Consider the following 56,482-nt stretch of genomic DNA (forward strand, 5'->3'; position numbering starts at 1 on the left):
GTGTGGAAGCCTCGCGGCTCCCTCGCTCTTTCGAGCGGTCGCTCACTCTCAGAAAACTGACTGACCAGATCCGAAGACCCAGTCACGTTTTGCTGTGCGAGCACTGTATAACTTGTGAAGCAACACTGTCCGAAGACAGTGGCGTCCGCTACCCAGCGCCCACACTTATCGGTTGTTTGGTTGTTAAAGAACTTCGCCGCCGGCTTTGCCGTTCAGCGCCGCTGCGTTGTCTGCAGCAGAGAAATGAGATTATGCAGAGCTTTCCTCGTTTCGTCAACCGTTTCAGCATCTTTTTTTGCTGCGGCCAGCGCGCCAACTTCGCTGCGCCAACCATCCCGGTCGACCCCGCAACCCTTGCTGCGTCTGCTTTGCAGCGCTGCGTTGTGTTGCGAGGGGGCGAATATTAAGTGACCGCAGCGGGGTTGGCAAGGGGTTTTTGAAAACTTCTTCGTGCCACCATCAGCGCCCCCTTAGAATCGGCAGATGCCTGACATGCCTACCTACCTGCCGTCGCACCTGCCATCGGAAGGGGCGCGCCTGCTCGACGCCCAAGCTCTCGCCGCGGCGCTGTCGCGCCCTATTGTCTTTGTCGACCTGGAGACCACCGGCGCGGACGCCCAGCGCGACCGCATTACCGAGATCGGCGTGGTCGAAGTCGGCCCGGACGGCATCATTGAATGGGACACCCTGCTCGACCCCGGCATGTCGATCCCGCCGTTCATCCAGCGCATGACTGGCATTACCGAAGAGATGGTGCGCGGCCAGCCGAGCTTCGAGTCACTGGCGGAATCGCTTGCAGAACGCCTGCAAGGCCGCTTGTTCGTGGCGCACAACGCGCGCTTCGACTATGGCTTCCTGAAGAACGCCTTCCGGCGTGCCGGCGTGACCTTCCGGGCCGACGTGCTGTGCACGGTAAGACTGTCGCGCTCGCTGTTCCCGTCCGTGGAACGCCACGGCCTGGATGCGCTGATCGCGCGCTTCGGCCTGACGCCCAAGGGCCGCCACCGCGCGCTGGCCGATGCCGAGCTGCTGTGGCAGTTCTGGCAGAAGATCCATGCCACGTATTCCGTCGACCTGGTGGAATCAGCCGTGCGCACGCTGGTGCGGCGGGCCAGCCTGCCGGCCGGCCTGGACGAAACCGCGCTGGAAGACGTGCCGGCGGCGCCCGGTGTCTATATCTTCTACGGCGACCAGGACGTGCCACTCTATGTCGGCAAGAGCGTGCACCTGCGCCAACGGATCGGCGCCCACTTCTCCGGCGACTACCGGTACGGCAAGGACATGCGGCTGGCCCGGCTGGTACGCCGTGTGGAATGGCGCGAGACCGGCGGCGAGACCGGCGCGCTGCTGCTGGAAGCCCGGCTGGTCAAGGCGATGCAGCCGGTGCACAACCAGCTGCTGCGCTGCAATGCCCGGCTCTATGCCTGGGAACTGCCGCAGCAGTTGCCGGTGCCACGCCTGCGCTCGGATCGAGATACGGATTTCTGCCGGCATCGAGACCTGTTCGGCGTGTTCGGCAGCCGCGGCGCGGCCGAGGCTCGCTTGCGCGCACTGGCGCAGGAACACGGCCTGTGCCTGGCAACGCTGTCGCTGGAGAAAACCACCCGCCGTGGCAGCCCCTGCTTTGCGCGCCAGGTCCATCGCTGCGCCGGTGCCTGCGTCGGCGCCGAGCCGTCGGGCGCGCACCGCGCCCGGCTGGCCGCCGCGCTGGCGCCGATCGCGCTGATACCCTGGCCCTTCGATGGCCCGGCCGCCTGGCGCGAGCAGCACGACGGACGCACCTGGTGGCATGTCGCCGACGACTGGTGCTACCTGGGCTGCGCAGCCACACTGGAAGAAGCGCAGGCGCTGGCGGCAGCACCAGCGCATTTCGACCTCGATACATACCAGATCCTCGCGCCGCGGCTGGCGCAATGGATGCCGCAGGCGGTGCCGCTGTCCGTGCACAGGCCGTTCACGCTGACCGCCCCCGAGGCCCCCGCCGAGGCGCCACGCCCGGCACGCATCCCGGGCGGGCAGACCGCCCGCAAGGCGCCGCCGGCTGCCGCACAGCACCCCTTGGGCCTGTTCTCCGACTGAAGCCGGCCACGCTCTGTGCGTCATCGCGCAGAGCACGCTTGCAGCGAGGCACGCGGCTCCGCTAGCCTGCACAGGCCGGCCCTTGCAGCCGGCTGCGCCGATGCGGAGCCTACATGCCAGCCAACCCAATCCTTCCGGCCGAAACGGCCCGCGGCGCCGTCAGCGTGCGTGCAAGCCTGGCCGTCTTGTGGGCGGCTGCCATCACCGGTGCCTGCGCCGGCCTGGAGGCCAGCGCCATGCAGGACGTCTTCGATTCCTGGAAAAACGTCCCCGTCGATGAGGCGAAGCGCCAGTGGGGTCCGCCGCAAGCGGTGCAGGCCCTGCCCTCCGGCACGGCCTATGTCTGGAACGATTCGGTTGCGCCCGCGCGCGCCCCGGGCAGCGGCCCGCGCGATGCCGGCATGGAGCGCACGCCGGTGCCGGGCCAATGCCAGCGCAAGCTGGTGACCGGCCAGGACGGCATCGTCATCGGCGGCGAATGGCGCGGCGATGCCTGCTGCATCACCGCGCTCGTCGGCCACTGCGCCAGCCTGAAATATCGGGGCCGCAGCTGAGCCACGGCACCCGCGGGTACCAGCCCGGCTCAGTCGATACTTGCGCCCGACGCCTTCACTGCCTGCCCCCAGCGCTTCTGCTCGGCCGTGATCGTGGCGGCAAATGCCTCCGGCGACTGCCACGCGGGCTCGGCACCCTGCTGCTCGAGCTTCGCCTTGGTGTCGGGGTCGGCCAGCACCGTGCGCAAGGCACCGGACAGGCGTGAGACCACGTCCCTGGGCGTGCCCGCCGGCGCCAGCATGCCGTAGAAGCCAACCACCTCGAAGCCCTTCAGCCCGGCTTCCTGCATCGTCGGCACATCCGGCAGCGCGGGAGAGCGCTGCGGCGAGGTCACCGCCAGCGCACGCACCTTGCCCGCCTTGATGTACTGCGTGAACAGCGGGATCGAGTCGGCCATCATCTGCGCCTGGCCGCCCATCACGTCGGTCAGCGCCGGCGAGCTGCCCTTGTACGGGATATGGACGATGAACGTGCCCGAAGCCTGCTTGAACATTTCCGGCATCAGGTGCGAGATGCCGCCATTGCCGCCCGAGGCAAAGTTCAGCTTGCCCGGGTTGGCCTTGGCATAGCTGATGAACGCCTTCAGGTCGCGCGCCGGCACGTTGTTGTTGACCACCATCACCAGCGGGATCAGCGCCGTGCGTGCCACCGGCGCGAAGTCCTTCGGCATGCTGTAGGGCAGCTTGCGATAGAGCGAGTTGTTGATGGCCATCTGCCCGGTGTTGGCCAGCAGCAGCGTGTAGCCGTCGGGCGCGGACTTGGCGACGTTGTCCGAGCCGATATTGCCGGCGGCGCCGGCCTTGTAGTCGATCACGATGGTCTGGCCCAGGATCGGCTGCAGCTTTTCGGCCAGCAGGCGCGCGTGCGTGTCGACCGGGCCGCCGGGCGGGAATGCCACCACCAGCCGGATCGGCTTTTCCGGCCAGGCCGCCTGCGCGGCCCCCGCCGCCAGCGCCAGCGGCGCGGCGGCCAGGGCCAGCAGTGCGTGTTTCAGGATGTCCCGGCGGGCTTGCGGCTTGTTCTTCGTCTTGTCCACGGTTGATTTCTCCTTGATACAGGGCTGCCCGCCAGCGCCCTGGTTCCGGGTGCTACGGACAATCGCCAGCCGCCATTGTGACTCTTTTGTGACTTTTTGATGTCATTTTTATGACAATCTCCCGGACTACCGGACTCAACGCACCGGCCACGCGCCCGTGTCCGCCAGCACCGGCGAGTATTCGCGAAAACCGAAACGCAGCGGCAATACCGCCGCACGCCGCACCACGCGCTCGACATGCAGCCGCACCAGCCGTTCGGCGCCGGCGTATGACGCCAGTTCATCGCCCTCCCAGATCACCTCGGCGCGCCCGCCCACATGCAGCAGCGAGCCATCGACGAAATCCGGCACCACGATCCCGGCTCGCGGATTGGCCAGCAGGTTGCCGACCGTATTGAAGAAGTTGTTGCCGTTGAAGTCCGGGAATGTCAGCGTGCCGGCCTCGTCGACGCGGATAAAGCCAGGCTTGCCGCCGCGGTGCGAGACATCGGCGCCGCCGGTGTGCTCGCCCTCGTCCTGCGGCGATGCGGTGTGGCTGGTGGCGATGAACAGGGTATCGGCACCGCGCAGCCAGGCCACCGCCTGCTCGTCCAGCGCGTCGCCGTGCCAGGCGGGCGGCGCGGGCGCCGGCTCGGCCAGGCTCACGTCGCGCAACTGGATATAGCGCGGGCAGTTGCCAAAGCTCTGCTCGACCTCGACCGTCATCCCGCCCTCGTCGCGCGCCACGATGACCCCGTTCATGCGGTTGCGCCGGCGCGTAGGCAGCTCGATCCCGAGCAGGCCGATGCGCGCGCCCTGCGCCAGCGCCGGGGCCGCCGGGTCGCCGGGCAGCGGCACGGCGTCGATACGCAGGTGGGTGGCGTCAGGCGTATGCGCAAACCCCGGCGTCCCGGCCAGCATCGTGGCCCAGGGCTGCCCGTCGGCATCGACGGCGCCAACCAGCAGGAACGGCAGCTGCGCAAAGAACGTGCGGTGCTGCTCCGGCATCTCGCCACGGATCACCCGCGGGCCGGACGCGGCCATGCGTTCGCGCTTGCCGGCGCGCTCCTGGGCGGCCAGTTCGCCGGCGTGGAATGGCAGGCCGGCGTGCGGCCATGTGGGCAGATCCATGACTAGCTCCTTTTCCTTGTCGGATCGATTGGCGATACGCGGGTCCGGCAGGCGCTACGCCGCCAGGCCGACCTTCGACACCAGCATCGGCACGAAGCCGGGCAAGGCTTCGATGCGGCGCAGCCAGGCGTTCAGCGCGGGGTACGGCACCAGCGGCACGTTGCCTTCCTCGGCGCGGGCGATATAGCTGTAGGCGGCAACGTCGGCGATGGTGGCATGGTCGGCCGCCAGGAACGGCTGCCCGGCGAGCAGGGTTTCCATCAGCGTGAACAGCCGCTGCGCGCGGGCGACGGCATCGTCCATCGCCACCGGCCTGCCGAACAGCACGCCCAGGCGCGCCGCCGCCGGCCCGAAGGCAATGTCGCCGGCGGCCACCGACAGCCAGCGCTGCACGCGCGCCGCGCCCACCGGGTCGCGCGGCAGCCAGCGGCCGTGGTCATAGCGCGTGGCCAGGTAGACCAGGATGGCGTTGGAATCGCCGACGATCACGCCGTCGTCATCCAGCACCGGCACCTGGCCGAACGGGTTCAGGCGCAGGAAGGCCTCGCTGCGCTGCTCGCCGCCGCGCAGGTCGACGTCCACCAGCCGGCAGGGCAAGCCCAGCAGCCCCAGGAACAGTTCTGCGCGATGGGCGTGGCCGGACACCGGCGAGCGGTACAGCACCAGCGGCTTGGCGGGGCGATTGGTTTCTTGCATGGCACTCTCCTCAACGGTTGGGATAGCCGGATTCTGGGCGCCGAAGCCGTTGCAATAAATAGGGCAATTGATATTTGACTACTCCAAAGAATGGAGTAATGTGTGGCGCCATGGACAAGCTACGCGCGATGCAGACCTTTGTGCGGATCGTCGACGAGGGCAGCCTGACGGCAGCCGCGACGACGCTGCATACCTCGTTGCCGGCGGTGGTGCGCACGCTGGCGGCACTGGAATCCGAGTTACAGGTCCGGCTGCTCAACCGCACCACGCGGCGGCTGTCGCTGACCGGCGAGGGGCGCAGCTACCTGGACAGCTGCCGGCGCATCCTGGCCACCATCGACGAGGTCGAGGCCGGCCTGACCGCCAGCCATGTCGAACCCAGCGGCCAGCTCACGCTGACCGCCTCGGTGCTGTTCGGCCAGATGTATGTGGCGCCGGCGGTCACGCGTTTCGTGCAGCGCTATCCGCGCGTGCGCTGCCGCATGGAGTTCACCGACCGCGTGGTGAACCTGCTTGAAGAAGACCTGGACGTGGGCGTGCGCATCGGCCCGCTGGCTGATTCCACGCTGGTGGCGCAGACCGTCGGCAGCATCCGCCGCGTGGTGGTGGCCACGCCCGCCTACCTGCGCAAGCACGGCGTGCCACGCCATCCCGAGGAACTTGCCAGCGCCAACTGCGTGCGCTTCACCGGCAACCACGCGCACTGGTGGACCTTCCAGGAAGCCGGCCGGGAGTTCCACGTGCAGGTCAGCGGCAACCTGGAATTCAACCAGACCGCGCCCGCCGTGGCTGCCTGTGCCGAAGGCGCGGGCTTCGGCCACTTCCTGTCCTACCAGGTCGCGCAACTGGTCGAAGCACGCAAACTGCGCATCGTGCTGCAGGATTTCGAGCAGCCGGCATGGCCGCTGTCGCTGATCTATCCCCATGCACGGCTGTTGCCGGCACGCACGCGCGCCTTTATCGAATGGATGCGGGATGACCTGGGCCCGCGCTTCAACTGACAACGTTCCATCGCCAAAAGACCATGCCCCTGTCGAGCGCCCCCACTCCAACCGGCTTCGGCTCCCGCGTGCGGCGCCTGATCCATCGACCGAGCGGCAACGCCTTGCGCGCAGCCGTGCTGGGCGTCAACGACGGGCTGGTGTCCAGCTTCTGCCTGGTGATGGGCCTGGAGGGCGCGGCGGCCTCGCGCGAGGCCGTCATCCTGGCCGGGCTGGCGGGCCTGGCGGCCGGCGCTTGCTCGATGGCGCTGGGCGAATGGCTGTCGGTGACCAACAGCCGCGAGATGAACAACAAGCGCCTGCGCGACATGGCGCACGAGCTCGCGCATGATGCCACCCGGGCCCGGCAGCGGCTGGTCACGGTGATCGAGGGCAAGGGCGTGCTGCCGGCCGATGCCGAGCGCGCCGCCGACGAGATCATGCGCAACCCGCGCGCGGCCCTGGACACCTTTGCGCGCGAAGTGCTGGGCATCAACCCGCAGGAGCGCGGCGGCAACCCGGTGCAGGCAGCGGTGATTTCCTTCGTGCTGTACAGCAGCGGTGCGCTGGTGCCGTTGCTGCCATTCCTCGTGACCGCAGGGCCATCGGCGCAACTCGGCAGCATCGTCGCGTGCCTGGCCGGCCTTGGCCTGGTGGGCTGGGGCACCTCGTCGTTCAATGGCCGCCCGGGATGGTTCTCGGCGCTGCGGCAGGTGCTGATCGGGGGCATGGCGGCAGCCTTCACCTACGGACTGGGCACCGTGTTCGGCTCGCTCTGACCCGCGCCGAGGCAAGCGGCGCATGCGCGCCGCAACGCCACCTCCGGCGCAGCCCACCCACCCGTCACGCCGGGCTGCCACCCGACAAAATCCTTGACGCGTCGTGGCACGCACCGGTATTTTCAAAATCGAATCCGAATTCGAATACGGAGTGCCCATGTCAGCGACCCAATCCGGCTTCACCGCCAACGCCTCCTTTCCCCGTATCGATACGCCCTCGATCCTGCAGCCGCCGCGCCAGCGCCGTGCGCGCGAGACCGAACAAGCCTTGCTGGGCGCGGGCCGGGAACTGCTTGCCTCGCGTGACTTTGCCGCGGTTTCCGTGGCGCAGATCGCCGCGGCGTGCCAGGTGTCGGTGGGTGCCTTCTATGGGCGCTTCCGCGACAAGATGGCCTATTTCGAGGCCTTGCGCGCGCTGGTGATGGAAGAAACCGCAGCGTCGACCGAGCGCTACCTGGCGCAGGAGCGCTGGGAGGACGTGCCGACACCGGTGCTGCTGGAAAAGGCCGCGCGCTTCATGGTGCTCGGCACCCTGGCCAACCGCGGCGTGATCCGCGCGTCGCTGCGGCATGCGTCCACGCGGCCCGAGGAATGGGTGCCCCACCGCCAGAGCGGCGAAGCCATCGTGGAGCGCATGGTGCAGTTGCTGGTGCCGCGGCTGGCGATGCCTGCCGAGACCGCCGAGCTGCGCGTGCGCTTTGCCATGCAGGCGGTGTTCAGTGTGCTGGTCAATGCCGTGCTCAACGATTCCGGCCCGCTGCACCTCGACGACGAACAGATGATCCCGGAACTCAACCGCCTGATGGCCGGCTATCTCGGCATCACCTGCGCAGAGCCGGCCTGAGCACACGACCGGCCCGCGCCAGCCGCGGTAATGCAGCCAGGCCATGGCTGCCATGAATTGCGCAGCGCTTGCTTGGCTGGCGCGCCGGACCTCCCTAGAATGTGCCCACGCCGGGTTCCGTGCCCGGCGCCCCCGGCCTGCCGCGAAACGGCGCGCCGGGCGCAGCCCTATCCGCCTCAACGTTCACCGGGACCGCTCATGGCCACGCTTTTCCTCGTCCGGCACGGACAAGCCTCGTTTGGCGCCGCCAACTACGACTGCCTGTCGCCGACCGGCCGCCAGCAGGCGCGCTGGCTGGGCGAGTATTTCCAGGAGCGCGGCGTCAGCTTCAGCCGCGTGGTAGCCGGCACGCTGGTGCGCCAGCAGGACACCGCCAGCGAGATCCTGGCCGGCATGGGTCAGCCGCAGGCGGCGATCGTCTCGCACCCGGGCCTGAACGAATACGACGGCGAGGCGCTGTACCGTTGCCACACCGGCGGCGCCGACCACCGCGCACACCAGAACGGCGACTACAACGATTACTGGCGCACCTTCCGCGCCGCCTACGCGGCATGGACCCAGGACGGGCTGGCCGAGATGCCCGAGAGCTGGGCCGATTTCGGCGCCCGCATTAACGGCGCCCTCGCGCACGCAAGCGAAGGCACGACGCGCGAGGATGCCATCCTGGTGGTGAGCTCCGGTGGCGCCATCGGCCGCGCCACGGCCGACCTGCTTGGCGCACCGGCCCAGGCCGCCATCGAGATGAACCTGCAGTTCCGCAACACGGCGTTCTGCGAGATCATCGTCGGCCGCGGCGTGCAGCGGCTGCTGAGCTTCAACAACGTGCCGCACCTGGAACGCGCCGACCGGCGCAGCGCAGTGACGTTCGCCTGACGCGCGACACACCGTAAACAAAAAAAGCCGCGAATATCGCGGCCTTTTTTCCGGCTGCCCGCGCCGCCGGTCCTTCTCCCTTTACCACTCCTTGCTGCTGCAATTCATGCGCTGCGTGCCTGTGCGGCGCGCAGCGAGTCTCACAGCTTTACAGGCGCTCGACAATGGTCACGTTGGCCAGCCCGCCGCCTTCGCACATCGTCTGCAGGCCGTAGCGCTTGCCGTGCGTATGCAGCGCATGCACCAGCGTGGTCATCAGCTTGGCGCCCGAGCCGCCCAGCGGATGGCCCAGCGCGATCGCGCCGCCATGCACGTTCAGGCGCGCCGGATCGGCGCCGGTGGCCTTCAGCCAGGCCAGCGGCACCGGGGCGAAGGCTTCGTTGACTTCGAACAGGTCGATATCGCCGATGCGCAGGCCCGCCTTCTTCAGCGCGACCTCCGTGGCCGGCAGCGGCGCTTCCAGCATCACCACCGGATCATGCCCGATCACCGTCATGGTGTGCACGCGCGCCAGCGGCTTGACGCCGAGCTTCTTCAGTCCGGCCTCGTTGACCACCATCAGGCCGGCGGCGCCATCGCAGATCTGGCTGGCTGAGGCAGCCGTCACGCGGCCGCCTTCGGCGATCAGCTTGACGCTGCCGATGCTTTCCAGCGTGGCGTCATAGCGGATGCCTTCGTCAGTGGTGTGCATTTCACCATTGGCACCGTCGGCCGTGCGCACTTCCACCGGCAGGATTTCGGCAGTGAAGCGGCCCGCCTTGGTGGCGGCGATGGCGCGCTGGTGGCTCTGCAGGGCGTAGGCATCCAGCTGCTCGCGCGACAGGTCATACTTGCGCGCGATCATCTCGGCGCCGGTGAACTGGCTGAACTGCACGCCGGGGTAGCGCGCCTCGACACCGGGGCTCTTGGGCACGCCGAAACCGTTCTTGGCCGGCAGCTGCGACGACAGGCCCATCGGCACGCGCGTCATGCTTTCCACGCCGGCAGCGATGACGATGTCCATCGCGCCCGACATCACTGCCTGCGCGGCAAAGTGCAGTGCCTGCTGCGACGAACCGCACTGGCGGTCCACCGAGGTGCCGGGCACGCTTTCAGGCAGGCGCGAGGCCAGGATGGCATTGCGCGCCACGTTGCCGGCCTGCTCGCCGACCTGGCTCACGCAGCCCATGATGACGTCTTCGACCAGCGCCGGGTCGGCACCGGTGCGTTCCACCAGCGCGTCCAGCACCTGTGCGGCCAGGTCGGCCGGATGCCAGCCCGACAGCTTGCCGCCCTTGCGGCCGCCGGCGGTACGGACCGCCGCAACGATATATGCCTCTGCCATGTGATCTCCTTGGTTCGGTGCAGGCTGCCGGGGCAGCCATGGTGTTGTCCGGAGTGCCGGCATCTGGCGCCGGCAGTGTCGCTTTGCATTGTTGCGCTGCGGGCAGTGGCAAGCGTCGTCGGAAGCGACGAAGTTTGCCGCAGGCCTCAGGTGCGCGGCGCCAGCACCGCAAAGATCGCGGTCGCGCGCAGCAGGCAGCGCTCGCCGCTGACCAGCCGGCAGGTGCCGTAGCGCAGGCGCGAGCCGAGCTTGTCGAACTCCACGCGGGCCTCGACCCAGTCGCCCAGGCGCGCGGAATCCAGGTAGTCCAGGCTCAGGTTGACGGTCACCGCGCTTTTGGAGCGCCCGGTTTCCAGCGACATCATCATGCCGATGGCGGTATCGGCCAGCGTCGCCAGCATGCCGCCGTGCGGGATGCCCAGGTTGTTCAGGTGGCTCTCGTCAATGCGCACCGCCAGCGTGCGGCGCCCGGCATGCAGGTAGAGCTGGCCAAAGCCCGCCATGTAGCCGCTCATGCGGCGCACCGGGACGAAGCCCTCCGGCACGTCCCCGCCGGCAGCTTCGCCCGGCGCGGCGATGGCCCGGGTCATCGCCGCCTCGATTTCAGCCTCGGCCATGGCGTCAGGCAAAGAAGCGCGAGGCCACGCTGAGGTGCTCGCGGCAATCGGCCACCATGCGCGTGATCAGCTCCTCGCAGCTGGGCACGTCGTCGATCAGGCCCACGCACTGGCCGGCGCTGATGATGCCGCCGTCGGTCTCGCCCGCCTTGAGCGCCGCCTTGCCGCGCACGCCGGCGACCAGGTGCTTGACGTCCTCGAACTGCGCGCCGCCCGGGCGGCGCTCAATGCTCACCACCTCGTCCGACACGGCGTTCTTGAGCACGCGCGCGGTGTTGTGCAGCGTGCGGAAGATCAGGTTGGTGTCGCGCTCGCTGGCCTGCACCAGCGCCTGCTTGACGTTGTCGTGGATCGGCGCCTCGCGCGTGGCGCAGAAGCGCGTACCCATGTTGACGCCCTCGGCGCCCAGCACCAGCGCCGCCGCCATGCCGCGCCCGTCGGCGATGCCGCCGGAGGCGATCACCGGGATCGACAGCTTGCGCACCGCCTGCGGGATCAGCACCATGCCGGGCACGTCGTCCTCGCCGGGGTGGCCGGCGCACTCGAAGCCGTCGATCGACACCGCGTCCACGCCCAGGCGCTCGGCCGACAGCGCATGGCGCACCGCCACGCACTTGTGGATCACCTTGATGCCGGCGGCCTTGGCGCGCGCGATATGTTCCTTGGGGTTGTTGCCGGCGGTTTCCAGCACCTTGACGCCGCTCTCGATGATGACGTCGAGGTAGCGCGCGTACGGCGGCGGGTTGATCGACGGCAGCAGGGTCAGGTTCACGCCGAACGGCTTGTCGGTCATCTCGCGGCAGCGGCGGATCTCTTCGGCCAGGTCCTCGGGCGTGGCTTGCGTCAGCGCCGTGAGGATGCCCAGCCCGCCGGCGTTGGAAACGGCCGAGGCCATCTCGGCGTAGCCAACCCATTGCATGCCACCCTGGATGATCGGGTAGCGGATGCCAAGCAGTTCGGTAATTCGTGTCTTCATGGTTGTCCCTTTGCTGTCTGCGCCGGCAGGCGCGCGGTAGTGCCGGCCCTGCCGCTTGATCGGGATCAGTCTACGGCCAGGTGCCAATTCCGAGCCTCGTCGGAAGCGACGATTGCGGGCGGCGCATTCTGCACTAGTGTTGACCGAGCCCCGTGCCGGCGCCCCGCCCCGGCACCCTTCCTCCCTTGTTTGCAGCAATCCCGGCAGGAGCCCCCCATGACGCAAGCCACGCCTTCGTTCCAAACCCTGCGCTACGCCGTTGCAGACGGTGTCGCCACCATCACCCTGCACCGCCCGGACCAGCTCAATGCGTTCACCGCGCAGATGATGCATGAGCTGATCGCCGCGTTCGACGCCACCGATGCCGACGACAACGTGCGCGCCGTGATCGTCACGGGCTCGGGCCGGGCCTTCTGCGCCGGCGCCGACCTGTCCGGCGGCAGTTCCACCTTCGACTTCGAGAAGCGCTATGGCGCCAGCCCCGACAGCGCGCACCGCGACGGCGGCGGGCGCGTCTCGCTGCGCATCTTCCGCAGCCTCAAGCCGGTGATCGCCGCGGTCAACGGCGCCGCGGTCGGCGTGGGCGTGACCATGCAGCTGCCGATGGATATCCGGCTGGCATCGACCGACGCCAAGTTCGGCTTTGTCTTTGCGCGCCGGGGCATCACGCCCGAAGCGGCGTCGTCGTGGTTCCTGTCGCGCGTGGTCGGCATCTCGACCGCGCTGGAATGGTGCTATACCGGCCGCGTGTTCTCGGCCCAGGAAGCGCATGAGCGCGGCCTGGTGCGCTCGCTGCACGCGCCCGAAGACCTGCTGCCTGCCGCCCAGGCCATTGCCCGCGAGATCGCCGCCAATGCCGCGCCGGTTTCGGTAGCGATCTCGCGCCAGCTGATCTGGCGCATGGCCGGCGCCAGCCACCCGATGGAAGCGCACAAGCTCGACAGCCGCGCGATCCAGTCGCGCGGGCGCTCCGCCGACGTGAAGGAAGGCGTCAGCGCCTTCCTGGAGAAACGTCCCGCCGCCTTCCCGGAAACCGTGTCGCACGACATGCCGGACTTCTTCGACTGGACCAGCGAGCCGCCCTTCATCTGAAGCGCGCCCGTCGATCAACTTTTCCGGAATACGCATGAAAGTCAGCCAAGCCGTCGCCAGCCGCAAGTCCGTCCGCGGCTTCCTGCCCCGGGCCGTTGCGCCCGACACCATCCGCCGCGTGCTCGACGCCGCCGCGCGCGCGCCCTCCGGGGGCAACCTGCAGCCCTGGCATATCCATGTCGTCGGCGGCGAAGCCCTGGAGGGGCTGCGCGCCATCATGCGCGAGCGCATCGCCCAGGCGCCCGCGGGTGAAGAGCGCGAGTACGACATCTACCCGCGCGAGCTGGTCTCGCCCTACCGCGACCGCCGCTTCCAGGTGGGCGAGGCGCTCTACCACTACCTCGGCATCCCGCGCGAGGACAAGGCGCGGCGGCTGGCGCAGTTTGCCAACAACTTCACCTTCTTCGGCGCGCCGCTGGCACTGTTCTGCACCGTGGACCACCGCATGGGCCCGCCGCAATGGTCTGACCTGGGCATGTACCTGCAGACCGTGATGCTGCTGCTGCGTGAAGAAGGCCTGGACAGCTGCGCGCAGGAATGCTGGGCGATGTACCCGCAGACCATTGGCAAGTTCCTGTCGCTGCCTGCCGAACGGATGCTGTTCACCGGCATGGCAATCGGCTACGAGGATCCCGAGGCGCCCGCCAACCAGCTGCATGCCGTGCGCGCGCCGCTGGAGGAATTCACGGAGTTCATGGGCATCTGAGCCGCAACCGCGCGCGCGGGCTGGCCTGCGCGCGCGGCCTCAGAGCAGCCCGAGCTGGCGTGCGATGGCCACCGCCTGGGTGCGGTTGCTGGCGTGCAGCTTGGCGCTGATATTGCGCAGGTGCGTGCGCACCGTGGTTTCGGACACGAACAGGCGCTCGGCCATGGCCACGTTGGAATAGCCCTCGGCCAGCAGGTGCAGCACCTTCTGCTCCTTGGGCGTCAGCGGCTCCACCAGCGCGGCCGGCGCCGGCCGGCCGGCACCGGCGGCCTGCTCGCCCCCGGCCTGGCCGCAGGCCTGCAGCAGCTTTTCCACATAGGGAGCAGGCAGGCTGGCCGACTGGCGCGAGCAGGCATCGGCCACCAGCCTGCGCACATCGTCGCCCTCGTCGGTAAAGATGCGGACAAAGCCTTCGGCAGCGCCGAAACGCAGCGCCTCGCCCATCACCACCAGCGCGTGCGCGCCGTCGCCGGTGCGCTGGCACGCCTGCGCCAGCAGGATGCGCAGCTTGAGCGCGCGGCGCATCAGCTGGTTGCCGGCGGCAGCCGCCAGCTCGCGCTCGATGGCCTCGCGCACCGGCGTGCCCGGGCGCGCATACAGGTCCAGCCGCAGCCGGCCAAGGGTGATGTCCTCGACATCGCTGGCAAAGGAGCTGACCCCGGGCCGCGTGCGCCACAGCGCCGGATCGGCGGCGCGTTCGATCGCCTCCTGCGCCGCGTGGACATTGCCCTGGCGCAGTGCCAGCCGTGCGCGCTCCAGCATTGCCGCCATCACCAGCCGCGTCAGCCCGCGGTGGTGCCCCAGCGCTTCCAGTTGCGCCAGCCATTCATGCGCCTGGTCGGCTTCGCCGCGCTCGAAGGCAATGCGGGCCAGCACCGTGTGCCCGGTGATGATCTGGTCCGGCAGCCCGAGGTCGCGCGACAGCGGCAGGTAGACGTTGAGCAATCGGCTGGCGCGCTCGGAATCGCCGCTCTCGTACAGGCCTTCGGCCAGCAGGATGCCGGCCATGGCATTGCCGTTGGTGGGCCCGAAGCGGTTCGGCAGCATCGTGCTGGCGGCGATGCGGAACCGTGCCAGGGCCTGCTGCAGCCGCCCCTGGCGCAGGTCGATCAGCCCTTCGACCGATTCCGAGAAAATCTTGTTGAAATTGCTGTCCGAGCCGCGCACCGCGTGCCGCGCCACCTGCAGCAGCCGGCGTGCCTCCGGGTAGTCGCCGGCGACTGCAGCCAGGCGCGCCATCGACGTGCCCAGGATCGCATCGGGGAAGGCATAGCCCATCGGCAACGGCGGCAGCTCATTGCGGGCGAAGGCGCGCGCATCGTCGAAGCGGTCCATCATGTTCAGCAGCATGTGGCGCAGCGCGCGGATATGCGCCAGCAGGTCGCCGGCCGCGCCCTCGGTGGGGATCTGCTGCAGCAGGGCGATGGCTTCGGCCGGGCCGCGCGTGAACGACACCGCCCACACGCGCGCGATCTGCAGCTTGGGCCAGCGCGCCAGTTCTTCCGCCGGCACCGCCTCCAGCCAGCGCGTCAGCAGGCGCATGCGGCCCTGCGCCAGCAGGTCGTCCGCGGCGCCGTCCAGCAACGGCAGCGCGCGCGCCAGCGCACCGGCCGCGAAGGCATGCTCGATGGCGGGCACCGGGCGCCCCTGCGACTCATACCAGCGCGATGCCGACAGGTGCAGCTGCGGCACGGCGTCAGGCATGGCCTGCGCCAGCTGGCCGCGCAGGAAGCCGGAAAAGAGGCTGTGATAGCGGTACCACTGCTCCGATGCCGCACCGGAGCCACGCTCGCCATAGCGTTCGCTCTCCAGCGGCAGCAGGAACAGGTTGGCGCGCTCCAGCCAGGCCAGGATCTCGTCGCTGCTGCCAGCTGTCGCGGGCTCGCACACGGCGTCGCACAGCGGCCCGCACAACTGGTCCAGGATCGAGGTGCGCAGCAGGAAGTCGCGCACCGCCTCGGGCAGGTGCAGGAATACGTCTTCGACCAGGTAGTCGGCAATCGCCGCGTTGGAGCCGGAGAAGCCGGCGATAAAACCCTCTGGCTGGCTGCGCCGCTCCAGCGCGACCGACGCCAGCCACAAGGCAGTGGCCCAGCCCTCGGTACGCCGGTGCAGCGCGCTGATGGCCGCCTGCTCCAGCTTCAGCCCGCGCGCATGGCGCAGGAAGGATGCGGTTTCGCTGGCGGAAAAACGCAGCTGCGCGGGTTCGATCTCAAGCAGCTCGCCGCGCGCGCGCAGGCGGCCCAGGCCGGATTCCGGCACCCAGCGCGTGCCGATTACCACGCGGCAGCCGGGCGGCAGGCTTTCCACCAGTTGCCAGACCAGTCCGGTCACGGCGGCGTTCTGGATCGCTTCGAAATCATCGAGGAACAGCGTGAAGGCGCCGTTATGGCTGGCCAGGCGGTCGATCAGCGCGAGCGCCTGCTCGCCGGGATCCTGTGCCAGCGTCGCGTGCGCGGACCGGCCGGGGCCGCCGCCGCCCAGGCCCTGCGCGATGGCAGCTTCGACCGACCCCAGAAAGCGCGAGGCATCATTGTCCGACCGATCCAGCGTCAGCCAGGCGGTGCGCCCGCCCGCGGCCTCGAGGCGCGCGCGACACTGGAGCATGGCCGTGGTCTTGCCGAAGCCCGCCGGTGCACGCACCAGCACAAGCTTGACGAAACCGGCCGCGCACACGGCCTCGCAGATCGCCGCGCGCTCGACCTGGAACGGGGTCAGCAGCGGCGGACGCAGTTTGGCCGCCAGCGATGCGGCGCCGGCGGGCGGCGGCGCGCGCCGTCCGGTCTCCTCGATACTTGCCATTGGCTGTTGTCGTCTCCCGCACATCGCTGCCGTTGCAGGCCGCGCGATGCGCCCGCCCGCGCTGCGGATGCAGCCGGGCGGCCGTGGCTGTGATGTAACGGAGGATTATGACGTAAACCGCCGCACTCGCGAAAATGCGGGCGGCGGCAAGTGGCCTACACCAGCTTGCTGGCGTGGCCGGCCCAGTAGCGGTCGCGCAGCAGCCGCTTGAGCAGCTTGCCGGTCGGCAGGCGCGGCAGCTCCGACGCGAAGTCGACCGAGCGCGGGCACTTGATGGCCGACAGGTTGGCGCGGCAGAACGCGATCAGTTCCGCGGCCAGCTCGGGACCGGCCTGGCCCATGTCGGCCGGCTGCACCACGGCCTTGACCTCTTCGCCGAAGTCCTCGTTGGGCACGCCGATCACGGCCACGTCCATCACCTTGGGATGCGTCATCAGCAGGTTCTCGGCCTCCTGCGGGTAGATGTTGACGCCGCCCGAGATGATCATGTTGGCCTTGCGGTCGGTCAGGTACAGGTAGCCGTCCGCATCCACGTAGCCGACATCGCCGATGGTGCTCCAGTCAGGCTGCTGCGGGTGGCGCGACTCCGCGGTCTTGGCCTCGTCGTTGTGGTACGAAAAGTCGCGGCCTTCGGCAAAGTAGATCGTGCCCGATTCGCCCGGCGGCAGCAGCGCGCCGTCCGGCCCGCAGATGCGCAGCTTGCCGACCATGGCCCGGCCCACCGTGCCCTTGCGCTCCAGCCACTCCGGCGTGCTGACCACGGTCACGCCGTTGCCCTCCGTCCCGGCGTAGTACTCCCAGATCACCGGCCCCCACCACGCGATCATGGCTTCCTTGACCTGCACCGGGCACGGCGCGGCCGCGTGGATCGCCACGCGCAGCGACGACACGTCATAGGCCTGGCGTTGCGCCTCGGGCAGCTTGAGCATGCGCGAGAACATCGTCGGCACCAGCTGCGTATGCGTGATGCGGTGCTGCTGCACCAGCTGCAGGTAGTGCTCGGCATCGAAATGCTCCATCACCACCGCAGTCCCGCCCAGCGCCTGCACGGTCATGTTGTAGCGCAGCGGCGCCGCGTGGTACAGCGGCGCGGGCGACAGGTAGCGCGTCTCGGCATCGAAGCCATAGAGCCGCTGGCACAGGCTGGTCAGGGTCGTGGGATCGTCGATATTCGGGCTCGACGGCGGCGCATACACCCCCTTGGGCCGGCCCGTGGTGCCGGACGAATACAGCATGTCGCCGCCGGTCACTTCGTCATCGATGCGCGTTGCCGGGCAGCGCGCCAGCGCGGTCTCGTACGCGTCATAGGCCGGCACGGTGCCGTCCAGCATCAACCTGCCGCGCAAGGCCGGCGTCTGCCCGACCAGGGCAGCCGCAACCTCGGCCTGCGCGTGCGTGGTGACCAGCAGCCTGGCGCCGCTGTCATTGATGATGTGGGCGGCATCGGCCACGTTCAGCCGCGTGCTCAGGCAGACATAGACAATGCCGCTGCGCTGCGCGCCCCAGCACAGTTCGAACAGGCGCGGATGATTCTCGACCATGAACACCACGCGGTCACCGGGCTGCAGTCCCTGGCTGCGGAACAGGTGGGCGACCTGGTTCGAGCGTTCGTCCAGTTCACGGTAGGTGACGACTGCGCCGCTGCCACCCATGATGACGGCTGGCTTTTCGGGTGTGCGCTGCGCGTGGATGTGCGGATGCATGGCGTTGGACTCCTCGAGGGTGTCGGTGTGTTGGCGGATGCCGGTACCGCATTCTCGGAACCCCAGCCGGTTCAACCATCGTCGGAAGCGACGAAGCGGCACCGCCGCCGTTTTGCCGCAGTGCCGCAAAACAGGGCCGCGGGCGCGCCGGGACAGCTTCGTCCGATGCGACGATGCGCCACTAGGCGGCCTGGCAGGATGATGCCCGCCAGACTACCGCAATCACGCCTCACCCCCATTCCGAAGGAGCCAAGGTGGATTTCCAGTTCAGCGAAGAACAGTCGATGCTGCGCGACACGCTCGCGCGTTACCTGGCCGACCACTATGATTTCGAAGCCCGCCGCGCTGCCGTGCAGTCCGCCGCGGGCTGGCGCCCGGACTGCTGGCGCGCATTCGCCCGCGAGCTCGGCATTCTCGGCGCGGCCTACCCCGAGACGCTCGGTGGCCTGGGCGGCGGCGCGGCCGAGCACATGATCGTGATGGAACAACTGGGCCGCCACCTGGCGCTGGAGCCCTACCTGGGCACCGTGGTGCTGGGCGGCGGCGCGCTGATGCACGGCAGCCCCGAGCTGGCCGCGCAGTGGGTGCCGGCCATCATCGGCGGCGAAGCCACCGCCGCCTGGGCCCACGCCGAACCCGCCAGCCGCTATTGCCGCCACGACGTGCAGGCCAGCGCCACGCGCCAGGGCAACGGCTACAAGCTGAGCGGGCACAAGCACGCCGTGGTTGGCGCGCCGTTCGCCACCCACCTGGTGGTCAGCGCCCGCACCTCCGGCGCGCGCCGCGACCGGGATGGCATCAGCCTGTTCTGGATTGCACGCGACACGCCGGGCGTAACGCTGCGCGAGTACCCGACCTTCGACGGCCTGCGTGCCGCCGAGGTGCTGCTCGACAACGTGCAGGTGCCGGCCAGCCAGCGCATCGGCGCCGAAGGCAAAGCCTTTGCCCTGATCGAACAGCTGTGCGACGAAGCCATGGTCGCGCTCTGTGCCGAAGCCAATGGCGCGATGGCGCGCATGCTGGCCGACACCATCGACTATGCGCGCCAGCGCAAGCAGTTCGGCGTGCCGATCGGCACCTTCCAGGTGCTGCAGCACCGCATGGCCGACATGTACATGCAGCTGGAGCAATCCGTGGCGCTGACCCAGGTGGCGGCGATGCAGGCGGCCGGCGCGCCGCAGGCACGCGCCCAGGCGGCGTGCGCGGCCAAGATCCAGGCCGGCCAGGCCGGTGCCTTTGTCGGCCAGGCGGCGGTGCAGATCCACGGCGGCATGGGCGTCACCGAAGAGCTGGCCGTGGGCCACTACTTCAAGCGCGTCACCGCGATCGACCTGCAGCTGGGCTCGGCCGAGCACCACCTGCGCCGCTACGCCGACCTGCTCTACCCCGCCCAGGCCGCGGCCTGAAGCCGGTATCCCCGAACCCAGACGAATACCCAGCGAGGCCCGTCGATGAATCTCGATTTCTCCCCGCAAGACCAGCAGTTCCGTGAAGACGTGCGCGCCTGGATCGCCCAGGCCTATGACGCCGACCTGCGCGCGATGATGACGCAGTCCAAGAACGGCTACCTCGACAAGGCCGCGCAGCTGCGCTGGCAGAAGGCGCTGCACGCGCGCGGCTGGGCCGCGCCGAACTGGCCGAAAGAATACGGCGGCCCGGGCTGGAGCTCGACCGAGCGCTTTATCTTCCAGTCGGAACTGGCCGCCGCCGGCTGCCCGCCAGTGTCGCCGATGGGCCTGAAGATGGTGGCGCCGGTGATCATGAAGTACGGCACGCCCGAACAGAAGCAGCGCTTCCTGCCGCCGATCCTGAGCTCGGACGTGTGGTGGTGCCAGGGCTATTCCGAACCCAACTCCGGCTCCGACCTGGCCTCGCTGCAGATGCGCGCCGACCACGGCACCGACAGCGACGGCGAGCACTACATCCTGAACGGCTCCAAGATCTGGACCACGCATGCGCAGTGGGCCGACTGGATGTTCTGCCTGGTGCGCACCAGCCGCGAATCGAAGCGCCAGGAAGGGATTTCGTTCCTGCTGCTCGACATGCATACCCCCGGCATCACGGTGTCGGCACTGCCGACGCTGGACGGCCCCATGACCGGCCAGCAGGAAGTGAACCAGGTCTTCTTCGAGAACGTGCGCGTGCCGGCAGCCAACCGCATCGGGGAGGAAGGCAAGGGCTGGACCTACGCCAAGTACCTGCTGGAGTTCGAGCGCGGCGGTACGTATAGCCCGATGCTGCGCAAGCAACTGTCGAAGATCGCGGAGATTGCGGCAGAGCAGCCTGCCGACGACGGTGGCCGCCTGCTGGACGATCCCGCCTTCCGCCGCAAGCTGGCGGCGCTGCACCTGCGTGCTGCCGCGCTGGAAGCGGTTGAGTTACGGGTGTTCTCAGGCGTGGAATCCGGAACCTCGATCGGGGCTGCGTCGAGCATGCTGAAGCTCACGGGCACCGAGGCCCTGCAGGCGGCCAGCGAACTTGCCGTGGAAGCTGCAGGCCCGGCGGCATTGCCGTTCGTGCAGGACACCTGGGCTCATTTGCAGGGACGCGAGGCCGCGCCGCGTGTCGGGCCTGAATATGCTGCCGTGCTCGCGCCGCGCTATTTCAACTATCGCAAGGCGTCGATTTACGGAGGGTCCAACGAGATCCAGCGCAATATCATTGCCAAGCTCGTGCTGGGGCTTTGAGCGTTCGTGTACCAGTGATGGTTTCAAGAGCAGCCGCCGTGTGCGGCTGCTTTTTTTGGGCCGGCGATATCGCATCAACGCCTTCGGCTGCGCTCCGCGCAAGCGCCCAATGACCGTCAGCGCATTTTGAGCCTGCGTAGCAGCCGTAGGCGTCCCCGCGATACGGCTGGCAGCAGGCGGCCTACGCCCTGGGGATCGTTCAATAGTGGGTTAACGCAGGCACTGTCCCTAACTCACATGGCGTAGCAGGGTCGAACGGCCAACCACGCGGAACGGAAACCACCACCGCGCGAACCACCAACACCGTGGAATTTATTGCCAGCCGCATAGGCGACGCGTTTTTTGGTTACTTTTTGTCGCTCGGACAAAAAGTGACTCGCCGGATACGCCGGCGAAACAGCCACGCTGCCAGAAGCCACAAACCGACCGCATTGCCCCCAGCTCACCAAAGGACTGAAAACCACTCCCTAGGGGTTCACCCTTAATTGACTGGTTACCTCTACGCTCATATATTTTTATGAACATATAGTTCATTTTTGAACACAACCAAGCAGATAGACCAAATGCCCCTCAAGATCGGAATCAACGGCGCCGGCATCGGCGGCCTCGCCGCAGCCATCGCACTGCGCAAGCTCGGCCTGGACGCAATCGTCTACGAACAAGCCCCCCGCTTCGCCCGCGTAGGCGCCGACATCAACCTGACCCCCAACGCCGTACGCGCGCTCGACGGGCTAGGCATCGGCGACGCCCTGCGCGAAACCGCCGCACGCCCCAGCCACCGCATCAGCCGCACGTGGGACACCGGCGAAGAAACTTCCCGCCTGCCGATGCAGGAAGACGCCGAGCGCCGCTACGGCGCTCCGCAGCTGACCATGCACCGCGCCGACCTGATGACCGCACTGGAAGCCGCCGTGCCGGCCGAATGCGTGCGCCTTGGCCACAAGGCCGTGGCCATCGAGCCGCATGCCGATGGCGCCACGCTGCGCTTCGCCAACGGTGCGCAGGAGCGCGTCGACGTGCTGGTCGGCGCCGACGGCATCCACTCGACCGTGCGCACCGCCCTGTTCGGCCAGGAAAGCCCGATCTTCACCGGCGTGGTGGCCTACCGCGCGGTCGTTCCCGCCGAGCGCCTCGCCGGCGTGCCTAACCTGGGCGCCTTCACCAAATGGTGGGGCCCCGACGCCGCCACGCAGATCGTCACCTTCCCGCTCAACCGCGGCCGCGACATCTTTATCTTCGCCACCGTCGCACAGGAAGCCTGGCGCCATGAGTCCTGGACCACGCCGGGCCGCGTGCAAGACCTGCGCAGCGCCTATGCCAGCTTCCACCCCGAGGCGCGCGCACTGCTCGATGCCTGCGACGAGGTGCTGATCTCCGCGCTGTACGTGCGCGACCCGCTGCCGGCATGGTGCGCCGGCCCGGTCACGCTGATGGGCGACGCCTGCCACCCGATGATGCCGTTCATGGCGCAGGGCGCCGGCATGGCGATTGAAGACGGCGTGGTGCTGGCGCGCTGCCTTGCCGATGCCGCACCCGGCGGTGCCGCAGGCGTGCCCGCCGCACTGGCACGCTACCAGGCCGCGCGCCTCGAACGCACCAGCCGCATCCAGATCGGCTCGCGCAGCAATGCCTGGCTGAAGGAAGGCGGCAATGCCGACTGGGTGTACGATTACGACGCCTGGAACGTCGCGCTCGGCTGAAGCCGCGCCGATCGTTTCCGCCAGCACGGCCGCCTGCGCGGCCGTTTTCCGTTGACTGCAGACACCACCATGCCCAAGTCCCGCCCACAACCTGACCTTGCCGACGATGGCGATACTGAAGACGCCCGCGAAGCCCAGCTGGTCTCGCCGGTGATCCGCGGCCTGCGCCTGCTGCGCTTCATCGCCGAGGGCGGCGCCACCGCCAACCTGAGCGAAGTGGGCCGGCGCATCGACGTGAACCGCGTCACCGTGATGCGGCTGCTGGATACTCTGGAGCATGAGGGCATGGTGGAACGCCTGCCGCAAGGCGGGCACCAGGTCGGCTTCAACTTCCTGAAGCTGGCCTCGCGCGTGCTGGCCAGCAATGACCTGACCAGCTTTGCCGCACGCGTGCTGGCCCGGCTGAGCGCGTCGCTGCAGCTGTCGGCCTACCTGGCCGTGCGCGATGGCGGCGATGCACTCTACCTGCTGCGGCAGATGCCCGCGACCTCGCTGGTCAGCAATATCCAGGTGGGCAGCCGCGTGGCCGCACACCTGACCACGCCGGGGCGGATGCTGATTGCCGAGCTGCCGCCGGAGACGCTGCGCGAGCTGCTGGGACCCGATCCCCTGCCGACGGTCACCGGCCAGAGCCCCGCCACGCACGCGCGGCTGGCCGATATCCTTGCCGCCGACCGCGAACGCGGCTGCGCCTGGAGCTTTTCCGCCTATGAGCCGGGCATCGATTCCTGCGCGGCACCGGTGCGCGGCACCGACGGCGACGTGATCGCCGCCATCAGCGTGGCGGGACCGCAGCAGCGCTTTGACGCCGATGGCGCGCTGCGCGAGCGCGTGGCGAAGGAAGTCGGGCAGGCCGCGCGCGACCTGTCGGGCCTGATGGGATACCGCTCCGCCGCTACTCCGCGGTAATCCCGTACGCCTTGATCAGCTTCGCCCACGCCGCGGTTTCGTCGCGGATGCGCGCCTCGAGCGCCTGCGGCGTGCTGCCCACCGGCTCCATGCCCTGGCGCTGCAGCTCGGCGCGCACCGCGGGCGTGGCCAGCAGCGCGCGCACGTCGGCGCTGAGCGCATCGGCCGCCGGCTGCGGCGTGGCCCTGGGCACCAGCAGCGCATACCAGGAACTGACGTCGATGCCGGGCACGCCCTGCTCGGCCAGCGACGGCACGTTCGGCGCGGCCGGCGAGCGCCTGGGCTGCGTCACCGCCAGCGCGCGCAGCGCGCCGGACTGGATGAACGGCGCCAGCGCCGGCCACGTGCCGAACAGCATCGGCACCTGCCCGCCCACCACGTCGTTGAGCGCCTGCGTGGTGCCTTTGTAGGGCACGTGCAGCAGCGTGATGCCGGCCTTGTTGCGGAACAGCTCGCCGGCCAGGTGCAGGCCGCTGCCGACGCCCGGGCTGGCGTAGCCCAGCGGCTTGCCGGACTTCTCTGCCTGCTGTGCCAGCCTGACCAGGTCCTGCACGGAATTCGCCTTCACTGACGGATGCACCGCCAGCACGTTGGGCGACCCCGCCAGCAGCGACACCGGCCGGAAATCACGCTCGACGTTGTAGCTCAGCGCCGGCATCAGCGTCGGGTTGATGGTCAGGTTGCCGGCCGGGGCCACCAGCAGCGTGCAGCCGTCGCCCGGTGCCCGCCGCACCGTGTCGATGCCGATATTGCCGTTGGCGCCAGGCTTGTTATCGACCACGAACGGCGTGCCGCGCCGCTGCTGCAGCCCGTGCGCCAGCGTGCGCGCGAGCTGGTCTGCCGGCCCGCCGGCCGGGAACGGCACCACGATGCGCACATTGGCGCAGCCGGCGGCTTGCGCCGCCTGCCACGGCACGCACGCCGCCAGCGCAGCGGCCAGCGCCGTGCCGGCCAGCCATTGCCGCCGGCGCGGCGGCCTGTTGTATGTCTTGCGTTGCTGCATATTGCTTCCCATTGGATGGCTGGCGGCGCGCGCTGCCGTCACGCGAACGGTTTCTGCACCTCCGGCCGGTAGTCGAGCAGGCTCGACAGCTCGGCCGCCGCCCGCCTGACCTGTTCCACCACGTTGTCGAGCTGGTCCGGATCGATACGCGAGGCCGGGATGGTCGCGCCCAGCGCCGCCACCACCTTGCCGCTGCGGTCGCGCACCGGCGCCGCGATGGTGGAGATGCTGGCCTCGAAGAACCCTTCATGCAGCACATAGCCGCGCTGGCGGTCGCGCTGGACCATGTCGTACAGCTCTTCGACGGTGCGCGGCGTGCTTTCGGAATACACCTCCAGGCGCTCCTCCGGATACAGCGCGCGCAGTTCCGCCAGCGACAGGTCCTCCAGCAGCACGCGGCCCAGCACGGTGGCGTGCGCCGGCAGCCGGGTGCCGACGTTGACCGTGCTGGCAAACGGGCGCGAGGCCACCGACTTGGCCACATAGACGATGGAGCGCCCGTCGCGCACCACCAGGTTGCACGGATAGTGGATCTCGTCGCGCAGCCGGTCCAGCAGCGGGCGGCCCAGCTCGGTCAGCTCCAGCGAGGCCAGGTAGTCAAAGCCCAGCCGCAGCACCGCCATGCCCAGGCGGAACTCGCGCCCGCCGTCGGTGCGCTCGACAAAACCCATCATTTCCAGCGTGGCCAGCAGCCGGAACACGGTCGAACGCGGCACCTTGAGCCGGCGCGCCAGCTCGGCCGCCGACAAGGTGCGCTCACGGCTGCTGAATTCGGCCAGCAGCCGCAGGCCGCGCTCCAGCCCCGGCACGATGTACTTGTCCTGGGCGCTCTCCGGGGCGCCCTCCTGGCCGCTTTCCTGCGTGTCTTCCTGCGGCGAATCGGTCGTCATGGTCTGTCTCTGCAATATTCGGTCTTGGCGTAACGCTCTCATATATCACGCCTGCACCCCGTAGGGTACCCGTATTGCCGGCAGACCCCGCCCTGGCCCCGCCTATGCCCCCGGGCGCAGGTAGTCGCGCAGCCAGGCCGCGCATTGCTCGCCCTGGGCGGCGGGCCACCGCACCACGATGGTCTCGTCGCGGCGGCGCAGCTCGACGCAGATATCCGACAGCGGCCCGCGCGCGGCCTCGCCGCGCCCGAACAGCCGCGAGAACAGCCCGCCGGCGGCGGGTGCGGGCGGCGCGGACCGCGTCGGCAGCACCGCATGGCCGTTGGCAGCCGCGGCCCATGCAACCGGTGCCGCGGGTGCGGACTTCGCCGCCGGCTCGGGCGCTGCCTGCGCCCCCTGCGGCGACAGCCGCGCCAGCAGGTTGGCGCCGAACTCGTCCCACATGCGGTCGGCCTTGGTCTTCATCACGCTCAGGCCGAAAGTGCCCAGCCGGCCCAGCACGTCCACCTGCACCCTGATGCGCAGTTGCGTGCCGCCATCGTCCAGCGCGGTCAGGAAGAGCTCGCTCGACTGGCGCAGCGAGCTGGCCACCGAGGCGTCCTCGCCAGTGCCCTCGGTGCGCAGGTAATGCGGCGCGCGCGTCTCGACGATCTTCGTATGCAGCCGGAAGCGCGCGTTGATGAAGGCGATCTTGACCGCCATATGGGCGATGTACTCGACATCGCTCAGCACTTCGATCGATTCCATGCCGGGCACGCACGCGCCCATCACGTTGGGGTCGAGCAGCAGCTCCCACACGCGCGCCGGCGGCGCCGCGGTGACCAGGGTCTTTTCAATTTCCACGCATTTTCTCCGCGGCGGACAGGACCGATTCAACGATGCCGACATAGCCGGTGCAGCGGCACAGGTTGCCGTTCAGGCCGTGGCGGACTTCGTCTTCGGTCGGGTTGGGGTTGTTGGCAAGCAGTGCGCACGAGGCCATCAGGAAGCCCGGCGTGCAATAGCCGCACTGCAGCCCGCCGTTGTCCATGAAGCACTGCTGCAGCGGATGCAGCTGGCCATCAGCGGCCAGCCCCTCCACGGTCATCACATGGCGCCCGCGCGCCTGCACGGCGAGCATCAGGCAGGACTTGACCACCTCGCCGTCGACCAGCACCGAGCAGGCGCCACAGATGCCGGTCTCGCAGCCGCGCTTGGTGCCGGTCAGGTTCAGGTCGTCGCGCAGCAGGTCGGACAGCAGGCGCCGCGCCGGCACCTCCACCTGGTGTTCTTCGCCGTTGACGGTGAGTTCGATGCTGACTTGGTTCATGAAGACTCCTTATTCCGATGCCACGCTGAACAGCTCGGCAATGGTGCGGCGCGCGACTACCCGCACCATCTCGCGCCGGTAGCTTTCGGTCCCGCGCATGTCCGAGACCGCGTTGATGTCCGCGGCGACAATGGCGGCCGTTTCCTCGGCCAGTTCCGCGGTGACGGCCTTGCCGGCCAGCAGCGCTTCGGCGCGGCGCAGCCGGGCCGGGATCGGCGTGGACGCGCCCACGGCCAGCCGTGCCTCGACGCAGAACGCGCCCTCGCGCCGCACCGCCAGTGCCACGCTGGCCAGCGGCCGGTGCTCGGCGGCGGTGCGCAGGAAACGCGCATAGCGGCCATCGGCGCCGGCACCCGGCGCCGGCACGCGGATCTGCGTGACGATCTCGTCCGGCGCCAGTGCCGTAACGTAGTAGTCGACCAGGAAGTCCTCGATATCGATCTCGCGCTCGCCGCCTCGGCCGCTGACCACGATCCGCGCGCCCAGCGCCATCAGGCAGCCCGGCGGATCGGTGGCGGGGTCGGCATAGCAGAGGTTGCCGCCGATGGTGCCCTGGTTGCGCACCTGCGGATTGGCCACGCGCGAGGCCATGCTGGACAGCATCGGGTAGTGCGCCTGCACCAGCGGCGAGCGCGCCACCTCGGCATGCAGCGTCAGCGCGCCGATGCGCAGGCCCTCGCGCGCATCGAAGGTGATGCCGCGCAGCGCCTCGAGCCGGCCCAGCGAGACCAGGTGGCCAGGCGTCAGCATGCGCTGGCGCATGCCGAGCATCAGCGCGGTGCCGCCGGCAAGGATGCGGCAACTGTCGCCCAGCTCGGCCAGCATCTGGCTGGCCTCGGCCACGGTGGCCGGCTCAAGGAAGGCAAAGTCACGCATGGGCGGCCTCCTTCTGCTTCAGTTCGCGCAGGCCCGCCAGCACCTTCTCAGGCGTGATCGGCAGCGACTGGATGCGCACGCCCACGGCGTCGAAGACGGCATTGGCGATCGCCGCCGCGCCCGGCAGGATCGCGGTTTCGCTGGCACCCTTGGCGCCATAGGGGCCGTTGGGGTCGTTCGATTCCACCACGTCGGTGCGCAGCATCGGCACCGCGTCGGCGGTCGGCATGGTGTAGTCGGCAAAGTTGCCGTTCATCAGGCGGCCATCCTCGTATTGCAGGTTCTCGTACAGGGTCCAGCCGATCGCCTGCACGGTCGCGCCGTGGGTCTGGCCGTGCACGGCGAGCGGGTTGATGGCCTTGCCGCAGTCGTCGGCGACAAAGCTGTCGGTCACGGTGACCTGGCCGGTGCCGGTGTCGACTTCCACTTCCACCGCCTGTGCCGCGAAGGAGTGCGCGGGCGCGACGTTGCCGTAGTAGTCGGCGTCGTGCATCACCGTGGGCGCGTCATAGGTGGCGCGCACGTGGATGCCCTCGCCGCCGTGGCGGAAGATATGCAGCCGCGCGATCTCCGCCAGCGTGGCGGACTTGTCGGGCTGGCCCGGCGCGGCGATGCGGCCATCGGCAATCTCCAGTTGTTCCGCGTCCACGCCAAGCTTCTCCGCCGCGAGGGCCAGCAGCTTCTGGCGCGCCTCGCGCGCGGCACGCAGCACCGCGTTGCCGGCAATGATGGTCACGCGCGACGCCAGCGAGCCCAGGCAGAACGGCGCGGTATCGGTATCCGGCGCCATCACGGTGACGTGCGACAGCGGGATGCCCAACTCCTGCGCGCAGATCTGGCTGAGCATGGTGTTGGCGCCCTGCCCCATGTCGCACTCGCTGGTCTGCAGCATCGCGCGCCCGTCCTCGTTGACCTTGAGCAGGATGGTCGAGCCGTCCCAGTTGCCCAGCGTGCGGTTGCCGCTGACGTGCATGGCCGCGGCAATGCCCACGCCGCGCCGGCGCGTGCCGGTGCCGCGCGGGGCGGCGCGCTTCTCGTCCCAGCCGATGGCGTTGCGGGTCATGTCCAGGCACTCGGCCATGCCGGTGCTGCTGATCTTCCAGCCATGCACGCTGGTCTCGCCGGCGCCGATCGCATTGCGCTTGTGCACCTCCACCGGGTCCATGCCGAGCATGCCGGCCAGCACGGTCAGGTGGCAGTTCAGCGGAAACTGCATCTGCTGCCCGCCAAAGCCGCGGAAGGCGCCGCGCGGCGGGTTGTTGGTATAGGCCATGACCGCATGCGAGCGCACGTTCTGCACGCGGTGCATGTTGTCGCTGCGCATGGCGGTGACGTGCATCACATCACCGGCAAGCCCGGAGTAGGCGCCGCATTCGGCCGTGATGCGCACATCCTTGGCCAGGATCACGCCGTCTGCGGAAAGCCCCATGCGCAGCCACACTTTCATCGGCACGCTGGCGCGCGCGCCCTGGAAGTCTTCCAGCCGGTTGTTGACCAGCCGCACCGGGCGCTCCAGCCGGCTGGCCAGGAAGGCGCAGATCAGGCTGTTGTTCTCCTCGACGATCTTGGCGCCGAAGCCGCCGCCGGTGGTGGCCTGCACCACGCGGATGGTCGAGACCGGCCGGTCCAGCGCCTCGGCCAGCCGCGCGCGCGCCAGGAACACCGACTGGGTCGAGGCCCACAGCGTGAGCCGCCCGTTGCCGTCCTGCGCCGCCACCGAGGCCATCGGCTCAAGGTAGCCCGGGTACTGCGAGTGCATGTCGTAGGTGGCCTCATACACCGCCGCGCAGGCTTCGAACGCGGCATCCACGTCGCCCCGCACGATGTGCATCTCATGGCCGATATTGCGCGTGCCGGCATGGATCTCGGGCGCGCCATCGGCCAGCGCCGCTTCCGGCGTCAGCAGCGCGGGCAGCGCCTCGTACTCGATGCGGACCAGGTCCAGCGCATCGCGCGCGATCTCCTCGCTGACCGCCACCACCGCGGCCACTTCCTCGCCGACGTGGCGCACCACGCCGCAGGCCAGGATGCGCTGCTCCTTGCGGTGCGGGCCCCAGTTGCGGGTGGGCACATCGTGCGCGGTCACCACCAGCTTGACGCCGGGCAGCGCCTTCGCCGCGGCGGTGTCGATGCGCACGATGCGCGCATGCGGGTGCGGGCTGCGCAGCACCTTGGCGTGCAGCATGCCGGGCAACTTGATGTCGCCGGCATACTGCGCGCGCCCCATGACCTTTTCCCGCGCGGTCACCTGCGGCGTGGAGCTTCCCACGATGGCCTTGCTCATGCCGGCCTCCTGCTTGTCTGGTTGCATGAATGCGATGCGGTGCCCTGCGTCATTCCGCCGTGATCGCGAGGTCGCGGATCACCTTGCCCAGCCGCTCGTAATCGGCCGCGTTGACCTTTTCCAGCGCGGCCGGGGCGCCGCCCACCGGGCTGGCGCCGAAGGTGGCCATCTTCTCGGTCACGTCGGGCAGGCGCAGCACGTCGTTGAGCTGCTGGTTCAGCACCTTGACCACCTCGGGCGGCGTGCCCCTGGGCGCCATCACGCCATGCCAGGCGCCGACCACCACGTCCTTGTAGCCAAGCTCGGCCAGCGTCGGCACATTGGGCAGCAGCGGCGAGCGCTTTGCGTCCGTGATCGCCAGCGGGATCAGCCGGCCGGTGTTGATGTACTGCGCCACCGGGCCCAGCGTGACGTAGGCAAAGTTCACGTGCCCCGCCACCACGTCGTTGACTGCCGGCGCCACGCCCTTGTACGGCACGTGCTGGATCTTCACGCCCGCGGCGCGGTTCAGCATCTCGCCGGCGATATGCATTGGCGAACCCGCGCCCGGGCTGCCATAGGTCAGCGTCTTGCCGCCCCTGGCCGCGGCAATCATCTCGCCGACGGTCTTGATGCCGGCCTGCGGGTTGGCCACCAGCAGGACCGCCTGCACCGCGGTCTGGATCACGGGGGTGAAGCCGTGCAGCGGGTCATAGCTGGCCGACGGCGCCAGCTTGAGCACCATCGGCGCCAGCGTGAAAGGGTTGGGCGTGTACAGCAGCGTGTAGCCGTCCGCCGGCGCGCGGCTGACGAAGCTGGCGCCGACCACGCCGCCGGCACCGGGGCGGTTCTCGACGATGACCGGCTGCTTCAGGCGCGCCGACAGCTTGTCGGCATAGAGCCGGGCCATGGCGTCGGTGTCGCCGCCGGGCGGATAGGCCACGACCATGGTCACGGTCTTGGCCGGATACGCGGCGGTGGCCAGCGCGCTGCTCGCGGCAAGCGCGAGCGCGGCCATGGCAGTGGCGGCAAGGAAAAGGCGGCGGGGGCGTTCGTGTCTCATCAACAGCTCCTGTGGGGGCGCATTCGCGGTTGGAGTGGGCTGTTGTGCGCACCGCGAAAACAGGGTTGGCTCGGGTTACAACACTTTCGGTTGTTTTATTAGTAAAACTCGTGTTCACATCCGGAACATTTACTATCCTATGTCGCCAATATTGACAACTCAACTTACGTTAAACCCCAATTGACTTGACTGACTTTTCTGAATTCTTTCGCATGGCGCGAAAGCGACCCCCGGTGGCGGAATTGGCGAGCGCCTGTGAGACAATCGGGCCCGCCAACCGGCCCGAACTCCGCGGCCGGCAGACCCTGACCAAGAGGAACGCATGCCCCGTGACGCCGCGCCCGCCAACGGCCAGCCCGCGCCAGACACCGACAACACCAGCCCGTGGACCGACCTCGACGAGGCCGGCAGCGGCCTGACCGTCGACAATTTCCTGACCACGATGCTGAGCCAGCTGGTCACCGCGCTGCGCAGCACGGTGACCAAGCCCTATGCGGAACAGTTCGGCCTGACCGTGCCGGAGTGGCGCATCCTGGCGCTGCTGGCGCACGCGCGCGAACTGCCGTTTGCCGAGCTGGTGACCCAGTCGACCTCGGACAAGGCGCTGGTGAGCCGCACGCTGCGGCTGCTGGAGGATCGGGGATTGGTGCGGCTGACCTCAGCCGGCAACACGCCGCGCAAGAAGCTGATCTGCGCGATCAGTGAAGCCGGTGCCGCGCTGCACGACCAGGTGATGCCGCTGGCGCGGCGGGGGCAGGCGCAGGTGATCCGGCAGTTGTCGCCGGAGGAGCGGGAAGCGGTTTACCAGGGGCTGCGCAAGCTGTTGCGCACGCAGGAATAAAGAAAAAGGCCGCACCCGGATTGCGGGGCGGCCCGAAGGGAACGGGACGAGCACGCCCGTTCAGACCTCCAGTTCTTCCAGCACCCGCCCCTTGGTCTCGATGCCAAGGAAATGCACGGTGACAGCCGCCAGCGCCGGCACCACGGCCAGCGCGAAGAAGGCGACGCTGAGGTTGCCGCTGCCAATGGTGCTGGCGATCAGGCCCGGCGCGAAGATCGCCGCCAGCTTCAGCCACGCCCCACCCAGCCCGCACCCCATCGCCCGCACGCTGGTCGGATACAGCTCCGGCGTATAGACATAGGCGGTGATAAAGCCGCTGGCCAGGAACCCCATCGCCAGCGCGCAGAAAGTAGCGACCACGTACACGTCCGAAGCGTGGAACACCCCCGCCAGCACCAGCGACAGCGCGCACAGCAGGAACGACACATTGATCACCGGCTTGCGGCCCACCTTGTCGACGATCATCGCGCACACCAGCGAACCGACCACGCCCAGCACCGAGGCACCGGCGGCTAGGTTCAGCGCCAGCTGCAGCGGCGCGTGGTAGACGGTCTTGTAGACCGTGGGCAGCCACGTCGACAGCCCGTACTGGATAAAGCCGCAGGTCGCCCACAACATCCATACCGCCAGCGTGCGGCCGAGGTAGGCCTTGCTGACCAGGTCACGCACGCGCCGGCGCGGGTGCTGGGTCATGCGGTCGTAGCTGCCGGCATTGACCGGCGGAGGCAGCGGACCCTTGGCGCGCGCCTCGAACGCACGCAGTGCGGCATCGGCGTCTTCAAGACGGCCTTTCTCCGCCAGCCAGCGCGGCGATTCCGGGATCACGCGGCGCAGGATGAAGAACAGCACCAGCGGCACGCCGCCGATGAAGTACATCACCTCCCAGCCGTAGTGCGGCACCAGCCAGGCGCCAACGCCGTTGGACACCATCAGGCCGATCGGGAACACCACCTCGTACAGCAGCACGAAGCGCCCACGGCCATGCGCGCGCGTGACTTCGTTGATATAGGTGGCGGCCACCGGCAGCTCACCGCCAAGGCCGAGGCCCTGCACGATGCGCAGCAGCAAGAATATCTCGAACGACGGCGCAAAGCCGCAGGCAATACTCATCAGGCCGATGATGCCCGCGCTCCAGCCGATCGAGCGCAGCCGGCCGAAACGCTCGGCCAGGCCCGGGAACAACAGCGCCCCGACCAGTTGGCCGACTGACGGCGCCGCGATCAGGAAGCCGATCTGGCCCGGCGTCAGCGACCACTGCGCGATCAGCAGCGGCAGCGTGGCGGCAATGGCGATGACGTCGAAGCCATCGAAGAAGGTGGCCAGGCCGATCAGCAGCCGGGCGCGGATATGCATGGCGTTGCCCGGCATGCGCTCGATGCGGGCAACGATATTGCCGCGCGTGAGCGGGCTGCTGCGGGCCGCCGCCGCGCTCTGGCCGGCGCTGTCGGCCGTGGTCACGATACCTGCGGTGGCGGCCACCGGTGCGCCGGGGGACGCTGCGTCTTGTCTCTGGGTCAGCACGGGATTTCTCGGTTTGATTCTGGGGCGGCCCGGCATGCGGGAAGATTGCTCCTCTCTCCGGCTTGCGGGAGAGGGGCCGGGGGTGAGGGGCGGCGGTTCTGGTAGCGTGGTGCCTTGCCAAACCACCCCTCACCCTGCCCTCTCCCCATGAGGGGAGAGGGGAACACCGTCGGTGTCCAAAGGCTGTGCGGCAGGATTACAGGTCGAGCACCAGCTTGCTGCCCTTGCACCCCGACACGCACACCATCATGGTCTTGTTGCTGGCGCGCTCGCTGTTGCTGAGCACGCTGTCGCGATGGTCGGGGCAGCCTTCCAGCACCGCGGTCTCGCACGAGCCGCACACGCCTTCGCGGCAGCTGTAGTCCATCTGCACGCCGGCATCGAGCAGCGCGTCCAGCAGCGACTTGCCGGACGGCACCTTGACGGTGGTGCCGGTGCGCGACAGCGACACGGTGTACTCGCCCTCCTGCACCGCCTCGGTCGAGGGGTCGGCCGCAAAGCGCTCGATATGCACGTTCGGGTAGCCATGCGCTTCGCAGGCAGCCTCGAACGCCTTCAGCATCGGACCGGGGCCGCAGCAGTAGAAGTGCGTCTGCACCTCCTGGCCGGCCAGCATCGCGTTCAGGTCCGGCGGCACGCCGGCCTCGTCGTCGAAGTGAAAGCGCACGGCATCGCCATGGACCGACAGCTGTTCGACGAATGCGGCCTCGGCACGCGAACGGGCGCAGTAGATCAGCGTGAACGACCTGCCCAGCTCGGCCAGGCGGCGCGCCATGCAGACGATCGGCGTGACGCCGATGCCGCCGGCGACCAGCACGGTGTGCGCGGCGCTTTCGTCCAGCTCGAAGTTGTTGCGCGGCGCCCCCACGGTCAGCGTGGCGCCCACGCGCAGCTGCTCATGCACGTAGCGCGAACCGCCGCGGCTGCCGCGGTCCAGCAGCACGCCGACGGTGTAGCGCTGGCGCGCTTCGGGCGCGCCGCACAGCGAGTAGCTGCGCACCAGGCCGTTGCCCAGGTGCAGGTCGATATGGGCGCCCGGGCTGTACTCGGGCAGGGTCTTCCCTTCGGGATCTTGCAGTTCGATGCTGACCACGCCGCGCGCTTCATAGCGCATGGCGTGGACGCGCAGGGTCAGGGACTGGTGGGCACTCATTGCTGCTTCCTTCGATTGCTGCTGACTTACCGCTTCTCGGTCAGGAACTTGCCTGCCGGTCCGCCCGCGTTCTTCTGGCGGCGGGTGTTGCCGTCGATGCCGCCTTCGATCGCCCATTCGGCGAACATGGTCGGGCCCGGCTCGAAAGCGCGCGGCTCCCACTGTTCGTCCAGCTGGTCTTCGTCGGCGTAGTACTCGATCAGGCCGCCGGCCGGGTTCTTGAAGTACCAGAAGTAGGCCGACGAGATCGGGTGCCGGCCCGGGCCGAGCTGCGTATCCCAGCCCTTGCGCGAGACATGCATGCCGCCACCGAAGACTTCGTGGATGTCGCGCACGGTGAAGGCAACGTGGTTCAGGCCGCTCTTGGGTTCCGGCAGCTGCAGCAGGAACAGGTCGTGGTGGCCGCCTTCGGGCGTGCAGCGCAGGAAGGCGCCGCGGTCCGGGTAGCGGTCCGACGGCACGAAGCCGAACTTCTCGACATAGAAGCGCTCCGTGGCCTTGACGTCCTTGACGAAGAACACCACGTGGCCCACTTCGATCGGGGTGGCATGGTCGTAGATCGGGCTGCGCTGGTTCAGGCGCGGCTTGTCGTTCCACGTGTTCATCAGCGCGCATTCGACCTGCACGTCATGCTTGCGGGTGACCTGGAAACGCACGGCCAGGCCGTTCGGGTCGGTGCAGCCCACGCGCAGTGTATCGCCCTCGCCTTGCTTCACGAAGCCCGGTGCATCAGCGATTGCCTTGGCGAGCTGGTCCAGCGACGCTTGCGACTCCACGCCCCACACCACTTCGCGCAGCGTCGGACCGGCCTCGATCGCGGGCGGCAGCGTGGCATCGTCGATGCGGCGCACCAGCACGCGGCAGCCGTTCAGCGTTTCAAAATCCAGGCCCTGCGCATCGTCGCGCTTGATGGCCAGGCCCCAGTCGGTGAAAAAGCCACGGCAGGCGTCAAAGTCATCCGCGCCGTAGACGATCTCGTCGATCCCCAATACCTTGATCATTGCTTCTCTCCAGCCTGCCGGGTTCAGTGGTTGGCCCACGGCAGCGGTTGTTCGTTCAGGCCCCAGTACACGCTCTTCTGCTCCATGTACTGCAGGATGCCAAGCCGTCCCTTCTCGCGGCCCAGGCCGCTGTCGCGCCAGCCGCCGAACGGCGTCGCGATCGAGAACTGCTTGTAGGTGTTGATCCACACATTGCCCGCCTGCACGGCGCGTGCCACGCGCCAGGCGCGCTTGTAGTCGCGCGTCCAGATGCCCGCGGCAAGCGCATAGACGCTGTCGTTGGCCTGCGCGATCAGGTCATCCTCGTCGTCGAACGGGATCGCCACCAGCACCGGCCCGAAGATCTCTTCCTGGCAGATGCGGGCGTTGTTATCCAGCCCCTCGATGATGGTCGGCGTGTAGAAGTAGCCGTTGGGCAGGCCTGCAACATCGGGACGCAACCCGCCAGTGCGCAGCTGCCCGCCTTCGTCCACGCCCGCGGCGACGTATGACTCGATCGAATCGCGATGGCGGTCAGTGATGAGCGGCCCCATCTGGGTGTGCTCGTCGGCCGGATCGCCCACGCGCAGCTGCGCGGCGCCATGCGCCAGACGGTCCATGAAGGCCTCGTACTGCGAACGCGCCACGAACAGGCGCGAGCCGGCGATGCATGACTCGCCCGACGAGCTGAAGATGCCGTACAGCACGCCGTTGACCGCGTGGTCCAGGTCGGCATCATCGAACACCATGGTCGGCGACTTGCCGCCCAGTTCCAGCGACACCGGCATCATCTTGTCGGCGGCGATATGGGCGATATGCTTGCCGGTGGTGGTGCCGCCGGTGAACGACACGCGGCGCACCAGCGGATGCTTGGTGATGGCGTCGCCGATGACCGAACCCTTGCCCGGCAGCACGCTGACCAGGCCCTTGGGCACGCCGGCCTCTTCGCAGATGCGCGCCAGTTCCAGCGCCATCAGCGGCGTGACTTCGGCGGGCTTGACCACCACGGCGTTGCCGGCGGCAAGCGCCGGCGCCATCTTCTGCGCCTCGCTGGCGATCGGCGAGTTCCACGGCGTGATCGCCGCGACCACGCCCATGGGCTCGTACACGCTCATGGTCAGGCAGTCGCCGCGCTGCGGCGTGATGGTTTCTTCCAGCGTCTCGCAGGCGGCGGCAAAGAACTGGAAGGTGCCGGCGGCGCTGGCCACCAGGGCGCGCGTCTCGCTGATCGGCTTGCCGTTGTCCAGGCGCTGGCGCTGGGCCAGCTGCTCGCCCTGGGCGCGGATCAGCTCGGCCACGCGGTACAGCACGGCGGCGCGCTCATGCGGCTTGCGCTGGGCCCAGCCGCTGGTAAGGAAGGCCTGATGGGCGCCCTGCACCGCTTCTTCCACATCCGCCAGGCTGGCGGCGTTCAGTTCAGCCACCACCTCGCCGGTAGCCGGATAGCGCGTGCCGTAGCGGTCGCCGGTCCCCAGGCGCCATTCGCCCGCGATGCAGATGGGAAGTACTTCTTGCGTCTTCATTGTCGTTGCCTGCTAAGTCTGTGGGGCGTGGCTGCCGGGGCTAGATCGATACCGCGTGCGCGCGGTTGCCCAGTGCGCGCACCACGCTGAACACTGTCAGCGCGGAAGTCTTGGGATTGGCCGCGAGCGGCTTGCCGCGCATGGTCAGCTCGAAGCCGCCGAAGGCGCCGCGCGCTTCCACGTGGTGCACGTTCTCCACCGCATGCGGGTCGGCCAGCAGCTTGACCGAGGTGCGGTCCAGGCCGAGCCCTGCCAGCGACACCGTCGCGGCCACGTTGGCGTTCTTGGGATACAGGCGCGCCGCGTCGCGGGCCGTGCCCTCGAAGATCACGGTCGCCTCGGTCAGCGCATCCAGGTCGAAGAGCTGCTCGGCCGGCGTGCCGGCCCAGGCGCGAGCCGGCTTGCGGCCGGTGTAGATGACTTCGTCCAGCCCGCCGACACGCGCCGCGGCCAGCGCATCGATCGCGCCGATCGCACCCGACAACAGCTGCACCTGGGTGCCGCCGCGGCGCGCGGCCGCTTCCAGCCGCTCGGCCATGCCGGGCTCGGACAGCGCGCCCACCGACACCACCATGCACGGGATACCGCGTTCCAGCGCCGGCACGATGTGCTCTTCCAGCGCATGGTGGCCGGCGCACTCGACCAGCAGGTCGGGACGCTGGTCGTCCAGGTGCGTCGCCACGCGGGCCCCCGGCGCCAGCGCGGTGACCGCGTCGCGGGCCTCGTCCATCGTGTGCTCCGGCACGATCACCACGTCGAACACCACGTCGGGATCGCTCTTGAGCAATTCCATCACGCCGCGGCCGATCGCGCCGCAGCCAACCATGGACACATGCAGCATCTCCGGTCTCCCTCAGGCGGTGACAGTGGTTTGTTCGCGCGCCGGCTCTTCGTTGTCCTTGTTCACCGGGGGGCCGGCAAAGATGGTCTTGAAGGAACCGATCGACAGCATGTCGATCTCCAGCAGGAACGGGCCCGACTCGGCCGTGGCCGCTTCCAGCGCGGCGCCGACCTCGGCCAGGTTGCTCACGCGGGCATGGCGCAGCGACAGCGACTTGGCCAGCGTGGCGTAGTCCGGGGTATGCAGGTCCACGTAGTGGCGGCGGCCGCCGTACTGGGCGTCCTGGATGTTCTTGATCACGCCGTAGCCCTTGTCGTTCATCAGCACGATCACCATGTCGGCGCGTTCCTGCACCGCGGTGGCCAGTTCGCCCAGGTTCAGGATAAAGCCGCCGTCGCCGGCCAGCGTGAAGGTCTTCTTGCCCGAAGCGGTCGCCGCAGCACCGATCGCGGCGCCGATGCCCATCGCGAGGCCCTGGCCGATGCCGCCGCCCAGCGCATGCACGCCGGCACGCGAATCGAAGATGCGCAGATGGCGGTTGCCCCAGGTGCTGTTCGACACGGTCACGTCGCGCACCCAGTTGAAGCTGCGGCCGACCGCGCCCTGCAGCGCCTGCACCAGCGCCGAGTACGGGCCCAGGCCGTCGACCAGGCTGTTGACGGCGGTGTCGTGGGCGCGGCGCAGGTCGGCGGCGAAGGCCGGGTCGATCTGCATGCGCTTATCAAGCCGATCCGCCAGGGCGTCCAGCGCCAGCGCGGCGTCGCCGCTGACGAAGTAGTCGCTCAGGTAGCAGCGGCCTTCGGCGGCGGGGTCGGCGTCGATGCGCAGCAGCGGGCGCGGCAGCTTCAGTTCGTACTTCAGGGTTTCATTGCCGCGCAGGCGCGAGCCCACCACCAGCATCGCGTCGCAGGTCTGGTAGAAGGCCTCGACCGGCTTATGCAGGTTGTAGGCGCCCAGCGAACGGGGATCGTCTTCCGGCACAATGCCGCGGCCTTGCGTGCTGGTGACCACGCCGAAGCCCAGGTCCAGCAGGCGCTGCACCTGCTTGCTGGCGTGGCGCGCACCGCCGCCCAGCCACAGCAGCGGGCGCTTGGCCTTGGCCAGGCGCTCGGCCAGCGCGTCCAGCGCATGCGCCGACGGCACGTGCTGCGGCACCGGCAGCGGCTGCAGGTCGGCCGGCATCTCGATCAGCGCGGCCTGGATGTCGATGGGGATCTCCACGCTGACCGGGCCGGTCGGCGCCGTCAGCGCGGTCTGCACCGCCAGCTTGATGGTGCTGATGGCGGTGTCGGCGCTGCGGATGCGGAAGGCGGCCTTGGACACGGCCTTGAGCATGGTGAGCTGGTCCGGGGCTTCGTGGATGTAGGCGAGGCTCTGGTCCAGGTAAGGCGTTTCGATCTGGCCGGTGATATGCAGCATCGGCGTACCGGCGGTCAGCGCTTCCACCATGGCGCCGGCGGCGTTGCCCGCGGCGGTGCCAGTGCTGGTCAGGCACACGCCCAGGCCGCCCGTGGTGCGGGCATAGGCATCGGCCATATTGGTGCCGCCCGCTTCGCCGCGCGCCGGCACGAAGCGGATCTTGCCGCGCTCGCCCATGGCGTCGAGGATCGGCATATTGTGGATCGAGATCACGCCGAAGGCGGCCTTGACGCCGCACTGCTCGAGAAACGCCGTGATGGCGCAGCCGACGGTGACCTGCTGTTGCTCGTACTGTGGTTGATTAGGCATGACGGGAGTGTCCTCCGGAGATATCGATATGGCTGCCCGTGGTGTACGAAGACAACGGCGAGGCAAGGAACAGGACGGCGCGGGCTGCCTCGACCGGCAGGCCCAGGCGGCCAAGGGGAATATGTTTCTGCTGGGCCAGGCGCGCGGTCCATGCGGCCCAGTCCAGGTGGCGGTCTGCTTCGGGGCGCGCCTCGAAGCGGCGGCGCCACTGGCCCGATTCGACCAGGCCGATCAGGATGCCGTTGACGCGGACGCCCTTGGGCGCAAACTCGGTGGCCATCGAGCGCACCAGGTTGAGCACGCCGGCGCGCGCGGCGGAGGTCGCCACCATATGCGGCTCCGGCTGCTGCGCCAGCAGCGAGTTGACACAGACAATGGCGCCCTGGCCCGACTTCTCGAGCTGCGGCAGGAACGCGCGCGTCGGGTGGATCACGGAGAAGAACTTGAGCTGCAGTTCCTCCATCCAGGCCGCGTCTTCGGTGTTGGCGAAGGTGGAGACACGGCCCTGGCCGGCGTTGTTGACCAGCATGTCGACGTTGCCCAGCGTGGCCTGCACGGCAGCGGCGAAGGCGGCGACCTGTTCAGGCTTGAGCACGTCGCAGGTGGCGGCATAGAGCCGGCACCCGGGGAATTTCTCGCGCAGCTGCGCTTCGGCGCTGCGCAGGCGGTTCTCGTCGCGGCCGCACATGGCCACGGCGGCACCCGCTTCGAGCAGCAGCTCGACGGTCGCCAGCCCGATGCCGGAGGACCCGCCGGTGACGACGGCAACCTTGCCGCCGAGTTCAATCATGGACATTGTCCTCACTCCCGATACAGATTCACCACCTTGGCGCCGCTGCTGTGCAGCGACGGGCGGTAGTCGAGCAGGCGCGACAGCTCGCCCGCGGTATCCCTGACCATCTCCACCATCGCATCCAGTTGCGCCGGATCGATATGCGCGGCGGGGATGGTGGCGCCCAGCGCCGCCACTACCTTGCCGGTGCGGTCGCGCACGGGCGCGGCGATGGTGGAAATGCTGGCTTCGAAGAAGCCTTCCTGCAGCACGTAGCCGCGCTCGCGGTCGCGCTGGACGATCTCGTGCAGCTCGTCGACGGTGCGCGGCGTGCTCTCGGAGAACACCGCAAGCTGCGTTTCCGGGTACAGCGCGCGCAACTCCGCCAGCGACAGGTCTTCCAGCAGCACGCGCCCCAGCACCGTGGCATGCGCGGGCAGGCGCGTGCCGACGTTGACCGAGCTGGCAAACGGCCGCGGCGACACCGCCTTGGCCACGTAGACGATCGAACGCCCGTCGCGCACCACCAGGTTGCTGGGGTAGCCGATCTCGTCGCGCAGCCGCTCCAGCAGCGGGCGGCCCAGCTCGGTCAGCTCCAGCGACGCCAGGTATTCAAACCCCAGGCGCAGCACGGCCATGCCCAGCCGGAAATCCCGGCCGCCATCGGCGCGCTCGACAAAGCCCAGCATTTCCAGCGTGGCCAGCAGGCGGAACACGGTCGAGCGCGGCACCTTCAGGCGGCGCGCCAGTTCCGCTGCCGACATGGTGCGGTCCTTGCTGCTGAACTCGCTCAGCAGGCGCAGGCCGCGCTCCAGGCCCGGGACGATGTACTTGTCCGGGGTTTCGTTGGCGGCGGGCGTGGCCGGGATGGGGTTGCTGCTCATGGTTTCGGTGGATGCGTGCTGACGGGCGTTCGCCGGCATCAGCGCTTGATCTTCGTCAGCGGATGCTCGGGCGGGTAGGTCGGCGTGATCGGCTTCTTCGCGCCCAGCATCACGCACATCAGCGCGTCTTCCTCGCCGATGTTGATTTCCTCGCGGTAGACGCCCGGCGGCACCGAGACCAGGTCGCGGTCGGTCAGGATGGTCTCGTAGCGCTCGCCGTCCTTTTCCAGGATCAGCTTGACCTTGCCGCGCAGGATGAAGAACACCTCTTCCACGTCGGTGTGGATATGCGACGGGCCTTCATGGCCGGCCGGGATGATCATGGTGGAGAAGGTGAAATGCTCGCTCGGCACGGTGTTGGTGTCGGCGGCCACGCCGGTGCCGCCGGTGCCCAGGTAGCGCATCTGCGCGCGGCGGTACTTGGGGTCGTAGTCGGCCTGGAACTTCAGCGCGTCCCAGTCGTACTTGCGCGTGGAGAAGCGCGCCACGCGGCTTTCCATCCACTGGTCGAACGAGGCGTCCTCCGGCTGGTCCCAGGAACGCTTGAGGTTTTGTGGTTGAGAAAGATCGCTCATTTGGATTCCTTCTGTTTTCAGTGGATCGGTTGGTTCAGTGCATGACAAAGCCGCCGTTGACCGCCAGCGTCTGGCCGGTCACGAAACGGGCGAGGTCGGACAGTGCAAACAGCACCGCGCCGCAAACATCGTCGGGCAGCTGCTCGCGCGTGATCGCGCGCTGCTCGCGGTACAGGTCGTGCCGGTGCTGCGGCACGTATTCGGTGGCTTCCACCAGCGTCAGGCCCGGGGCCACGGCGTTCACCGTGATCTGGTCCTTGCCCAGTTCACGCGCCAGCGACCGGGTCATGCCGATGATGGCGCTCTTGCTCGCCACATAGGCCAGCAGGTTGGGCGCGCCCCACAGCGGCGTGTCCGACGCCAGGTTGACGACGGCGCCGCGGCCGCTGGCGCGCAGCGCCGGCAGGCAGGCGGTGGTCATCAGCCAGGTGCCGCGCACGTTGACGTTCATCACGCGGTCCCAGGTGGCAATGTCGATGGCGGCGGCGTCACGGCCGCCGGAATCCGTCACGGCGGCGTTGTTGACCAGGCCGTCGAGCCCGCCCAGCGCCTTGACCGCGGCCTCGGCGCAAGCCTGCACCGAGGCCGGATCGGACAGGTCCAGCGTGACCGGCACCACCCTCAGGCCGCGGGCGCGCAGGGCGTCGGCTTCCTGCTGCAGGCGCTCGGCCAGGATGTCGGCCATGGCCACGGTGGCGCCGGCTTCGGCCAGCGCCTTGACGAAGGCCAGGCCCAGTCCGCGCGCGGCGCCGGTGACCAGCACCTTGCGCCCGGCCAGCAGCGTGTTGTTGGTGTTTGCCTCAGGCATGGCTGGCGGCTCCGGCGGGTTGCAGCATGGCGACGGGCTCGTCGGCCACTTCCTGCTCGGCGCGGCGCTTGAGCAGGCGGCGCACGCGGGTAATGCCGGCGTCGTGCTGGTACAGCATCTCGTGGTCGCGTGCGTTCGGGGCCATCATTTCCAGCACCACGCGGTCCTGCTCCAGCACGTCCCAGTGCAGCTGCTCCAGGCGGTTGCGGTACAGGAAGCGCCACACGTCGCGCTCCCAGCCCTGCACATGGCGGGTACGCCAGAAGAACACCATGCAGTGGTCTTCATCCACCGGCGTGGCCATGCCGACGATGCCGAACGGGCCGCCGGGGCCGACACTGGCGCGGTACGGGATCGCCAGGCGCAGCCACAGCGTGCCGGTTTCGCCAAATTCGACCCAGTCGAAATTGACGCCGCGCTGGCCGGTCTTCTCGAACACCAGGCCGTGCTCGGTCTCGCGCACCTGCATCACGGCGGACTTCTCGCCGCTGGCCATCGAGTGCGACACCGCATGCAGGTAGGCGCCGTGCATCGGGTCCATCACGTTGTCGATGGCGTAGCGGTAGTTGCAGTCCCAGTGCGCCACGCACAGGAAGTTGCTGTGTTCTTCGCTGACCAGTTCTTCCGGCAGGCGCAGTTCGTCGGGGCTGCCCTCGCCTTGCGGGGCCTGGTCGCCGAACCACAGGAAGATGGCGCCGGCCTTCTCCTGCACCGGGTAGCTGCGCACGCAGGTGCGGCCTTCCAGCGGGCAGCTTTCCACCGCCGGCACGCTCTTGACCTGGCCGTCGCCGCCGACCTCGACGCCGTGGTACCAGCAGGCAACGCGGTCGCCCAGGTTCCAGCCCATCGACAGGCGCGCGCCGCGGTGCGGGCAGCGGTCTTCCAGGGCGTGGACCTGGCCTTCGCCATCGCGCCACAGCACGATGTTCTGGCTCAGGCGGGTGATGCCGATCGGGGCATGGGACACCGCCCACGAGGCGGCGACCGGGTACCAGTAGTTGCGCAGGCCGGTGTTCAGGCGGGCTTCGGTGCGGGCTTGCTTGTTCGATTCCATGGTTTTCTCGCTTCGAGGCTGGACTTGGACTGGGGCGGGCTCAGGCGCCCAGCCGGCGCATTTCGGACAGGAAGCGCTCTTCGGTCCAGGGCTGGCCGTCCACGCCCAGGAAACCGGCGTCATTGAAGGCGCGCACGATGTCCTGCGGGTTCTGCGCGCCGCCTTCGAACGCGGCTTCGAGGGCATCGCCCAGCGCGTTCTCATAGGCGCTCGGCGCGGCGGCGCGGGTCTGCCAGACGATGTTGGCGACCTTGCCGGGTTGCTCGATATGGCCCTTGCCTGCCACGTTGTTCGGCGCCGGACGCTCCCAGGGCACCAGGTTCGGGTTGTACGAGAGGCTTTCCATTGCGCTTTGCTCCATGTCTTGCAGCGGGGGGACCGTGTTCCGCGTGCCGCGTCGACCGGTCTTGCGATCGCCTGGCTACGTTTTACTAATGAAACACTGGTTTAGATATTGAACACAGGTACGACTATAGACAACGCGGCCGCAAAAATTGACTGGGGTTAACCCGCGATCGGCACTACGAAATCTGGAAGGGGTGGCGCAATCTGCGCGCCACCGCTCGGGATGCGGCGGCAGTCGCCGCCGCAGTGGCGTCAGGTGGCGTCGTCCAGCACCGAGCGGATCAGCCGCGCGGTGGCGGCGGCCTGGTCGATATAGCAGGCGTGGCCGGCATCGGGGATCAGCGAGAACGGCAGGCCGAAGCGTTCGGCCAGCGTGCCGCAGGCTGGCGGCGTGGTGACGACATCGCGGCTGCCGCAGGCGATCCGCGTGGGCAAGGCAGCGGGGCGCCGCGCCAGGTAGGCGTGGATGTCGTCGCCGCACAGCATCGCCACCGCCTGGCGGTAGCCGTCCGGGTTGAGCCGCTGCATGTTCCAGCGCACCCATGCCTGGGCGCCGGGGTCGGCTTCCTCGCTCAGCAGCCGGGCCGGGCCGCGTTGCGCCAGGCCATCGACGCCCAGGGATTCCAGCGCCTCCAGCCGCTGCCGCGCCACTTCCCTTGCCTGCGCCTCCCTGCCCGCGCCGCCGTAGCCTTGCGCCACGCTGAGCAACAGCAGGCGCGCGGGCAGCTGGCGCGCGTTGGCGACATAGGCTGCCGCCATCAGCGCGCCCAGCGAATGCCCGACGATCAGCGCCGGCTGCGCGCCCAGTGCCTGCAGCAGCCGGTCCAGCCGCTGCGCGTAGTCAGACGCCAATGGCCGCGCCTGCGGCAGCGGCGACGAATCGCCATAGCCCGGCGCATCCCAGGCGATCACCCGCGCGTGCGCGGCCAGCAGGCTCGCGCACGGCAGCCACGACGCCGCCCCGGAACTGATGCCGTGCAGCAGCACGACCGCCGGGCCCGTGCTCCCGCCGCCGCGGTAGGCCACGCGCTCGCCGTCCGCGCCCACCTGCACCACGCGCTGGGCAAACCCGCTGTCGAGGGCTTCCAGCAACTGCCGGTCTGGCTCGGCTGGAATGTGGGGTTGATTTTGTTCCATATATAAAACTTAGGTTTGAGAATAAAACTTTTAAAGCATAGGCGTGTCGGGGTCCAGCCGGGATGAGGGTTAACGATAGAAAGATCGGAAACCTCCGCGCAGAGCCGACGTTAGCCGTCGCGGCGTCGCCTCACTAGGGATAACCCTCCTCACATCTTGTGGAAACTCACAGCTATATTTTGCTTGACGTTTCTTATGTTGTTTGATGTTTCATATATAAAACACAAAAGAGACCGAAACAGCATCCGCAGCCGCCATCCGCAGTGGCAGCGGACTACAAGACGACAAAACGGAAAACGGAAGGAAACTGGTAGATGAAACTTGCACGAATCGCCGCAGGCCTGGCCGCGGCTTTCCCCCTGCTGGCCTCGGCACAATCCTCGGTCACCCTGTACGGGGTCATCGACACGGGGGTCGAATATGTGAGCAATGTCGGCGCCAACGGCGACGGCCTGGTGCGCATGCCCAACCTGACCGCGACCGTGCCCTCGCGCTGGGGCATCCGCGGCACCGAAGACCTTGGCGGCGGCCTGAAGAGCATCTTCGTGCTGGAGTCGGGCTTCTCGCCGGATTCGGGCACCTCCAACCAGGGCGGCCGCCTGTTCGGGCGCCAGGCGCTGGTCGGGCTGAGCAACCAGTATGGGCAGCTGTCGTTCGGCCGCCAGTACACCATGCTGTTCTGGGCCACGCTCGACAGCGATGTCCTGGGGCCCAACGTGTACGGCTCGGGCTCGCTCGACAGCTACCTGCCCAATACGCGCGCCGACAACGCGGTGTCGTACAAGGCCAACTTCAGCGGTTTCGTGGTAGGCGCCACCTACAGCTTCGGGCGTGATGCGGTCAACGCCGGCCCCAGCCCCTCGGGCACCAACTGCGCCGGCGAGAACGCCACCGACAAGAAGGCGTGCCGCCAGTGGTCGGCCATGCTCGGCTACGACAACAAGACCTGGGGCGTCACCGCCGCGTATGACTCGCAGCGCGGCGGCCCGGGCGCCTTCGGCGGCCTGACCAACAGCAACCTGACCGACGACCGCCTGTCGCTGGGCGGCTACATGCTGTTCCAGCGCACCAAGATCGGCGCCGGCTGGATCCGCCGCGACAACGAGGGCAGCCCCACGCCGATCAGCGACCTGTACTACGCCGGCGCGTCCTACGACATCACCCCCGCGGTCAACCTGGCCGGCCAGGTCTACTTCCTGAACTACCACGGCAGCGACAACCAGGCCATGCTGTATACGCTGCGCGCGATGTACAGCTTCAGCAAGCGCACCTCGGTGTACGCCACCGCCGGCTTCATCAACAACGGCGGCCAGCTGGCCATGTCGGTCAGCGGCGGCTCGCCTGGCTCGAACCCGCGCCCGGGCGAGAACCAGTGGGGCTCGATGATCGGCATCAAGCACGTTTTCTGATTTCCTCCGCGCCCCCCGGCGGTACCGTCCGGCGCAGGCAAGGCGCCGGACGCCAACACAGCCATTGGCCCCGGCCCGTCCGGGCGCCACGTCTTACAGAGGTCTGAACATCATGAAGTCCGTACGCCGCAAAGTACTCGCCACGCTGGCCGCCGCGACCGCCCTGGTCGCTGCCACCGGCGGCACCGCCCTGGCCCAGGGTGCGTACCCGAACAAGCCCATCACCATCGTTGTCGCCTACCCGGCCGGCGGCGACGTCGACGTGCTGGCGCGCCTGTTCGCGGAAAAGCTCGCCCCGCGCCTGAAGCAGTCGGTGGTGGTGGAAAACCGCACCGGCGCCGCCGGCACCATCGGCAGCGCCTACGTGGCGCGCGCCAACCCGGACGGCTACACCCTGCTGCTGGCCCCCAACACCGTCGCCCTCGCGCCGCTGGTGCTCAAGGCCGGCACCGGCGCCAGCTATGACGTGCAGCACGACCTCACTCCCATCAGCCAGATCGGCACGCAGTCGCTGTTCGTGGTCGTCAACAAGGGCAGCGGCATCACCAAGGTCAGCGAGCTGGTGGCGCGCGCCAAGGCCGGCAAGGTGGAAACCTATGCCACGCCCGGCAATGGCTCGCCGATGCACATCATGGGTGAGCTGTTCAACAAGTCCGCCGGCATCAAGATCAGCCAGGTGCCCTACCGCGGCCTGGCGCCCGCCATCGTCGACGTGATCGGCGGGCAGGTGCCGGTGACCTACATCACCTACGGCGCGATCTCGCAGTACGTCGGCAACGGCAGCCTGGTGCCGCTGGCGGTTGCGGACCAGAAGCGCTCGCCGTTCGCGCCCAACGTGCCGACGCTGGCCGAGCTGGGCTACAAGGATGTGGAGATCGGCGCCTGGCAGGCCCTGCTCGGGCCCAAGGGCATGCCGGCCGACCTGGTGCGCACGCTCAACACGCACGTCAACGAGATCCTGAAGATGCCCGACGTGGTGGCGCGCATGGCCACCATCGCGGTCACGCCGGCGGGCGGCGAGCCGGCGGTGCTGTCGAAGCTGATCGCCGCCGACACCGCCCGCTACACCAAGGTGGTCAAGGAGTTCGGCATCCAGGCGGACTAGCCTGAGACCGGACCGCCAGGCGTCCCCGCCGCATGCGGGACGCCTGGCTTTCAGCGCAGCAAACCGTACGCGCCAGGTGTAAGAATTACCCGCGGCGCGGCGACGCCCGTGCCACCGCCGCCATCGTTGCAAAGTGGCCCGGAAGTTGCTGGGTAGCGCGCATGGACCTGTCATTCGACTGGCGCGAAGCCCTCCTCCTGACCCTGTCCCCGCTCGAGATCGTCGCGCGCGGCACGTTGATGTACTGGGTGCTGTTCCTGCTGTTCCGCTTCGTGGTCCGGCGCGACATCGGCTCGCTGGGCATCGCCGACCTGCTGCTGGTGGTGATCGTCGCCGACGCCGCGCAGAACGGCATGGCAGGCAACGGCGAGAGCGTCGCCGATGCCGTGCTGCTGGTGGTCACGCTGATCGCCTGGAACCGGCTGATCGACCTGCTGGCCTACCACTCCCCCGCTTTCCAGCGCTTTGCCGAACCCAGGAAGGTGCTGCTGGTGCGCAACGGCACCAAGCTGCGCGAGAACATGCGGCGCGAATCCATCACCGACGAAGAGCTCGAAGCCAAGTACCGGCAGGAGGGCCTGGAATCGATCGACGAGGTCAAGGCGCTGTACCTGGAGGCTGACGGCAAGGTCAGCGTGGTCAAGAAGAAGTAGGCGCCTGGCCGGCGCATGGCACCGGCCGGCCGAGGCAGCCCTTGCTGCCTTACCTGAGGTCGGCGAACCTGCGCCCCTGCGCCGCCAGTTCCTCCAGCAGTGGCGCCGGCGTGAAGTCCGCGCCATACAGCGCCTCATAGCGCCGCATCGCCGCCAGCACCTTGTCCAGCCCGATGGTGTCGGCATGGAACATCGGGCCGCCGCGATACACCGGCCAGCCGTAGCCGTTCACCCAGATCACGTCGATGTCCGAGGCGCGGATCGCCTTGCCTTCCTGCAGGATCTTCGCGCCTTCGTTGATCATCGGATAGATGCAGCGCTCCAGGATCTCCTGTTCCGACACCACGCGGCTGTTCCTGCCCTGTTTTGCGGCGAAGTCGCGAATGACCTGCTCGATCACCGGCGACGGCTTCGCGTTGCGCTGTTCGTCGTAGTCGTAGTAGCCGGCGCCGGCCTTCTGTCCGCGGCGGTCCATCTCGCACAGCACCTCGCGCAGCGTCGAGCCGCTGGACTTCTCGCGCACCCAGCCAAGGTCAAGCCCGGCGAGATCGCTCATGGCGAAGGGCCCCATCGGAAAGCCGAAGTCGTACAGCACGCGGTCCACGTCCCACGGCAGCGCCCCGTCCAGCACCAGCTTCTGGGCCTCGCGCTGGCGCTGGGCCAGCATGCGGTTGCCGACAAAACCCGGGCACACCCCGACCAGCGCCGCGACCTTGCCGATCTTGCGCGCGAGTTCCATCGCGGTGCGGATCACCGGCTTTGCAGTCTTGTCGCCGCGCACCACTTCCAGCAGCTTCATCACGTTGGCGGGCGAGAAGAAATGCAGGCCGATGACCGCCTCCGGGCGCGAGGTCGCGGCCGCGATCACGTTCACGTCCAGCGCCGACGTATTGGTGGCAAGGATGGCGCCCGGTTTGGCGATCCGGTCCAGCTTGCCGAACAGGTCCTGCTTGACCTCCATGTTCTCGAACACCGCTTCGATGATCAGGTCGGCATCGGCCAGCTGCCGCAGGTCCAGCGTGGGAGTCAGCAGCGCCATGCGCGCCTCGACATCGGCCGCGCTGAGCCGGCCCTTGCGCGCGGTGTTGTCGTAGTTGGCCCGGATCGTCTTCAGGCCGCGGTCGAGCGCCTGCTGCGAAGTCTCGACGATGGTCACCGGGTAGCCGGCGTTGAGGAAATTCATGGCGATGCCGCCGCCCATGGTGCCCGCGCCGACGATGCCGATGCGCCTGACCGCAAGCGCGGGCGTGTCGGCTCCCACATCGGGCACGTTCCATACCTGGCGCGAGGCAAAGAAGTAGTAGCGCTGTGCCGCCGACTGCGTGCCGTTGAGCAGTTCGGTGAACAGCTCGCGCTCGCGCTTCAGGCCGGCTTCGAACGGCAGCTCCACCGCCGCCTCGATGCAGCGGATATTGAACTCGGGCGCATCGAAGCCGCGAAAGCGCCGCGCATTGGCCTTGCGGAAGGCAGCGAACAGCTCCGGCTTGCCGCGCGCGGCCGCCACCTTGTCATCGGATTCGCGCACCTTGCGCAGGGGCCGCTGCTCGGCCACCACCTTGCGCGCGAACGCCACCGCGTCGGCACGCAACGAGGCGTCGTCGGTCAGCAGGTCGACCAGGCCCATCTCCGCCGCGGCGCTGGCCGCCACGTGCGTGCCCGAGGTGACCATCTCCAGCGCCTGTTCCGGGCCCACGATACGCGGCAGCCGCTGGGTGCCGCCCGCCCCCGGCAGCAGGCCAAGATTGACTTCCGGCAGCCCGCACTTTGCCGAGCGCGTGGCAATGCGGTAATGGCACACCAGCGCCAGCTCCAGCCCGCCGCCGAGCGCGGTGCCGTGGATGGCGGCCACCACCGGCTTGGGTGCGTCCTCGATCATGGCCTGCACCTGCGCCAGCGACGGGCCCGCCGGCGGCTTGCCAAACTCGGTGATGTCCGCGCCCGCGACAAAGGTCTTGCCGGCGCAGAGCAGCACCACGGCCTTGACGGCATCGTCGGCGAGCGCGCGCGCCATGCCGTCGCGGATGCCGCTGCGCACGGCGGCGGACAGTGCATTGACAGGGGGCGAGTCGAGGGTCAGGACGGCGATGTCGGCGTCCACCGCGAGGTCGGTCACGGCGTTGATGGCGGTCATGGATCGGTTCTCCTGGATTGAATCGGTGTGGGGTGCCGGTGCAGGCCCGGCGGAGGCTCAAGCGCCGCCCTGCGCCGGCGCGGGTCGACAATGCGCAGGGCCAGCACGAAGGCGGCGCACTTGACCAGGATGGCGAGCGCGAACACCACCCAGAAGCGCACGCCCTGGGCCAGCAGGCCGCCGCAGACCGGGCCGATGGCCATCATCGCGAAAGTGGCGGTATCGGACACCGCCAGCAGCATGGGCCGGTCCTTGCGGCTGCCGAACTCCATCACCAGGTTGTCCGCGGAGATGAAGAAGCCGCCAAAGGCGGCGCCCAGCCCGCAGAAGGCAAGCAGGAAGCCGGGCAGCGTGGTGCCGCACAGCAGCAGCAGCGTTGCCGCCACCCACAGCGCGATGCTGGCCAGGAACACCAGCCGGTAGCCGTGGCGGTCGGCGATGCGGCCCCAGGCCAGGCTGCTGGTGGTCTGCGCCAGCAGGTAGGCCAGGCTCATGTAGCCCAGCACCGCGCCGGACAGGTCGATATGGGTGCCGGCATAGATCGCATAGAACGGCATCGCCATCATGCCGAACGCCACCAGCGCGCGCGCCACGAAGAAACGCACGAAATCGCGGTCCGCGCGCAGCAGCGCCGGCACCTCGGCCAGGCGGCGCAGGAAGCCCGCCGGCAGGCGCACGTCGTGCAGGGTCGGCTCGCGCATCTGCGTGAGCGCTGAAATGCCGATGCTGGTCAGCACGAAGGCCGCCAGGAAAGTGGCGGCATAGCCGTTGCCCAGCACCTGGTTGCCCACCAGGTAGCGCCCGCCCAGCCACGCCACCGCGGCCGCGGTGAGCCCGCCGCAGAAATTGCGCAGCGCGGTCAGCCGGCCGCGGCGCGCCAGCGGGATGATCTTGGAGGTCAGGTAGTTGAAGCTGACGTTCTGCACGCCGTTGAGCAGCCCGAACAGCAGCAGGAAGATGCCCGCCGCGACCAGCGCCGCCTCGCCCGACAGCCACAGCGCCGACAGCGCCAGCCCCAGGATCTGCGCACGCACCAGCCAGCCCACCAGGTAGATCAGCGGCATTACGCGCGGGCGGTGCTCGATCAGCGTGGCGCCCCAGATCGACGACGCGGCCATGCCCGCATATTGCGCGGACAGCACGATGCCGACGGTCAGCTTGGAGCCGGACAGCAGGTACAGGTAGGCCGGCACGAAGGTGGGCGCGGTCACCAGCCTGAACCCGGTCATGCCCAGCATGCCGTGCGCCAGGTACGCGCGGGCGTTGCGCGGCAGGTGCTGGTCGACATGCTTGAGATAGCACCGCTCAGCCTGTTCATGCGCGCTCAGGTCAGGTCCCTCATCGGGGCCGGCTACCCGCTCGGGGGTCCGCGTGCATGTCATGCGCCGTGACCTATGCCGCCTGAATCCCCCTGGCGCACGCGGTCCGGCGCACCGGCACCGGGATACGAAACGGTTCGCTGGTCGAGCGAAGGCATGACGACGGGCACGGCTTGGTCTCCCTATGGCACCGGTCTGCGTTGGCAACTTGCCTGTCCGGCATCTCACGCAACCGGTGCATCCCCGCTTTTTCGTGATAGCGGTATGTTTTGAACGGATGCTACCACAGGAAACGCCCCCAACGCCTGACCTCCCTTTCACCGGGTGATTACGTCGAATTACCCCTTCATTTCTGGGATATTTCGTGCTGCAGCGCAACCTCGGATATGAACTATGGCCTGCGATGCGTGCACTTTGCAGCTCTGGCCGCAGCGCCCGCCACATCCATTTTAGGTAATTGAGTATTGACGCTACCAGATGCGACTTGTATAACGGGATACGCCGCCTGGCCGACCAGCCAGGTGCGGGCGACCTCACCGGCAGCGCGCCAGAGAAAGAGGCGTCCAGCGACAGGCACCCGAGAACAAGGAGACACGCGTGGACGAGTTGGAGACCTTCCGGCAGCAGGCGCGCGCCTGGCTGGAGCAGAACTGTCCGGCCGAGATGCGGCAGCCGGTGCGCAACGAAGACGACATCTGCTGGGGCGGGCGCAGGTTCCGCTTCCAGTCCGAGGCCCAGCGCCAGTGGCTTGGCCGCATGGCCGACAAGGGCTGGACCGTGCCCGAATGGCCCACGGAATACGGCGGCGCCGGCCTGCCGCGCGAGCAGGCCAAGGTGCTGCGCGAGGAAATGGCCCGGCTCGGCTGCCGCGTGCCGCTGCAGAGCTTCGGCATCTCCATGCTTGGCCCCGCCCTGCTCAGGTACGGCACCGAGGCCCAGAAGCGCGAGCACCTGCCCCGCATCGCCCGCGGCGAGATCCGCTGGTGCCAGGGCTACTCCGAGCCCAACGCCGGCTCCGACCTGGCCGCGCTGCAGACCCGCGCCGAGGACCGCGGCGATCATTTCCTGGTCAACGGCCAGAAGGTGTGGACGTCCTATGCCGACCAGGCCGACTGGATCTTCTGCCTGGTGCGCACCGATGCCGCGGCGCAAAAGCACACCGGCATCAGCTTCCTGCTGTTCGACATGGAAACGCCGGGCGTGACGACCCGGCCCATCCCGCTGATCTCCGGCAAATCCCCATTCTGCGAGACCTTCTTCGACGACGTCGCGGTGCCCCGCGCACAACTGGTCGGCGAGCTCAACCGCGGCTGGGAGATTGCCAAGTACCTGCTCACCCATGAGCGCGAGATGATCAGCGCCATCGGCAGCCGCGGCATGCGGCAGCCGCTTGGCGCGCACGCTGCCAAGGCCATCGGGCTGGACGCCGCCGGCCGGCTTGACGAGCCGATGCTGCGCGCGCACATCGCGCAGTTCGAGATCGACGAGGCCGCCTTTGCCGCGGCCGGCGAGCGCGTGCGCGACCTGGCCCGCCAGGGCGAGGGCATCGCGGCGTTCTCGTCGGTGCTCAAGTACTACGGTGCGGAACTGAACAAGCGCCGCCACGAGCTGCTGATGTCGATCGGCGGCAGCGACGCGCTGGAGTGGGAAAGCGAGCGCAGCCAGCAGGGCGCGCTGGCACGCGCGTGGCTGCGCAGCAAGGCGAACTCGATCGAGGGCGGCACCAGCGAGGTCCAGCTCAATATCGTCGCCAAGCGCCTGCTCGGCCTGCCGGGCGCCTGAGCCCGGCACCGCGCGCTCTCCCCCGCTGCCACGTACCCAGACACGAGTCCGCCCATGCCCATCGTACTGAACCAGACGCAGGAAATGCTGCGCGACAGCGCCCTGACCTTCCTGCGCGAATCCGCCCCGATCTCCGCGCTGCGCACGCTGCGCGATACCCGCGACGAGACCGGCTTCTCCCGCTCCTTGTGGCAGCAATTTGCCGAACTCGGCTTCGCCGGCGTGCTGGTGCCCGAGCAATATGGCGGCAGCGGCCTGGGCGTGGTGGAGGCCGGCATCATCATGGAAGCGATCGGGCGCACGCTGGCGCCCTCGCCGTTCCTGTCCACCGCCGTGCTGGGCGCGGCGCTGCTCACCCACTACGGCAGCGATGCGCAGCGCACGGCGATGCTGCCCGCCATAACCGCCGGCCAGCACCTGACCGCGCTGGCACTGGAAGAGAGCGCCAGGCACCGGCCCATGCGCCATGCCCTGCGCGCAAGCGCCGACGGCGACGGCTTCCGCCTCGACGGCGACAAGGTCTTTGTCGTCGATGGCCACGTCGCCGACACCCTGATCGTGGCGGCGCGCACCGCCGGCGCGCCCGACGACCGCGACGGCATCACGCTCTTCCTGGTTCCTGCCGGCAGCGCCGGCCTCTCGATCGAGCGTACGGTCATGGCCGACGCCACCAATGCGGCGCGCGTGACCCTGCGCGAGGTGCGGCTGCCGGGCGCCGCTGTGCTGGGCACCCTCGGCAATGGCGCCGCCATGCTGGAGCGCGTGCTCGACGTTGGCCGCGCCGTGCTGGCGTCCGAACTGCTCGGCATCGCCGACGAAACCTTCGAGCGCACACTTGCCTACCTGAAGGAGCGCCGCCAGTTCGGCCGCATCATCGGCGAGTACCAGGCGCTGCAGCACCGCGCCGCGCACCTGTTCACCGAGATCGAGATCACCCGTGCCGCCGTGCTGCAGTGCCAGCAGCGGCTCGATGCCGGCACGGACGACGCCGCCGGCCTGGTCTGCGTTGCCAAGGCGCGCGCTGGCACCAGCGCGACCCTGGCCGTGCAGGAGGGCGTGCAGATGCATGGCGGCATCGGCATGACCGACGCACTGGAGATCGGCTTCTTCATGAAGCGGGCACGCACGGCCCAGGAACTGCTTGGCGATGCCAACGCCCAGTTGCAGCGCTGGGCCACGCTGCGCGGCTACTAGCCAGCGCGCGCGCTGGCGCAGGCAACGTGCAGCCGGGCCCGGCGTGCGCGTGCCGGCGCGCGTCCCGCACACCGCCGCGGGGCCATGGAAAACCACTAGCCTTTCCGCGCGGCAATCGGGTTGTTTTCGTTTCGAACGATCAGTATGCTGGGATCACGGCCTCGCAAGACCACCCGCAACGGTGTTTCACCACCGGTGAAATAGCAAAAACCACTCCCACCCAGCAGCAGAATCCTGTGCTGGCGGATGCAAAGGGATCGGGAGACAGGAGACGACATGCACCAAGCATCATGCAGATTCGTGTTGCCGGTATCCTCCGTTTCGGCCAGCCGCGCCAACGCGGCGCTGCGAGGGCTGCGATGAGCGCCTACGTGCTGCGCCGGCTGCTGGCGCTGGTCCCCACGCTCTTGTTCGCCAGCCTGATCGTCTTCACCATCGTGCGCATGGTGCCCGGCGATGTGGTCGACCTGATGCTGAGCCAGAACGACATCAGCGCCGATACCCGTACCCGCGAAGACCTGGTCCGCGCCCTCGGCATGGACCGCCCGATGTGGCAGCAGTATGTGCACTGGGTCGGCGGCATCGTGCTGCGCGGCGACCTGGGCCAGTCCCTGTGGCAGGGCGAGCCGGTGCTGTCGATGGTGACCGCGCGCATTCCCGCCACCTTCTCGCTGGGCGTGATCGCGCTGGTGGTGGCGCTGTCGGTGGCGCTGCCGATCGGCGTGCTGTCTGCCATCCGCCAGGACAGCGCCGCCGACTACATCGCGCGCTCGTTCTCCATCCTGATGCTGGCCATCCCCAGCTTCTGGCTCGGCACCATGGTGATGGTGTTCCCCTCGGTCTGGTGGGGCTGGTCGCCCGAGGCCCGCTACGTGCCCTTCCATGAAGACCCGGTGCAGCATGTGCGCAACATGCTGATCCCCGCCATCGTGCTGGGCATGGCGCTGTCCGCCATCACCATGCGCATGACCCGCACCATGATGCTCGAGGTGCTGCGCCAGGACTATATCCGCACCGCCTGGGCCAAGGGCCTGAGCGAGCGCCTGGTGGTGCTGCGCCACGCCCTGCGCAACGCGCTGATCCCGGTGGTGACGCTGATCGGACTGCAGGCGCCGCTGCTGATCGGCGGCGCGGTCATCATCGAGCAGATCTTCGCGCTGCCCGGCATGGGCCTGCTGCTGCTCGACGCCGTGCACCAGCGCGACTATCCGGTCATCACCGGCGTGTTCCTGGTGGTGGGCGTCGCGGTGATGCTGATCAACCTGCTCGTCGACCTGAGCTACGGGCTGTTCGATCCCAAAGTGAGGCACCGCTGATGGCCAAACCCGCCCTGCACCCCAATCCCGCCGCCCCCGCTGCTGTTGCCGCGCCGGCCCGGCGCGCCGTGCCCGGCCGCGGGCTGCTCGGCCGGCTGTTCCGCGACAAGCCGCTGGGCGCCGCCGGCGCCGTCATCTGCGCCATCTTCCTGTTCTGCGGCGTGTTTGCCGAGCTGCTGGCGCCGTACGGCATGAACGAGATCAACATGCTGCAACGGCTGCAGGCGCCCTCCTGGGCGCATCCGTTCGGCACCGACAACCTTGGCCGCGACATGCTGTCGCGCTGCCTGTACGGCGCGCAGCTGTCGGTGGTGATCGGCCTGAGCGCGGCCACGCTCGCCACGGCGATCTCGGTGCTGCTCGGCATCCTGACCGGCTACCTCGGCGGCAAGCTGGACCTGATCGTTCAGCGCATGGTCGATGCCTGGATGAGCTTCCCGGACCTGGTGATCCTGATCGTGGTGGTCTCGGTGCTGGGCCCGGGCAGCTGGCAGATCGTCTGCACGCTGGGGCTGCTGCTTGGCATCGGCGGCTCGCGC

At 68.6% G+C, this 56,482-nt stretch carries 51 protein-coding genes (1 of these 51 cut by a window edge); 21 read left to right on the forward strand and 30 right to left on the reverse strand.

What is annotated here, in order from left to right; all coding sequences use genetic code 11:
* The 3 genes from AC3WON_RS11105 to AC3WON_RS11115 form a co-directional block, all read left to right on the forward strand.
* On the forward strand, window positions 1-407 hold a 407-nt coding region (locus AC3WON_RS11105), incomplete at its 5' end, for a hypothetical protein (RefSeq protein WP_492351831.1).
* 76 nt (window positions 408-483) lie between these two features.
* Window positions 484-2,079 carry an exonuclease domain-containing protein gene (locus AC3WON_RS11110; protein ID WP_492321225.1) on the forward strand — a complete coding sequence of 532 codons (1,596 nt, stop codon included), beginning with the start codon at window positions 484-486 and terminating at the stop codon, window positions 2,077-2,079.
* Window positions 2,080-2,192: 113 nt separating this feature from the next.
* Complete coding sequence (locus tag AC3WON_RS11115; protein WP_492351832.1) at window positions 2,193-2,633, forward strand: hypothetical protein; 441 nt, start codon at window positions 2,193-2,195, stop codon at window positions 2,631-2,633.
* Between the two features lie 29 nt (window positions 2,634-2,662).
* Here the strand turns inward: AC3WON_RS11115 and AC3WON_RS11120 are convergent, their stop codons facing one another.
* The 3 genes from AC3WON_RS11120 to AC3WON_RS11130 form a co-directional block, all read right to left on the reverse strand.
* Complete coding sequence (locus AC3WON_RS11120) at window positions 2,663-3,670, reverse strand: Bug family tripartite tricarboxylate transporter substrate binding protein (protein ID WP_492351833.1); 1,008 nt, start codon at window positions 3,668-3,670, stop codon at window positions 2,663-2,665.
* Window positions 3,671-3,805: 135 nt separating this feature from the next.
* Window positions 3,806-4,780: a pyridoxamine 5'-phosphate oxidase family protein gene (locus AC3WON_RS11125; RefSeq protein ID WP_492321228.1), complete on the reverse strand. Its 975-nt coding sequence runs from the start codon at window positions 4,778-4,780 to the stop codon at window positions 3,806-3,808.
* A gap of 54 nt (window positions 4,781-4,834) precedes the next feature.
* Entirely contained in the window at window positions 4,835-5,476 is a 642-nt protein-coding gene (locus AC3WON_RS11130) for a glutathione S-transferase family protein (RefSeq protein ID WP_492351834.1), read from the reverse strand.
* A gap of 98 nt (window positions 5,477-5,574) precedes the next feature.
* Here AC3WON_RS11130 and AC3WON_RS11135 point away from each other — a divergent pair, with 98 nt between their 5' ends.
* The 4 genes from AC3WON_RS11135 to AC3WON_RS11150 all read left to right on the forward strand — a co-directional run bounded on the left by AC3WON_RS11135 (window position 5,575) and on the right by AC3WON_RS11150 (window position 8,952).
* Entirely contained in the window at window positions 5,575-6,477 is a 903-nt protein-coding gene (locus AC3WON_RS11135; RefSeq protein WP_492321230.1) for a LysR family transcriptional regulator, read from the forward strand.
* Between the two features lie 23 nt (window positions 6,478-6,500).
* The gene (locus tag AC3WON_RS11140; protein ID WP_492321231.1) at window positions 6,501-7,235 is read left to right on the forward strand and encodes a VIT1/CCC1 transporter family protein; all 735 of its coding nucleotides are present in this window, start codon (window positions 6,501-6,503) and stop codon (window positions 7,233-7,235) included.
* A 157-nt stretch (window positions 7,236-7,392) separates the two neighbouring features.
* Complete coding sequence (locus tag AC3WON_RS11145; protein ID WP_013952396.1) at window positions 7,393-8,079, forward strand: TetR/AcrR family transcriptional regulator; 687 nt, start codon at window positions 7,393-7,395, stop codon at window positions 8,077-8,079.
* A gap of 198 nt (window positions 8,080-8,277) precedes the next feature.
* Window positions 8,278-8,952, forward strand: a complete 675-nt coding sequence (locus AC3WON_RS11150; protein ID WP_492321232.1) for a histidine phosphatase family protein — start codon at window positions 8,278-8,280, stop codon at window positions 8,950-8,952.
* 148 nt (window positions 8,953-9,100) lie between these two features.
* Here AC3WON_RS11150 and AC3WON_RS11155 read toward each other — a convergent pair whose 3' ends face one another.
* The 3 genes from AC3WON_RS11155 to AC3WON_RS11165 form a co-directional block, all read right to left on the reverse strand.
* Window positions 9,101-10,276 carry an acetyl-CoA C-acetyltransferase gene (locus AC3WON_RS11155; RefSeq protein ID WP_492321233.1) on the reverse strand — a complete coding sequence of 392 codons (1,176 nt, stop codon included), beginning with the start codon at window positions 10,274-10,276 and terminating at the stop codon, window positions 9,101-9,103.
* A gap of 146 nt (window positions 10,277-10,422) precedes the next feature.
* Window positions 10,423-10,893 carry a PaaI family thioesterase gene (locus AC3WON_RS11160; protein WP_492321234.1) on the reverse strand — a complete coding sequence of 157 codons (471 nt, stop codon included), beginning with the start codon at window positions 10,891-10,893 and terminating at the stop codon, window positions 10,423-10,425.
* A 4-nt stretch (window positions 10,894-10,897) separates the two neighbouring features.
* Window positions 10,898-11,869, reverse strand: coding sequence for an NAD(P)H-dependent flavin oxidoreductase (locus AC3WON_RS11165; RefSeq protein WP_492321235.1), 972 nt, complete (start codon window positions 11,867-11,869; stop codon window positions 10,898-10,900).
* Window positions 11,870-12,085: 216 nt separating this feature from the next.
* On the opposite strand from AC3WON_RS11165, the gene AC3WON_RS11170 reads away from it, so the two are divergent.
* Window positions 12,086-12,961 carry a crotonase/enoyl-CoA hydratase family protein gene (locus tag AC3WON_RS11170; RefSeq protein ID WP_492321236.1) on the forward strand — a complete coding sequence of 292 codons (876 nt, stop codon included), beginning with the start codon at window positions 12,086-12,088 and terminating at the stop codon, window positions 12,959-12,961.
* A gap of 34 nt (window positions 12,962-12,995) precedes the next feature.
* Window positions 12,996-13,667 (forward strand): nitroreductase, encoded by a 672-nt coding sequence (locus AC3WON_RS11175; protein WP_492351835.1) that lies wholly within the window; start codon window positions 12,996-12,998, stop codon window positions 13,665-13,667.
* Window positions 13,668-13,706: 39 nt separating this feature from the next.
* Here AC3WON_RS11175 and AC3WON_RS11180 read toward each other — a convergent pair whose 3' ends face one another.
* Window positions 13,707-16,469, reverse strand: a complete 2,763-nt coding sequence (locus tag AC3WON_RS11180; RefSeq protein ID WP_492321238.1) for a winged helix-turn-helix domain-containing protein — start codon at window positions 16,467-16,469, stop codon at window positions 13,707-13,709.
* Window positions 16,470-16,624: 155 nt separating this feature from the next.
* Complete coding sequence (locus AC3WON_RS11185; protein WP_492321239.1) at window positions 16,625-18,172, reverse strand: AMP-binding protein; 1,548 nt, start codon at window positions 18,170-18,172, stop codon at window positions 16,625-16,627.
* Window positions 18,173-18,426: 254 nt separating this feature from the next.
* Between AC3WON_RS11185 and AC3WON_RS11190 the strand changes: the two genes are divergently transcribed.
* The 4 genes from AC3WON_RS11190 (at window position 18,427) to AC3WON_RS11205 (ending at window position 23,468) form a co-directional block, all read left to right on the forward strand.
* Entirely contained in the window at window positions 18,427-19,578 is a 1,152-nt protein-coding gene (locus tag AC3WON_RS11190; RefSeq protein WP_492351836.1) for an acyl-CoA dehydrogenase family protein, read from the forward strand.
* Between the two features lie 45 nt (window positions 19,579-19,623).
* Window positions 19,624-20,859, forward strand: coding sequence for an acyl-CoA dehydrogenase family protein (locus AC3WON_RS11195; RefSeq protein ID WP_492321241.1), 1,236 nt, complete (start codon window positions 19,624-19,626; stop codon window positions 20,857-20,859).
* 563 nt (window positions 20,860-21,422) lie between these two features.
* On the forward strand, window positions 21,423-22,559 hold the full coding sequence (locus AC3WON_RS11200) for an FAD-dependent monooxygenase (protein ID WP_492321242.1): 1,137 nt from the start codon (window positions 21,423-21,425) through the stop codon (window positions 22,557-22,559).
* 69 nt (window positions 22,560-22,628) lie between these two features.
* A complete protein-coding gene (locus tag AC3WON_RS11205) occupies window positions 22,629-23,468 on the forward strand; it encodes an IclR family transcriptional regulator (RefSeq protein WP_492351837.1) in 840 nt (279 codons plus the stop codon).
* Here the strand turns inward: AC3WON_RS11205 and AC3WON_RS11210 are convergent.
* From AC3WON_RS11210 to AC3WON_RS11240, 7 genes are all read right to left on the reverse strand, one after another.
* Window positions 23,455-24,471, reverse strand: a complete 1,017-nt coding sequence (locus tag AC3WON_RS11210) for a tripartite tricarboxylate transporter substrate binding protein (RefSeq protein ID WP_492351838.1) — start codon at window positions 24,469-24,471, stop codon at window positions 23,455-23,457. The genes AC3WON_RS11205 and AC3WON_RS11210 overlap by 14 nt on opposite strands.
* Before the next feature lie 38 nt (window positions 24,472-24,509).
* Window positions 24,510-25,361 (reverse strand): IclR family transcriptional regulator, encoded by an 852-nt coding sequence (locus AC3WON_RS11215; RefSeq protein ID WP_492321245.1) that lies wholly within the window; start codon window positions 25,359-25,361, stop codon window positions 24,510-24,512.
* 102 nt (window positions 25,362-25,463) lie between these two features.
* The gene (locus AC3WON_RS11220) at window positions 25,464-26,204 is read right to left on the reverse strand and encodes an SRPBCC family protein (protein ID WP_492351839.1); all 741 of its coding nucleotides are present in this window, start codon (window positions 26,202-26,204) and stop codon (window positions 25,464-25,466) included.
* Window positions 26,194-26,670, reverse strand: coding sequence for a (2Fe-2S)-binding protein (locus AC3WON_RS11225; RefSeq protein WP_010811673.1), 477 nt, complete (start codon window positions 26,668-26,670; stop codon window positions 26,194-26,196). The genes AC3WON_RS11220 and AC3WON_RS11225 overlap by 11 nt, the downstream gene beginning before the upstream one ends.
* A 9-nt stretch (window positions 26,671-26,679) precedes the next feature.
* The gene (locus AC3WON_RS11230; protein ID WP_492351840.1) at window positions 26,680-27,546 is read right to left on the reverse strand and encodes an FAD binding domain-containing protein; all 867 of its coding nucleotides are present in this window, start codon (window positions 27,544-27,546) and stop codon (window positions 26,680-26,682) included.
* A complete protein-coding gene (locus tag AC3WON_RS11235; protein WP_492351841.1) occupies window positions 27,539-29,830 on the reverse strand; it encodes a xanthine dehydrogenase family protein molybdopterin-binding subunit in 2,292 nt (763 codons plus the stop codon). The genes AC3WON_RS11230 and AC3WON_RS11235 overlap by 8 nt, the downstream gene beginning before the upstream one ends.
* A 49-nt stretch (window positions 29,831-29,879) precedes the next feature.
* Window positions 29,880-30,872 carry a Bug family tripartite tricarboxylate transporter substrate binding protein gene (locus tag AC3WON_RS11240; RefSeq protein ID WP_492351842.1) on the reverse strand — a complete coding sequence of 331 codons (993 nt, stop codon included), beginning with the start codon at window positions 30,870-30,872 and terminating at the stop codon, window positions 29,880-29,882.
* A gap of 322 nt (window positions 30,873-31,194) precedes the next feature.
* On the opposite strand from AC3WON_RS11240, the gene AC3WON_RS11245 reads away from it, so the two are divergent.
* Entirely contained in the window at window positions 31,195-31,713 is a 519-nt protein-coding gene (locus AC3WON_RS11245) for a MarR family winged helix-turn-helix transcriptional regulator (protein WP_010811677.1), read from the forward strand.
* Between the two features lie 60 nt (window positions 31,714-31,773).
* On the opposite strand, the gene AC3WON_RS11250 is transcribed toward AC3WON_RS11245, so the two are convergent.
* The 13 genes from AC3WON_RS11250 to AC3WON_RS11310 all read right to left on the reverse strand — a co-directional run bounded on the left by AC3WON_RS11250 (window position 31,774) and on the right by AC3WON_RS11310 (window position 45,034).
* Window positions 31,774-33,081 (reverse strand): MFS transporter, encoded by a 1,308-nt coding sequence (locus AC3WON_RS11250; RefSeq protein ID WP_492321287.1) that lies wholly within the window; start codon window positions 33,079-33,081, stop codon window positions 31,774-31,776.
* A 349-nt stretch (window positions 33,082-33,430) separates the two neighbouring features.
* Window positions 33,431-34,387 carry a PDR/VanB family oxidoreductase gene (locus AC3WON_RS11255; protein WP_492351843.1) on the reverse strand — a complete coding sequence of 319 codons (957 nt, stop codon included), beginning with the start codon at window positions 34,385-34,387 and terminating at the stop codon, window positions 33,431-33,433.
* A 26-nt stretch (window positions 34,388-34,413) separates the two neighbouring features.
* Complete coding sequence (locus AC3WON_RS11260) at window positions 34,414-35,388, reverse strand: VOC family protein (protein ID WP_492351844.1); 975 nt, start codon at window positions 35,386-35,388, stop codon at window positions 34,414-34,416.
* A gap of 23 nt (window positions 35,389-35,411) precedes the next feature.
* Entirely contained in the window at window positions 35,412-36,890 is a 1,479-nt protein-coding gene (locus AC3WON_RS11265) for an aldehyde dehydrogenase (RefSeq protein WP_492321251.1), read from the reverse strand.
* A gap of 40 nt (window positions 36,891-36,930) precedes the next feature.
* Entirely contained in the window at window positions 36,931-37,731 is an 801-nt protein-coding gene (locus tag AC3WON_RS11270) for an aspartate dehydrogenase (RefSeq protein ID WP_035825062.1), read from the reverse strand.
* 12 nt (window positions 37,732-37,743) lie between these two features.
* Window positions 37,744-39,459, reverse strand: coding sequence for a thiamine pyrophosphate-binding protein (locus AC3WON_RS11275; protein ID WP_492351845.1), 1,716 nt, complete (start codon window positions 39,457-39,459; stop codon window positions 37,744-37,746).
* Window positions 39,452-40,255, reverse strand: coding sequence for an SDR family oxidoreductase (locus tag AC3WON_RS11280; protein ID WP_492351846.1), 804 nt, complete (start codon window positions 40,253-40,255; stop codon window positions 39,452-39,454). The genes AC3WON_RS11275 and AC3WON_RS11280 overlap by 8 nt, the downstream gene beginning before the upstream one ends.
* A 5-nt stretch (window positions 40,256-40,260) precedes the next feature.
* Entirely contained in the window at window positions 40,261-41,115 is an 855-nt protein-coding gene (locus AC3WON_RS11285; protein WP_492351847.1) for an IclR family transcriptional regulator, read from the reverse strand.
* 38 nt (window positions 41,116-41,153) lie between these two features.
* On the reverse strand, window positions 41,154-41,690 hold the full coding sequence (locus tag AC3WON_RS11290; protein WP_492321255.1) for a cupin domain-containing protein: 537 nt from the start codon (window positions 41,688-41,690) through the stop codon (window positions 41,154-41,156).
* Between the two features lie 34 nt (window positions 41,691-41,724).
* Window positions 41,725-42,498 carry an SDR family oxidoreductase gene (locus AC3WON_RS11295; protein ID WP_492351848.1) on the reverse strand — a complete coding sequence of 258 codons (774 nt, stop codon included), beginning with the start codon at window positions 42,496-42,498 and terminating at the stop codon, window positions 41,725-41,727.
* Complete coding sequence (locus AC3WON_RS11300) at window positions 42,491-43,552, reverse strand: aromatic ring-hydroxylating dioxygenase subunit alpha (RefSeq protein WP_011616776.1); 1,062 nt, start codon at window positions 43,550-43,552, stop codon at window positions 42,491-42,493. Before AC3WON_RS11300 ends, AC3WON_RS11295 begins: the two co-directional genes overlap by 8 nt.
* A 40-nt stretch (window positions 43,553-43,592) precedes the next feature.
* Window positions 43,593-43,898, reverse strand: a complete 306-nt coding sequence (locus AC3WON_RS11305) for a recombinase-like helix-turn-helix domain-containing protein (protein WP_492321257.1) — start codon at window positions 43,896-43,898, stop codon at window positions 43,593-43,595.
* 251 nt (window positions 43,899-44,149) lie between these two features.
* Window positions 44,150-45,034 (reverse strand): alpha/beta fold hydrolase, encoded by an 885-nt coding sequence (locus AC3WON_RS11310; protein ID WP_492351849.1) that lies wholly within the window; start codon window positions 45,032-45,034, stop codon window positions 44,150-44,152.
* Between the two features lie 314 nt (window positions 45,035-45,348).
* On the opposite strand from AC3WON_RS11310, the gene AC3WON_RS11315 reads away from it, so the two are divergent.
* The 3 genes from AC3WON_RS11315 (at window position 45,349) to AC3WON_RS11325 (ending at window position 48,201) form a co-directional block, all read left to right on the forward strand.
* Window positions 45,349-46,443: a porin gene (locus tag AC3WON_RS11315; RefSeq protein WP_010811691.1), complete on the forward strand. Its 1,095-nt coding sequence runs from the start codon at window positions 45,349-45,351 to the stop codon at window positions 46,441-46,443.
* Between the two features lie 112 nt (window positions 46,444-46,555).
* On the forward strand, window positions 46,556-47,548 hold the full coding sequence (locus tag AC3WON_RS11320; RefSeq protein ID WP_492321259.1) for a Bug family tripartite tricarboxylate transporter substrate binding protein: 993 nt from the start codon (window positions 46,556-46,558) through the stop codon (window positions 47,546-47,548).
* Between the two features lie 161 nt (window positions 47,549-47,709).
* Complete coding sequence (locus AC3WON_RS11325) at window positions 47,710-48,201, forward strand: DUF421 domain-containing protein (protein ID WP_492351850.1); 492 nt, start codon at window positions 47,710-47,712, stop codon at window positions 48,199-48,201.
* A 49-nt stretch (window positions 48,202-48,250) separates the two neighbouring features.
* Here AC3WON_RS11325 and AC3WON_RS11330 read toward each other — a convergent pair whose 3' ends face one another.
* Together AC3WON_RS11330 and AC3WON_RS11335 are read right to left on the reverse strand one after the other, a co-directional pair.
* On the reverse strand, window positions 48,251-50,332 hold the full coding sequence (locus AC3WON_RS11330) for a 3-hydroxyacyl-CoA dehydrogenase NAD-binding domain-containing protein (protein WP_492351851.1): 2,082 nt from the start codon (window positions 50,330-50,332) through the stop codon (window positions 48,251-48,253).
* Window positions 50,329-51,714: an MFS transporter gene (locus tag AC3WON_RS11335; protein WP_492351852.1), complete on the reverse strand. Its 1,386-nt coding sequence runs from the start codon at window positions 51,712-51,714 to the stop codon at window positions 50,329-50,331. Before AC3WON_RS11335 ends, AC3WON_RS11330 begins: the two co-directional genes overlap by 4 nt.
* A gap of 534 nt (window positions 51,715-52,248) precedes the next feature.
* Between AC3WON_RS11335 and AC3WON_RS11340 the strand changes: the two genes are divergently transcribed.
* The 4 genes from AC3WON_RS11340 to AC3WON_RS11355 form a co-directional block, all read left to right on the forward strand.
* Complete coding sequence (locus tag AC3WON_RS11340; RefSeq protein WP_492351853.1) at window positions 52,249-53,433, forward strand: acyl-CoA dehydrogenase family protein; 1,185 nt, start codon at window positions 52,249-52,251, stop codon at window positions 53,431-53,433.
* 54 nt (window positions 53,434-53,487) lie between these two features.
* Window positions 53,488-54,627: an acyl-CoA dehydrogenase family protein gene (locus tag AC3WON_RS11345; protein ID WP_492351854.1), complete on the forward strand. Its 1,140-nt coding sequence runs from the start codon at window positions 53,488-53,490 to the stop codon at window positions 54,625-54,627.
* A gap of 359 nt (window positions 54,628-54,986) precedes the next feature.
* Window positions 54,987-55,943, forward strand: a complete 957-nt coding sequence (locus AC3WON_RS11350) for an ABC transporter permease (RefSeq protein WP_035825039.1) — start codon at window positions 54,987-54,989, stop codon at window positions 55,941-55,943.
* A protein-coding gene (locus AC3WON_RS11355; protein ID WP_492321265.1) for an ABC transporter permease crosses the window boundary here: on the forward strand, window positions 55,943-56,482 show its 5' portion. 378 nt of this gene lie beyond the right edge of the window; only the first 540 of its 918 coding nucleotides appear in the window; it begins with the start codon at window positions 55,943-55,945; its stop codon lies beyond the right edge, outside the window. The genes AC3WON_RS11350 and AC3WON_RS11355 overlap by 1 nt, the downstream gene beginning before the upstream one ends.

This window comes from Cupriavidus sp. FW305-46, assembly GCF_058787075.1.

Bases quoted from the DNA above. Each gene is read 5' to 3' on its own strand.
- AC3WON_RS11235 (WP_492351841.1), bottom strand. From the start codon at position 29,830: ATGAGCAAGGCCATCGTGGGAAGCTCCACGCCGCAGGTGACCGCGCGG.
- AC3WON_RS11295 (WP_492351848.1), bottom strand. From the start codon at position 42,498: ATGCCTGAGGCAAACACCAACAACACGCTGCTGGCCGGGCGCAAGGTG.
- AC3WON_RS11170 (WP_492321236.1), top strand. From the start codon at position 12,086: ATGACGCAAGCCACGCCTTCGTTCCAAACCCTGCGCTACGCCGTTGCA.
- AC3WON_RS11135 (WP_492321230.1), top strand. From the start codon at position 5,575: ATGTGTGGCGCCATGGACAAGCTACGCGCGATGCAGACCTTTGTGCGG.
- AC3WON_RS11140 (WP_492321231.1), top strand. From the start codon at position 6,501: ATGCCCCTGTCGAGCGCCCCCACTCCAACCGGCTTCGGCTCCCGCGTG.
- AC3WON_RS11125 (WP_492321228.1), bottom strand. From the start codon at position 4,780: ATGGATCTGCCCACATGGCCGCACGCCGGCCTGCCATTCCACGCCGGC.
- AC3WON_RS11335 (WP_492351852.1), bottom strand. From the start codon at position 51,714: ATGACATGCACGCGGACCCCCGAGCGGGTAGCCGGCCCCGATGAGGGA.
- AC3WON_RS11145 (WP_013952396.1), top strand. From the start codon at position 7,393: ATGTCAGCGACCCAATCCGGCTTCACCGCCAACGCCTCCTTTCCCCGT.
- AC3WON_RS11175 (WP_492351835.1), top strand. From the start codon at position 12,996: ATGAAAGTCAGCCAAGCCGTCGCCAGCCGCAAGTCCGTCCGCGGCTTC.
- AC3WON_RS11350 (WP_035825039.1), top strand. From the start codon at position 54,987: ATGAGCGCCTACGTGCTGCGCCGGCTGCTGGCGCTGGTCCCCACGCTC.
- AC3WON_RS11115 (WP_492351832.1), top strand. From the start codon at position 2,193: ATGCCAGCCAACCCAATCCTTCCGGCCGAAACGGCCCGCGGCGCCGTC.
- AC3WON_RS11130 (WP_492351834.1), bottom strand. From the start codon at position 5,476: ATGCAAGAAACCAATCGCCCCGCCAAGCCGCTGGTGCTGTACCGCTCG.
- AC3WON_RS11280 (WP_492351846.1), bottom strand. From the start codon at position 40,255: ATGTCCATGATTGAACTCGGCGGCAAGGTTGCCGTCGTCACCGGCGGG.
- AC3WON_RS11260 (WP_492351844.1), bottom strand. From the start codon at position 35,388: ATGATCAAGGTATTGGGGATCGACGAGATCGTCTACGGCGCGGATGAC.
- AC3WON_RS11110 (WP_492321225.1), top strand. From the start codon at position 484: ATGCCTGACATGCCTACCTACCTGCCGTCGCACCTGCCATCGGAAGGG.
- AC3WON_RS11330 (WP_492351851.1), bottom strand. From the start codon at position 50,332: ATGACCGCCATCAACGCCGTGACCGACCTCGCGGTGGACGCCGACATC.
- AC3WON_RS11195 (WP_492321241.1), top strand. From the start codon at position 19,624: ATGAATCTCGATTTCTCCCCGCAAGACCAGCAGTTCCGTGAAGACGTG.
- AC3WON_RS11310 (WP_492351849.1), bottom strand. From the start codon at position 45,034: ATGGAACAAAATCAACCCCACATTCCAGCCGAGCCAGACCGGCAGTTG.
- AC3WON_RS11205 (WP_492351837.1), top strand. From the start codon at position 22,629: ATGCCCAAGTCCCGCCCACAACCTGACCTTGCCGACGATGGCGATACT.
- AC3WON_RS11290 (WP_492321255.1), bottom strand. From the start codon at position 41,690: ATGAGCGATCTTTCTCAACCACAAAACCTCAAGCGTTCCTGGGACCAG.
- AC3WON_RS11185 (WP_492321239.1), bottom strand. From the start codon at position 18,172: ATGCATCCGCACATCCACGCGCAGCGCACACCCGAAAAGCCAGCCGTC.
- AC3WON_RS11275 (WP_492351845.1), bottom strand. From the start codon at position 39,459: ATGCCTAATCAACCACAGTACGAGCAACAGCAGGTCACCGTCGGCTGC.
- AC3WON_RS11325 (WP_492351850.1), top strand. From the start codon at position 47,710: ATGGACCTGTCATTCGACTGGCGCGAAGCCCTCCTCCTGACCCTGTCC.
- AC3WON_RS11345 (WP_492351854.1), top strand. From the start codon at position 53,488: ATGCCCATCGTACTGAACCAGACGCAGGAAATGCTGCGCGACAGCGCC.
- AC3WON_RS11255 (WP_492351843.1), bottom strand. From the start codon at position 34,387: ATGAGTGCCCACCAGTCCCTGACCCTGCGCGTCCACGCCATGCGCTAT.
- AC3WON_RS11245 (WP_010811677.1), top strand. From the start codon at position 31,195: ATGCCCCGTGACGCCGCGCCCGCCAACGGCCAGCCCGCGCCAGACACC.
- AC3WON_RS11270 (WP_035825062.1), bottom strand. From the start codon at position 37,731: ATGCTGCATGTGTCCATGGTTGGCTGCGGCGCGATCGGCCGCGGCGTG.
- AC3WON_RS11300 (WP_011616776.1), bottom strand. From the start codon at position 43,552: ATGGAATCGAACAAGCAAGCCCGCACCGAAGCCCGCCTGAACACCGGC.
- AC3WON_RS11155 (WP_492321233.1), bottom strand. From the start codon at position 10,276: ATGGCAGAGGCATATATCGTTGCGGCGGTCCGTACCGCCGGCGGCCGC.
- AC3WON_RS11315 (WP_010811691.1), top strand. From the start codon at position 45,349: ATGAAACTTGCACGAATCGCCGCAGGCCTGGCCGCGGCTTTCCCCCTG.
- AC3WON_RS11150 (WP_492321232.1), top strand. From the start codon at position 8,278: ATGGCCACGCTTTTCCTCGTCCGGCACGGACAAGCCTCGTTTGGCGCC.
- AC3WON_RS11265 (WP_492321251.1), bottom strand. From the start codon at position 36,890: ATGAAGACGCAAGAAGTACTTCCCATCTGCATCGCGGGCGAATGGCGC.
- AC3WON_RS11225 (WP_010811673.1), bottom strand. From the start codon at position 26,670: ATGAACCAAGTCAGCATCGAACTCACCGTCAACGGCGAAGAACACCAG.
- AC3WON_RS11165 (WP_492321235.1), bottom strand. From the start codon at position 11,869: ATGAAGACACGAATTACCGAACTGCTTGGCATCCGCTACCCGATCATC.
- AC3WON_RS11240 (WP_492351842.1), bottom strand. From the start codon at position 30,872: ATGAGACACGAACGCCCCCGCCGCCTTTTCCTTGCCGCCACTGCCATG.
- AC3WON_RS11210 (WP_492351838.1), bottom strand. From the start codon at position 24,471: ATGCAGCAACGCAAGACATACAACAGGCCGCCGCGCCGGCGGCAATGG.
- AC3WON_RS11285 (WP_492351847.1), bottom strand. From the start codon at position 41,115: ATGAGCAGCAACCCCATCCCGGCCACGCCCGCCGCCAACGAAACCCCG.
- AC3WON_RS11250 (WP_492321287.1), bottom strand. From the start codon at position 33,081: ATGCCGGGCAACGCCATGCATATCCGCGCCCGGCTGCTGATCGGCCTG.
- AC3WON_RS11305 (WP_492321257.1), bottom strand. From the start codon at position 43,898: ATGGAAAGCCTCTCGTACAACCCGAACCTGGTGCCCTGGGAGCGTCCG.
- AC3WON_RS11215 (WP_492321245.1), bottom strand. From the start codon at position 25,361: ATGACGACCGATTCGCCGCAGGAAGACACGCAGGAAAGCGGCCAGGAG.
- AC3WON_RS11200 (WP_492321242.1), top strand. From the start codon at position 21,423: ATGCCCCTCAAGATCGGAATCAACGGCGCCGGCATCGGCGGCCTCGCC.
- AC3WON_RS11160 (WP_492321234.1), bottom strand. From the start codon at position 10,893: ATGGCCGAGGCTGAAATCGAGGCGGCGATGACCCGGGCCATCGCCGCG.
- AC3WON_RS11180 (WP_492321238.1), bottom strand. From the start codon at position 16,469: ATGGCAAGTATCGAGGAGACCGGACGGCGCGCGCCGCCGCCCGCCGGC.
- AC3WON_RS11320 (WP_492321259.1), top strand. From the start codon at position 46,556: ATGAAGTCCGTACGCCGCAAAGTACTCGCCACGCTGGCCGCCGCGACC.
- AC3WON_RS11230 (WP_492351840.1), bottom strand. From the start codon at position 27,546: ATGCGTGACTTTGCCTTCCTTGAGCCGGCCACCGTGGCCGAGGCCAGC.